50 protein-coding genes (1 of these 50 running past the window's edge) are annotated in these 57,671 nt (G+C 60.1%); 30 read left to right on the forward strand and 20 right to left on the reverse strand.

The genetic code is table 11. The features are described from left to right. Positions 1 to 491, reverse strand: a 491-nt coding sequence (locus AC1DON_RS04120) for a hypothetical protein (RefSeq protein WP_476933486.1), incomplete at its 3' end; no start/stop codon positions are given. Between the two features lie 761 nt (positions 492 to 1,252). Between AC1DON_RS04120 and AC1DON_RS04125 the strand changes: the two genes are divergently transcribed. The 7 genes from AC1DON_RS04125 to AC1DON_RS04155 all read left to right on the forward strand — a co-directional run bounded on the left by AC1DON_RS04125 (position 1,253) and on the right by AC1DON_RS04155 (position 11,054). After that, positions 1,253 to 1,804, forward strand: a complete 552-nt coding sequence (locus AC1DON_RS04125) for a calcium-binding protein (protein ID WP_476933487.1) — start codon at positions 1,253 to 1,255, stop codon at positions 1,802 to 1,804. Between the two features lie 353 nt (positions 1,805 to 2,157). After that, on the forward strand, positions 2,158 to 3,456 hold the full coding sequence (locus AC1DON_RS04130; protein ID WP_476933488.1) for an acyltransferase family protein: 1,299 nt from the start codon (positions 2,158 to 2,160) through the stop codon (positions 3,454 to 3,456). 3 nt (positions 3,457 to 3,459) lie between these two features. After that, on the forward strand, positions 3,460 to 4,971 hold the full coding sequence (locus AC1DON_RS04135) for a lipopolysaccharide biosynthesis protein (RefSeq protein ID WP_476933489.1): 1,512 nt from the start codon (positions 3,460 to 3,462) through the stop codon (positions 4,969 to 4,971). Further along, entirely contained in the window at positions 4,964 to 6,136 is a 1,173-nt protein-coding gene (locus AC1DON_RS04140) for a glycosyltransferase (RefSeq protein ID WP_476933490.1), read from the forward strand. The genes AC1DON_RS04135 and AC1DON_RS04140 overlap by 8 nt, the downstream gene beginning before the upstream one ends. A 349-nt stretch (positions 6,137 to 6,485) precedes the next feature. Further along, entirely contained in the window at positions 6,486 to 8,609 is a 2,124-nt protein-coding gene (locus tag AC1DON_RS04145) for a GumC family protein (protein WP_476933491.1), read from the forward strand. A 20-nt stretch (positions 8,610 to 8,629) separates the two neighbouring features. Further along, positions 8,630 to 9,955 (forward strand): O-antigen ligase family protein, encoded by a 1,326-nt coding sequence (locus AC1DON_RS04150; protein WP_476933492.1) that lies wholly within the window; start codon positions 8,630 to 8,632, stop codon positions 9,953 to 9,955. After that, complete coding sequence (locus AC1DON_RS04155; RefSeq protein WP_476933493.1) at positions 9,945 to 11,054, forward strand: glycosyltransferase family 4 protein; 1,110 nt, start codon at positions 9,945 to 9,947, stop codon at positions 11,052 to 11,054. The genes AC1DON_RS04150 and AC1DON_RS04155 overlap by 11 nt, the downstream gene beginning before the upstream one ends. 196 nt (positions 11,055 to 11,250) lie before the next feature. Here the strand turns inward: AC1DON_RS04155 and AC1DON_RS04160 are convergent, their stop codons facing one another. After that, positions 11,251 to 11,418, reverse strand: a complete 168-nt coding sequence (locus AC1DON_RS04160; RefSeq protein WP_476933494.1) for a hypothetical protein — start codon at positions 11,416 to 11,418, stop codon at positions 11,251 to 11,253. A 783-nt stretch (positions 11,419 to 12,201) separates the two neighbouring features. On the opposite strand from AC1DON_RS04160, the gene AC1DON_RS04165 reads away from it, so the two are divergent. Beyond that, a complete protein-coding gene (locus tag AC1DON_RS04165; protein WP_476933495.1) occupies positions 12,202 to 12,774 on the forward strand; it encodes a calcium-binding protein in 573 nt (190 codons plus the stop codon). Between the two features lie 64 nt (positions 12,775 to 12,838). Here AC1DON_RS04165 and AC1DON_RS04170 read toward each other — a convergent pair whose 3' ends face one another. The 4 genes from AC1DON_RS04170 to AC1DON_RS04185 all read right to left on the reverse strand — a co-directional run bounded on the left by AC1DON_RS04170 (position 12,839) and on the right by AC1DON_RS04185 (position 18,627). After that, positions 12,839 to 13,837 (reverse strand): M23 family metallopeptidase, encoded by a 999-nt coding sequence (locus AC1DON_RS04170; protein ID WP_476933496.1) that lies wholly within the window; start codon positions 13,835 to 13,837, stop codon positions 12,839 to 12,841. 102 nt (positions 13,838 to 13,939) lie between these two features. Further along, complete coding sequence (locus AC1DON_RS04175; protein ID WP_476933497.1) at positions 13,940 to 15,316, reverse strand: HlyD family type I secretion periplasmic adaptor subunit; 1,377 nt, start codon at positions 15,314 to 15,316, stop codon at positions 13,940 to 13,942. Positions 15,317 to 15,376: 60 nt separating this feature from the next. Beyond that, entirely contained in the window at positions 15,377 to 17,146 is a 1,770-nt protein-coding gene (locus AC1DON_RS04180; RefSeq protein WP_476933498.1) for a type I secretion system permease/ATPase, read from the reverse strand. Positions 17,147 to 17,376: 230 nt separating this feature from the next. Continuing rightward, positions 17,377 to 18,627: a pectate lyase family protein gene (locus AC1DON_RS04185; protein ID WP_476933499.1), complete on the reverse strand. Its 1,251-nt coding sequence runs from the start codon at positions 18,625 to 18,627 to the stop codon at positions 17,377 to 17,379. 290 nt (positions 18,628 to 18,917) lie between these two features. Between AC1DON_RS04185 and AC1DON_RS04190 the strand changes: the two genes are divergently transcribed. Then, on the forward strand, positions 18,918 to 19,193 hold the full coding sequence (locus tag AC1DON_RS04190; protein WP_476933500.1) for a hypothetical protein: 276 nt from the start codon (positions 18,918 to 18,920) through the stop codon (positions 19,191 to 19,193). Positions 19,194 to 19,338: 145 nt separating this feature from the next. Here the strand turns inward: AC1DON_RS04190 and AC1DON_RS04195 are convergent, their stop codons facing one another. From AC1DON_RS04195 to AC1DON_RS04215, 5 genes are all read right to left on the reverse strand, one after another. Continuing rightward, entirely contained in the window at positions 19,339 to 21,534 is a 2,196-nt protein-coding gene (locus AC1DON_RS04195) for a GumC family protein (protein ID WP_476933501.1), read from the reverse strand. A 123-nt stretch (positions 21,535 to 21,657) separates the two neighbouring features. Beyond that, positions 21,658 to 22,245, reverse strand: a complete 588-nt coding sequence (locus tag AC1DON_RS04200) for a polysaccharide biosynthesis/export family protein (RefSeq protein WP_476933502.1) — start codon at positions 22,243 to 22,245, stop codon at positions 21,658 to 21,660. A gap of 253 nt (positions 22,246 to 22,498) precedes the next feature. Next, positions 22,499 to 23,779, reverse strand: a complete 1,281-nt coding sequence (locus tag AC1DON_RS04205; RefSeq protein ID WP_476933503.1) for an outer membrane beta-barrel protein — start codon at positions 23,777 to 23,779, stop codon at positions 22,499 to 22,501. Positions 23,780 to 24,183: 404 nt separating this feature from the next. Beyond that, positions 24,184 to 25,278 (reverse strand): DNA polymerase IV, encoded by a 1,095-nt coding sequence (gene dinB / locus AC1DON_RS04210; RefSeq protein WP_476933504.1) that lies wholly within the window; start codon positions 25,276 to 25,278, stop codon positions 24,184 to 24,186. A 71-nt stretch (positions 25,279 to 25,349) separates the two neighbouring features. After that, entirely contained in the window at positions 25,350 to 25,814 is a 465-nt protein-coding gene (locus AC1DON_RS04215; RefSeq protein WP_476933505.1) for a hypothetical protein, read from the reverse strand. Positions 25,815 to 25,974: 160 nt separating this feature from the next. Here AC1DON_RS04215 and AC1DON_RS04220 point away from each other — a divergent pair, with 160 nt between their 5' ends. From AC1DON_RS04220 to AC1DON_RS04245, 6 genes are all read left to right on the forward strand, one after another. Continuing rightward, positions 25,975 to 26,982, forward strand: a complete 1,008-nt coding sequence (locus tag AC1DON_RS04220) for an acyltransferase family protein (protein WP_476933506.1) — start codon at positions 25,975 to 25,977, stop codon at positions 26,980 to 26,982. Positions 26,983 to 27,060: 78 nt separating this feature from the next. Continuing rightward, the gene (locus tag AC1DON_RS04225) at positions 27,061 to 28,668 is read left to right on the forward strand and encodes a carboxyl transferase domain-containing protein (RefSeq protein WP_476933507.1); all 1,608 of its coding nucleotides are present in this window, start codon (positions 27,061 to 27,063) and stop codon (positions 28,666 to 28,668) included. Between the two features lie 3 nt (positions 28,669 to 28,671). Further along, positions 28,672 to 29,448 carry an enoyl-CoA hydratase-related protein gene (locus tag AC1DON_RS04230; protein ID WP_476933508.1) on the forward strand — a complete coding sequence of 259 codons (777 nt, stop codon included), beginning with the start codon at positions 28,672 to 28,674 and terminating at the stop codon, positions 29,446 to 29,448. Between the two features lie 2 nt (positions 29,449 to 29,450). Next, positions 29,451 to 31,172 (forward strand): acetyl/propionyl/methylcrotonyl-CoA carboxylase subunit alpha, encoded by a 1,722-nt coding sequence (locus tag AC1DON_RS04235; protein ID WP_476933918.1) that lies wholly within the window; start codon positions 29,451 to 29,453, stop codon positions 31,170 to 31,172. A gap of 3 nt (positions 31,173 to 31,175) precedes the next feature. Next, entirely contained in the window at positions 31,176 to 32,342 is a 1,167-nt protein-coding gene (locus AC1DON_RS04240; RefSeq protein ID WP_476933509.1) for an isovaleryl-CoA dehydrogenase, read from the forward strand. Further along, complete coding sequence (locus AC1DON_RS04245) at positions 32,339 to 33,247, forward strand: hydroxymethylglutaryl-CoA lyase (protein ID WP_476933510.1); 909 nt, start codon at positions 32,339 to 32,341, stop codon at positions 33,245 to 33,247. Before AC1DON_RS04240 ends, AC1DON_RS04245 begins: the two co-directional genes overlap by 4 nt. Here AC1DON_RS04245 and AC1DON_RS04250 read toward each other — a convergent pair. The 3 genes from AC1DON_RS04250 to AC1DON_RS04260 are packed head-to-tail and all read right to left on the reverse strand — an operon-like array spanning position 33,222 to position 34,886. After that, positions 33,222 to 33,635 carry a DUF2177 family protein gene (locus AC1DON_RS04250; protein ID WP_476933511.1) on the reverse strand — a complete coding sequence of 138 codons (414 nt, stop codon included), beginning with the start codon at positions 33,633 to 33,635 and terminating at the stop codon, positions 33,222 to 33,224. The genes AC1DON_RS04245 and AC1DON_RS04250 overlap by 26 nt on opposite strands. Before the next feature lie 10 nt (positions 33,636 to 33,645). Beyond that, positions 33,646 to 34,296 (reverse strand): ChrR family anti-sigma-E factor, encoded by a 651-nt coding sequence (locus AC1DON_RS04255; RefSeq protein WP_476933512.1) that lies wholly within the window; start codon positions 34,294 to 34,296, stop codon positions 33,646 to 33,648. Beyond that, on the reverse strand, positions 34,293 to 34,886 hold the full coding sequence (locus AC1DON_RS04260) for a sigma-70 family RNA polymerase sigma factor (protein WP_476933513.1): 594 nt from the start codon (positions 34,884 to 34,886) through the stop codon (positions 34,293 to 34,295). Before AC1DON_RS04260 ends, AC1DON_RS04255 begins: the two co-directional genes overlap by 4 nt. Before the next feature lie 184 nt (positions 34,887 to 35,070). Here AC1DON_RS04260 and AC1DON_RS04265 point away from each other — a divergent pair, with 184 nt between their 5' ends. Genes AC1DON_RS04265 through AC1DON_RS04275 form a run of 3 tightly spaced genes read left to right on the forward strand, consistent with a single transcriptional unit; the run spans position 35,071 to position 38,072 of the window. Further along, on the forward strand, positions 35,071 to 36,435 hold the full coding sequence (locus AC1DON_RS04265) for an NAD(P)/FAD-dependent oxidoreductase (RefSeq protein ID WP_476933514.1): 1,365 nt from the start codon (positions 35,071 to 35,073) through the stop codon (positions 36,433 to 36,435). Beyond that, positions 36,435 to 37,202, forward strand: a complete 768-nt coding sequence (locus tag AC1DON_RS04270; RefSeq protein WP_476933919.1) for a DUF1365 domain-containing protein — start codon at positions 36,435 to 36,437, stop codon at positions 37,200 to 37,202. Before AC1DON_RS04265 ends, AC1DON_RS04270 begins: the two co-directional genes overlap by 1 nt. A 9-nt stretch (positions 37,203 to 37,211) precedes the next feature. Further along, positions 37,212 to 38,072, forward strand: coding sequence for an alpha/beta hydrolase (locus AC1DON_RS04275; protein ID WP_476933515.1), 861 nt, complete (start codon positions 37,212 to 37,214; stop codon positions 38,070 to 38,072). On the opposite strand, the gene AC1DON_RS04280 is transcribed toward AC1DON_RS04275, so the two are convergent. The 3 genes from AC1DON_RS04280 to AC1DON_RS04290 form a co-directional block, all read right to left on the reverse strand. Beyond that, entirely contained in the window at positions 38,061 to 39,569 is a 1,509-nt protein-coding gene (locus AC1DON_RS04280; RefSeq protein WP_476933516.1) for a tryptophan halogenase family protein, read from the reverse strand. The genes AC1DON_RS04275 and AC1DON_RS04280 overlap by 12 nt on opposite strands. 103 nt (positions 39,570 to 39,672) lie before the next feature. Next, positions 39,673 to 42,453 carry a TonB-dependent receptor gene (locus AC1DON_RS04285; protein WP_476933517.1) on the reverse strand — a complete coding sequence of 927 codons (2,781 nt, stop codon included), beginning with the start codon at positions 42,451 to 42,453 and terminating at the stop codon, positions 39,673 to 39,675. A gap of 417 nt (positions 42,454 to 42,870) precedes the next feature. Continuing rightward, positions 42,871 to 43,890, reverse strand: coding sequence for a LacI family DNA-binding transcriptional regulator (locus AC1DON_RS04290; RefSeq protein WP_476933518.1), 1,020 nt, complete (start codon positions 43,888 to 43,890; stop codon positions 42,871 to 42,873). Positions 43,891 to 44,097: 207 nt separating this feature from the next. Here AC1DON_RS04290 and AC1DON_RS04295 point away from each other — a divergent pair, with 207 nt between their 5' ends. The 3 genes from AC1DON_RS04295 (at position 44,098) to rph (ending at position 45,526) form a co-directional block, all read left to right on the forward strand. Then, positions 44,098 to 44,388 (forward strand): hypothetical protein, encoded by a 291-nt coding sequence (locus tag AC1DON_RS04295; protein WP_476933519.1) that lies wholly within the window; start codon positions 44,098 to 44,100, stop codon positions 44,386 to 44,388. Further along, positions 44,382 to 44,711 (forward strand): hypothetical protein, encoded by a 330-nt coding sequence (locus tag AC1DON_RS04300; RefSeq protein ID WP_476933520.1) that lies wholly within the window; start codon positions 44,382 to 44,384, stop codon positions 44,709 to 44,711. Before AC1DON_RS04295 ends, AC1DON_RS04300 begins: the two co-directional genes overlap by 7 nt. A 98-nt stretch (positions 44,712 to 44,809) precedes the next feature. Next, positions 44,810 to 45,526: a ribonuclease PH gene (gene rph / locus AC1DON_RS04305; protein WP_476933920.1), complete on the forward strand. Its 717-nt coding sequence runs from the start codon at positions 44,810 to 44,812 to the stop codon at positions 45,524 to 45,526. A 55-nt stretch (positions 45,527 to 45,581) separates the two neighbouring features. Here the strand turns inward: rph and AC1DON_RS04310 are convergent, their stop codons facing one another. Together AC1DON_RS04310 and AC1DON_RS04315 are read right to left on the reverse strand one after the other, a co-directional pair. Then, positions 45,582 to 45,794, reverse strand: a complete 213-nt coding sequence (locus AC1DON_RS04310) for a helix-turn-helix domain-containing protein (RefSeq protein ID WP_476933521.1) — start codon at positions 45,792 to 45,794, stop codon at positions 45,582 to 45,584. Positions 45,795 to 45,879: 85 nt separating this feature from the next. Further along, complete coding sequence (locus tag AC1DON_RS04315; protein ID WP_476933522.1) at positions 45,880 to 46,401, reverse strand: DUF2975 domain-containing protein; 522 nt, start codon at positions 46,399 to 46,401, stop codon at positions 45,880 to 45,882. A 110-nt stretch (positions 46,402 to 46,511) separates the two neighbouring features. Between AC1DON_RS04315 and rdgB the strand changes: the two genes are divergently transcribed. From rdgB to AC1DON_RS04360, 9 genes are all read left to right on the forward strand, one after another. Beyond that, complete coding sequence (rdgB, locus tag AC1DON_RS04320) at positions 46,512 to 47,123, forward strand: RdgB/HAM1 family non-canonical purine NTP pyrophosphatase (protein ID WP_476933523.1); 612 nt, start codon at positions 46,512 to 46,514, stop codon at positions 47,121 to 47,123. Continuing rightward, positions 47,120 to 48,253 (forward strand): radical SAM family heme chaperone HemW, encoded by a 1,134-nt coding sequence (gene hemW, locus AC1DON_RS04325; protein WP_476933524.1) that lies wholly within the window; start codon positions 47,120 to 47,122, stop codon positions 48,251 to 48,253. The genes rdgB and hemW overlap by 4 nt, the downstream gene beginning before the upstream one ends. Positions 48,254 to 48,372: 119 nt before the next feature. Beyond that, positions 48,373 to 48,897 (forward strand): outer membrane beta-barrel protein, encoded by a 525-nt coding sequence (locus tag AC1DON_RS04330; RefSeq protein ID WP_476933525.1) that lies wholly within the window; start codon positions 48,373 to 48,375, stop codon positions 48,895 to 48,897. 87 nt (positions 48,898 to 48,984) lie between these two features. Next, a complete protein-coding gene (rsmI, locus tag AC1DON_RS04335; RefSeq protein WP_476933526.1) occupies positions 48,985 to 49,851 on the forward strand; it encodes a 16S rRNA (cytidine(1402)-2'-O)-methyltransferase in 867 nt (288 codons plus the stop codon). Then, positions 49,844 to 50,221 (forward strand): YraN family protein, encoded by a 378-nt coding sequence (locus tag AC1DON_RS04340; RefSeq protein ID WP_476933527.1) that lies wholly within the window; start codon positions 49,844 to 49,846, stop codon positions 50,219 to 50,221. The genes rsmI and AC1DON_RS04340 overlap by 8 nt, the downstream gene beginning before the upstream one ends. 54 nt (positions 50,222 to 50,275) lie before the next feature. Next, entirely contained in the window at positions 50,276 to 51,223 is a 948-nt protein-coding gene (gene gshB / locus AC1DON_RS04345; RefSeq protein ID WP_476933528.1) for a glutathione synthase, read from the forward strand. 184 nt (positions 51,224 to 51,407) lie between these two features. Continuing rightward, a complete protein-coding gene (locus AC1DON_RS04350) occupies positions 51,408 to 52,979 on the forward strand; it encodes a YifB family Mg chelatase-like AAA ATPase (RefSeq protein WP_476933529.1) in 1,572 nt (523 codons plus the stop codon). Positions 52,980 to 53,116: 137 nt separating this feature from the next. After that, a complete protein-coding gene (locus tag AC1DON_RS04355; RefSeq protein WP_476933530.1) occupies positions 53,117 to 54,628 on the forward strand; it encodes a response regulator in 1,512 nt (503 codons plus the stop codon). Between the two features lie 155 nt (positions 54,629 to 54,783). Then, entirely contained in the window at positions 54,784 to 56,505 is a 1,722-nt protein-coding gene (locus tag AC1DON_RS04360) for an AmpG family muropeptide MFS transporter (protein ID WP_476933531.1), read from the forward strand. Positions 56,506 to 56,538: 33 nt separating this feature from the next. Here AC1DON_RS04360 and AC1DON_RS04365 read toward each other — a convergent pair whose 3' ends face one another. After that, positions 56,539 to 57,671: the final stretch of an NADP-dependent malic enzyme gene (locus tag AC1DON_RS04365; protein WP_476933532.1), read on the reverse strand. The gene runs 1,150 nt beyond the window's last position; only the last 1,133 of its 2,283 coding nucleotides appear in the window; its start codon lies beyond the right edge, outside the window; its stop codon occupies positions 56,539 to 56,541.

The following is a 57,671-nucleotide window of genomic DNA, read 5'->3' on the forward strand; positions in this document are numbered from 1 at the left end:
CCCGACACGGTGGCGTCGGTCGCGCTGCCGCTCACCAGGTTATAGACAAAGCGGTTGATATTGTCGGCCGTCATGTGCTCGATCGAGATGCCCTCGAGCTTGCCGGCCAGACGGAAGGCTGCGTTGACGTCCTGGAAGTTCATGTTCTCGAACGACAGGTGGCTGGCGCCGTCCAGCAGCTTGAACACTTCCTGGCCCGACGCGGCCTGGGGCGTATAGACATCGGCGCGGTTCGATACAAAGGTCGCGTTCATGTCCGCGCCCGAGGACGACACGCCCTTGATCAGGATATTGCCGGCGTCCGTGCCGCCGTGTGTCAGATTGATGGCCTTGGTGATGTTGTAATCGCCCTTGTCGGCGATAAGTAAAATACGGTCGCCCGCCTGGGCATTTGCTAAAATTTTATCGAGCTGACTAAGGGTGGATGCATTTTCAGCGCCTGCGCCATTCTTTGAACCGCTGCCGGTTGGCGACACATAGTAATCAGCCATTCAAGCCACTCCACACATTAAAAAACGCACCGTTTATGGTGCGAACACACATTGATTATTTACATTGAGTCATTAATTCGGCTTTACTCGCATTGGTAAATTTGTAATTTAGCAATGTGGATGTTTATTGGCATCAAGCATCGATTCAAAAAGATTGCAGGTTAACTGCAATTTACCTTGATCGCTTCTTTATCGTTTACCATTTTTGCTTGAATGGCTCTCTTGTATCATTGCGATACACAGGCGCACGGAGGCGGCCGCCGGTTACGGAACACCGCAGCTGCAGTGAGACATTTTGACGCAAGTTCTGTGTCTGGGCGTCGTAGGGCGTCGTGCCGACACATGTCCCACAACTGGACACATTCCTACTGCGGGGCGTATAATAGGCCCGAAAGGCCGGCAAACCGGCTTTTATTCAACCAATAGGATAAAGAATTTCTGCAATTGCACGACCCCGTGTATATACCTAACAAAATACTAACAAAAACGTGAGTGAGAATTGTTGAGGCGAATCATCGCGAGTAACTTCCTCGCCAAAATTTCGCCTTGATCGCCCAATCCCGTTTTGTTAGTGTTTGGTTTACCAATCCTTTGATATCCGCAACCCCGACGGGGAGCGTGCATTTTAATAAGGTTTGCCAGTAAGCCTATCAGCTCAGTGGGGAGGGCTGGTATATTTCTTGCGTTCCTTTCCTACCGCATTCCCGCGTTGGGATTGCCTGCAGAGTTTTCACAACGCCTCATCCTACTGGAGATTAACAATGAGCTCATATTTCTTCCCTCAAGTCGAGGGTACCAAGAACGACGACAACATCACCGGCACGACCGACGCCAGCTCGATCCGTGGCAAGGCCGGCGATGACATCATCAACGGCGGCACGGGCGATGACTTCATCACCGGCGATGCTGGCAACGACAAGATCACCGCCGGCAAGGGCGATGACCGCGTTGACGGCGGCGCTGGCGACGACATCGTCTACGGCCGTGACGGCAACGACATCATCCTGGGCGGTGCAGGCAACGACCGTCTGATGGGCGATGCAGGCAGCGACGTTCTGGTTGGCGGCACCGGCAACGATCTTCTGGCTGGCGGCGCTGACGCCGACCTGTTCGTCTTCGGCTTCGGCGACGGCGCCGACACGATCACCGACTTCGTTTCGGGCAGCGACCATATCGACCTGTCGGCCACTGGCCTGGCATTTGCCGATCTGGGCATTACGACGACTGCCGCTGGCACCACCATCACCTACGGTTCGGACACGGTCCTGCTGAAGGGCGTGGGTTCGGTCAGCGCTTCGGACTTCGTATTCTAGTAAAGTCTGGCAATGCGCTCGTCGTAAGATCAGCGCATAAGCCTAAAGCCTGGAAACGGGGAACCCAAAAGGTTCCCCGTTTTTTTATGGCTGTTTTCTCACCAACGGGCACTACACCCAACAGAAATGCTGCGGCGCAGCATTTCGTATTGATTTTCACCGCACAACCGCATACTCCTTAACCCTACTGCCTTCCCGACCATTCACTCGACAGGTCCCACCGGCAGAATTCAGGTTGCCGTCCCGCCAAGCACACGATCGCCACAACAAAAAAGTCTGTCGCGGATCAACGGCTTAACGGATTTGACACACAGTATAGCGTATTCCCGGTAGACGCGTAATTGGCATGAAAAATGCACCTGGCTGCGCATATTTGTGGATGTGCGGCTCCTTTATGTGAATTGAACACGCATTCTGCTCTTCATACACGTCGAAACGATGCTCGTACGCCTGACTTTGCAACGATTTTTGGGTCTGTAATGGAAAAGATAAAAGACACGTTTATTGAGCAATGGCGTGGTATTGCCGTATTTATCGTTGTTTACTTCCACTACTCAGACCGGTTGCCGCCGGCGGCTTTCGGCTTTAGCCAAGGCCCAAGTGTCAACCAGCATATCGGCAAGCTTGGTGTTCTGCTCTTCTTTATTATCAGCGGCTATCTCATCGCAAAGTCGCTCGAAGCCTCAAAGACGCTTGCCGACTTTTATGCCAAACGCATCTCACGTATCTGGCCGCTTTTCATCCTGGCCAATCTGACCGTCTTCGTCTTCCTTCAGTTTTTCTCCCCACCTACCGTCACGACAGGAGACTATCAGTTCTACGAAAAGGGCCGCGACGTCGTTGACCTGATCGGCACCATGTTCTTTGCGGCTGATCTCGGCTTTGACTGGATAGACGGCGCCTTTTGGTCGCTGCTGGTCGAGCTGAAATTCTACTTCTTTATCGGCATGTGTGCCGTTCTCTTCCCCAAGCGGTTTGCGACGGCCTTCTGCGTGTTCGCGCTTGCGGCATCGGGCCTGGACTTTCTGATCCTGTATTTCGACCGTTCCGGTCCGATTGGCTTTAGCGACTCCGAGCAATTCCGGGTGGTCAGCCAGATTCTGCATGGGCTGTTCGTATCGCAGTATCTGCCGATATTTGCCATTGGCGTAGCGCTATATCGCAAGAAATTCGATGGACTGTTTACGGCTGTCATCTTCATGGCCTGCATCACGGCTCTGATCGGCGTCTACGAAATCCACCTGTTCAAGGCCGAGGACAATGTCCTCTTCATCATGCTCTTTGCATTCCTTGTCGCCGCAGATCACGTGCTCTTCAGGGACGCTATCTTCATGTGGATCGGCAAGTACAGCTATGCCATCTACCTTTTCCACCAGATGATCGGCCTGACCATCATGAAGATGATCGCGCCATACGTCACAATGGATGCCGCCATCGTCATAGCCCTGCTCTCGGTATCGGCTATTGCCTGGGGGGCTTCATGGCTATGCGAATGGCGCTTCCGCAAGTTGTTCATCGCCAATCTGATCAGGCTCTTCTCGCTCGTCGGCCTGAACAAGCTGCTCATCCGTATTGCGCCGATCGACGCGCCTGCCCTTGAGGAAAAGACCAAGGTCTCTCCGGCGCCGCTCGCCGAAGCGGCTGGAAAATAACGCATGTCGCAAACCCGATCCAAGCTCCTGTCCGGCTCCCTGTGGATGATGCTGGGGACCGTGGCGAACAACATCATTGGCTTTGTCGTCTTCGCCGCCCTAGCCCGCGTCCTGGCGCCGGCGGAGATCGGCGCAGTGCTGATCGCCGTCATCTTCATCGATATCGGCCGGGTCCTCGCTTTCGGTGGTATTCCGGAGTCGCTTATCCAGCGCGCAGAGTGGGAAGGCCGCACGGCCTCGACCTGCTTCTGGCTGAACATTGGCCTGGCGGTAATCATAACCGTCCTGGTCCTGATCATTTCCAAGTTCGTCATCACCGCGCACTTCGATGCGTCGGTCTCGACGGCCCTGATGGCCCTGTCGTCGATGTTCATCATCGACGCCGCGCGCGCCGTGCACGTGTCCTACCTGCGCCGTAACTTCAAATATAACCAGCTGGCGCTGCGCGGCCTGTGGGCAAATACAGCGGCCGGCGCACTGGCCGTCTACATGGCATTCAACGGCTTCGGCATCTGGGCCCTGGTCTTCCAGCGCATCGTGCAGGCGGTCATCACCACGGTCGTCACCTGGATCGAAGCGCGCTGGATGCCCAAGTTCCAGTTCGACTGGAAGGTGGTTCGCGACGTTAGCAGTTTCAGCGTTAATGTCACCGGCAGCCGCCTGATCGAACTGTCGATCACCAAGCTGCCCGACATGGTGATATCGGCCGTCCTGGGTTCGGCGCAACTGGCCTTCTTCCGCATCGGATCGCGCTGCCTCGACCTGGCGACCCAGGTCCTGGTTCAGCCGATCCAGGACGTCTCGCTGTCAGCCTTTGCCCGCCGCAAGGAGACCACTGCGGTGCCGGGTAAGGGTTATCTGGCGGTCCTGGCCGTTACGACCACCTTCGTCTTTCCGGTGTTTCTGGGCGCTGCCGCCCTGGCGCCCGACCTGATCACCCTCTTCTTCGGTGACAAGTGGGCCATCAGCGCCACCATCATGGCCATCCTGTCGCTCAGCGTCGTGCCGCTGGTTGTGACCCGCATGTCGTCCTCGGCCCTGATCGCCGCGGGGCTGTCCAAGCCATTGGTGATCATCCAGATCCTGAACCTGATCTTCGGCCTCGCTGCCCTGTGGTACGGCACCCGGTTCGGCATTGCCTGGGCCGCCGCTGCCGCCGTCATCGCCGCCTATCTGACCCTGCCCTATGTGGTGTGGAAGACGACCGCGGTACTCGATATCCGTCTCGGCGACTGGTTCGCCCACCTGCTCCCGCCCCTGCTCGCAGCCACGACCATGCTGGTAGTCCTTTCCGCGCTGCGTATTTGGCTGCTCGGCGACTGGAACATCTACGTCCGCGTCGTCCTCATGGCGCTGACGGGCGCGGCAATCTATGCCGTGTCACTCATCCTTTTCGGCCAGGCCTTCCTGGCGCGCCTGCACAAGGAAATAGGGCCTGTCGTCCCCAAGAAGGTGGCACCGCTCTATACCCGATTAATGACCCTTATTGTTCCGCGGATCAAAACCTATGTCTGACGCCAGTCCTTTAAAGCCGCGCGTTATATTCCTGCTGAACTCGCTCGCAGGCGGCGGAGCGGAACGCGTCATGATGACGCTGCTGCGCCACAGTGAGGATCGTCGTTCGCAGTACGACATCCATCTGGTTCTGCTGGACGATGAAACGCACGAGGCCTACAGTCCCCCCGAATGGGCAACGGTGCATCGCCTGCGCACCCAGGGGAGCCTGCCAAAGGGCTTGTCGGCCTTCCTGAAGCTGGGGAGGCAACTTAAACCTCAATACGTGCTGAGCTTCCTGACGCGTGCGAACGTAATCAATGCGCTGAGCAGCCGCGTGCTAAAGCATCGCGCCGTAATATCGGAGCGCGCCAACACGTCCGGACACTTCAAGGGTCTGGCCGGGGCCGTGTCCAAGATGCTGGTCCGTACCCTCTATCCGCTGGCCGATCAGATCATCTGTGTCTCCGGTGGGATCGCCGAAGACCTGCGTGACAATTTCGCTATTTCGCCTTCAAAGCTGGTGTCGATCCCAAACCCGATTAATCGCGAGTACATAACGACGCTGGCGGCCGAAGAGCCAGCCACACCGCTGCCGGCGGCGCCCTATGTCCTTGCCATGGGCCGGTTTGTTGACGGCAAAAACTTCTCGATGCTGATAGATGCTCTGTCGCGCAGTGCTACCTCTGCGCACCTGGTCATTCTCGGCAAGGGGCCGCTTGAAGCGCGGCTGAAAGACGAGGCCGTGCGCGCGGGCCTGAGCGACCGCGTGCACTTTCCAGGCTTCTCGGCCAATCCCTTCGCCTACATCCGTCGTGCAACGGCTTTTGTCCTGCCGTCCAACGGCGAGGGCTTTCCCAATGCCCTTGCCGAGGCCATGACACTGGGCGTACCGGTCATCGCGACCAACTGCCGTTCGGGCCCGTCGGAAATCCTCGATGAGCAGGCGAGTATGCCGCTCGACCGGATGTTTGAGGCGAAATATGGCATCTTAGTACCGGTGAATGATGCTGTAGCCATGGCTGAAGCGCTGAATCTCTATGCATCGCCTGACGTCAGGTCCGCGTGGGCAAAGAAGGCACTGTCAGGTGCCGAACGCTACGACATGCAGGCAACGATCAACCATTACTGGACTGTTTTAACTCTCAAGCAACAAGACCGGCATGATGCAGCTTTTGCGGCGTAGACAAATGTAGTGGCGATAGGGAAACACTCGCTGACATTGGCACATTTGATATTTTCAAACTGTTCCCGTTTCGGTACAGCAGAAGATATCAAGGCTATTTTGGGGCATGTCAGCCGTTTCTTAATGTGAAGCTGACAATATGCGGCGACTACCGAATGAAATACGTTCAGGCCAAATGCGCTGGGGCTGGCCTGCTGTCTACCTTTTCCAGCTAGCAGATGTGATCACTACGCGCTCAAATATGCGTCTTCTCATGTGCTTTGAATGAATAAGTGACCTTGAAAGCGACAGTGTGACACCCGTGACGACCATGGAAAACAAAGAAAAGCAAAATTCTACCGAGCATTTCATGCCTTCGGTCAATATCCACACGTTACTTCTTCATGCGCGCCGACACATGAAGCTCTTTCTCGCCATTTTCGTTGTTGTCTTTGCCGCCACCCTACTGATCATGGTGATGCAACCTAAGAAGTTCACGGCCACATCCGTGGTCATGGTTGACTCGCACCAGATCAAGGCCGTTCCGACGGAGACCGTCACGCCGCAGCTCATGACCGACGTCCTGGCGGTCGATACCGAAGTCGAGCTGGTCAAGTCGAGCGAACTGGCCAAGCGCGTGGTGAAGACACTCAAGCTATCGGAGATCCAAGAATTTACCGAAGACCGCGGCCTCGGCACTCTGCTCACCATGGTCGGCATCAAGGCGGCAGAGCCCGAAATCGAGCTCGACAAGCGCGCCGAAGCCAGGCTCATCGAAGGCCTCAAGGTCAAGCGTCAGGGCCTGGCCCGTGTCATCTACATCAGCTATGAGAGCACATCTCCCGAGCGCGCCCGCGCCGTCGTCAACGAATGGGCGCAGCAGTACCTGAAGACCCAGCTGGAAGTGAAGCAGCAGGGCCAGATGAGCGCCAGCGGTTCGCTGCTGTCGCGCGTCAACGAACTGCGCGGCCAGGTGGAATCCGCCGAAAGCAAGGTGCAGCAGTTCAAGATCGCCAACAACCTTCTGACCGCCGACGGCGGCATGCTGGCCGAACAGGACATAACCACGCTGAACTCGCAGCTCGGCCTGGCCTCCGTCGACAAGGCCGCTTCTGAAGCCCGCCTGCGCAGCGCCAAGAACCAGCTCAATCGCGGCTATACGGGCGGCGGCGTGGCCGAGGTCCAGGGCTCGTCGGTCATCCAGGGCCTGCGGCAAAAGTCAGCGGAGCTGGGACAGCGCATCGCACAGCTTTCGAGCCGTTATGGCGATCGTCACCCGGAACTGATCGAAGCCAAGCGCCAGAAGCAGTCGATCGACGCGGAAATCCAGGAAGAAACCGACCGCGTTCTCATGAACCTGGAATCGGCCGCTGAGATCGAACGCCAGAAGACCGCGTCCATCGCTGCCAAGGTCGCCGCAGCGCGCGGCAGCCTGGCGCAGGGCAACCGCGCCATGGTCCAGCTCAACGAGCTGGAACGCGACGCCCAGGCCGTGCGCAGCGTCTATGAAGCCTATCTCGGCCGTTATAACCAGCTGGCCTCGCTGGAAGGCCTGGAAGCGCCGGACGCCCGCATCGTTTCGCTGGCAAAAGCGGCCCTGCCGTCATCGCCGGGGTTTGTGATGGCGTTCGCCGTCGCCTTTATCTGCGCCAGCGGTGTGGCTGGCGCTACAGTACTGGGCAAGATGTCACTTGAGAACGGCGTCAGCACCCGCCAGGACATTGAACGTCTGGGCGTGCCCTATCTGGCCAGCATCGCCGATTTGAATACCATTGTCAGCTCGAACACGCAGCGCAAGCTGGCTGTGGACTATATCGCGGAAAAGCCGCTGTCCCTGTTTGCCGAAGGTTTCCACGACCTGCGAACCGGCCTGTTGCGAACCGCCGAAGGCAATATCCAGGTCATTCTCACCACTTCGGCCATTCCGAACGAAGGGAAGACGACTATATCCATGTGCTTCGCCCAGACCGTGGCTCTTGCCGGGCAGTCGGTCGTCGTGATCGATTGCGACCTGCGCCGCCGTTCTCTGAGCAAGCTGATGATTTCGGATGCGAAATCGGGCCTGGTCGAACTGCTGAACAAGAAGGCGGAGCTGTCGGACATACTGGTGCGCGATGACCACAGCGGCATCGCTTTCATTCCGCTCGTCGACCAGAAGACGCCGCTGCCGGATATCTTCGATCGCCAGGAAATGAAGAACCTGATCGAGACGCTGCGCGGCATGTTCGACGTCATCGTGCTTGATACTGCCCCTGTCCTGGCCGTCACCGATGCGCGCATCCTGGCCAAGCATGCCGACGCCGTCGTCTTCTCGACCCTGTGGCGGCAGACCGCCGTTCCGATCATCCGCGCGGCGCTGAACGTACTGCGTGACAGCAATGTCATGGTGACCGGCGTTATCCTGAACAAGGTCGATATCAAGGCTCAGTCGGCTTACGGCGAAGGCCAGGGCCTCTACTACAAGGCCGTCAAGAACTACTATCTGGATTCGTAAGTCCAAGGATCCCGACTGTCATGGAAGATATCGTCGCCAGAGCCCCCATGTTGGGGTTTCCAGAATTAGCGGTCGGCCTTTTCGCCCTGCTCTTTCTGGTATGGCTTGGCGTAACGCGGCCGCTCAGCGGGCCGCTGCGCTTCCTGTTTCTTCTGTTGCTTCTGCGTTATGTCCTGAACTTTTTTCACATCTTCACGATCGTACCGCTCGTCGCCGGCCAAAGTATCAATGCCTTGTCGACCATCCTGTTCATGGTCGCGGGCCTGGCGGTCCTGGGCCGCAAGATCTTCCAGCTGAAATACCTTGCGGTCTTCTATCTCTTCTCCGTCCTGGTGATCATCAGCGGCGTGCTGAACATGCAGGTCATGGGCCTGGCCAATACACTGATCCGTCAGGCGCTCTTCTTCTCAATCGCCGTTGCCGTCTTTCTGCTGCCTGACGACGATCGCTTCAACTTCACCGTCCTGAGCAAGTGTTTTGCCGTTCCGCTACTGTACCAGCTGATTTCGCTGGTGACACACCAGTACAAGGCCACCGAAGGCGACGGTTCGGTCAGCTATATTGGCGGTTATGTCCACGAAGCTGCGTTTTCGATGATCCCCCTGGCCCTGATGGTGATAACTGTTGCCAATCGTGAAATCAGTTTCCAGACCAAGCTTTTTTGGTGCACGATCAGTCTGATTTCGATTATCCTATGCAACTACCGGACAGCGCTCCTGGGCGCCTTGCCCATGTTCGCCGCCTTCCTGGTTTCCTCCATCCAGGTCAAGCGTCAATCGACGACCTGGCTAATACGGGGTGGATTGATTACGGCAGGCATAGCCGGCATGGCCGTCCTGTTTACGATGAATCAGGACCGGTTCGGCGAACTGTTAATGATCTCCGACAAGATCGCGCTTCTGGACAAGATGCCCAGCGACTTTACGACGCCGGAACGCCAGTTTCTTTCAGGACGTCTCCAGCTGTGGGCCGGCTATCTGCATGCGGCGGCCGAAGGAACAGGGATCCATCCGTTCATCGGTTTTGGTCCGGACTCATGGCGCGGCGTATTTGAAAAATACGCCCACAACATGTTTGTATCCTTTATCTACGAATATGGAACCATCGGAGTTGCACTGACAGTAATTAGCATGTTAACCATGCTTTATTATTCTGTTAATGCGCTCCCAAAATACAGAATTGTACTAGTATCCCTGCACATCAGCTACTTCTTGTTAACCTTGTCAACTATGCCCAATGTTAACATAGAAGGTGTTATTCTGTATGGCCTGATGTGCGGCCTGACGGTACGTTATTATGCGCAAGCCAAAGAACTAAGAAGTAGGGGCATGAGTTATGCAGTCTAAAAAAGTACTGGTTATCGGAGCACGCGGCATTCCGGATGTCGAAGGCGGCGCGGAAAAGAACGCAGAGGCGCTTTTCCCTCTGATGGCGGCCGCCGGCTATGACGTAACGGTCATGGGATTACGGCAGTTCATTAAGGGTGAGCAGTACAGGGGCGTCCAACTCCTGGCGTCACCGGCCGTCAAATTCCTGAATACCGACAAGATTGCCTACTACCTGTATGCCATTTATCAGGTGCTGAAGATTCGCCCTGACGTGGTTCACCTTCAGGGTCTCGGATCCGCCGTATTCCTGTTGATCTACAAGATGCTCGGCTGCAAGACAGTCGTGCGCTATGGATCGGCCGACTATATCCTCAACAAATGGGGCTTTCTCGGCCGGATGGGCTTCCTGTTTGCCGAATGGCAGCTGCGTTTCGCCGATGCCGTCATTTCCGTGACGCCGGCGCTTAGCGAACGGCTCGCCAAGCGCGGCATCAGCAAGAATGTCCACATGATCCCCAATGCGCTGGATCCGGCCATCGTCTCGGACGCGAATGTACCGCTGACGTCGGACCGCCCGTTCATTCTCTCCGTCGGCCGCGTGACCTACCAGAAGAACGTGATCAACCTGGTCAAGTCGTTCAACAAGCTGAGCGAAAGCCATCCGGACTATGACCTGGTCATTGCCGGCGGGCTCGACGACGAACCCTATGCCGAAGAGCTGCGCCCCCTGCTCAACGACCGGATCAAGCTTTTGGGCCGCGTCCCGCGCTCAAGCGTGCCGGGTCTGCTGAAGCGCAGCGCTCTGTATGTGAACGTATCGCTCCACGAGGGATCATCAAATGCCACGCTCGAAGCCATCAGCCAGGGCTGCTCCGTGCTGATCAGCGACATTCCGGAAAATAAGGACATGCCGCTGCCGGCGCATCACTTCGTCGATCCGAACGACATCGACGCTATTTCCGCCAAGCTCACCCACGGCATCGAAAACCGCCAGGAGTATGTGGCCGACAAGGGTAACTTCCTGACCTGGTCCAATGTTGCCGAGAAGACGATCGGCGTCTACCTGTCGCTCGGCACCACCCGGCGGGAACCCGTGGATCAGCCTGTTTCAGCCTGATCCTCGCCATAAAAGCATCAAGGACCGTTGCGGCGAGAGACATGTCTCAAGTCGCAACGGCCTTTTTTTATGGAGTTTCCGCAAGACTCACCCGCCACAGACAGGCGCGAATAACCAGATCGGCATGATTTTAGCTGGATGCTTCGTCGCGATATCTTTGACGAAAACCGCTGACACCCTTAGCCGTGCGGCTCTGCTACTCAGCCGGAAAGATCTTCGGCTGGGTATTGGCGTCGATAGCGTTCAGAACGCTCACACAGCCGATAATGCCCGCTACGATCGGGATAAATATCGAAAAGATAAGGGTGTCGAGAATGACCCTGCCCAGCGGAGCAGTTTCAATCGTATGCACTTCGTTGTCCATAATGGTCCCTAGCCATGTGTTATAACCCGCCCTTGGACAGACCAGCAATTCCTATGCCACCGCGCAAGTGGCAAACGGTACGACGGATGCAACCTCATAATTTTGTCACTTCCGGCGCGGCGAACAAAGACCCCACCCCAACCAGTTGATCGCGTGAAATCGTTTTACGCGAAGCCAGAAAGGGCGCGCCGAGACGCCCTCTGTTCGCCGTAAGGTTTGGCCTGCAATGCTTTCGTATATCGTACAAACGTTTCTGAACTCAGAAACCGTCTGCGGCCGCACGCGCAATTGGACAATCGTGTGATGAAAATACGACAGCCGTATCGCGCGGCCAATTCGCTGCACCATCCCCGGCCCTATGACATCAGGCGTAACTGGAAACCATCACCATTGTTTCATTTATGGAAATTGTCGATAGCGTTAACACCGGGGGCAATGGCACACCCATCCTGGCCGAAAGCCACCCCAATGGCATTGGGATACCACTGACGCACCAGATTTTACCGCTTCTGACGCCACAGTGTCTCCTTTCAGGGGACGGCTTCACCTTCACGGGCCACAAGAATCAACCCACAGGCGCGAAAAATTTCTAAACAGTCAAAAAGATGGCTTTGTGTGGACAGGGCGGGCTATCTGGCGCGAGACAGTACTGTTTCGTTCCAGGACGTTTGAGGGCCTTGATAATAGCATGCCTTTTGCATCCGGACTGGATCAGACCCTAACGGCGTGGACGAATGCTTTCGTCGGACCTATGGGGGCGGGCACCATAAATGAGGGAATACCATGTCTTTACTGCTTAACCTGCTCGGCAAGCTGAGCACAATGAACCTTCTCGTCGGCACCAAGCTGAACGACAACCTGACAGCCACCACTGGCAATGATATCGTTGTTGCCGGCAAGGGCGACGACGTGGTCAACGCCGGCACCGGCGACGACCTCGTCTTCGGCGGCAAGGGCAATGACAACCTGACGGCCGGCAAGGGCGACGACTGGATCTTTGGCGGCAAGGGCGCCGACATCATTTGGGGCCGTGAAGGCGATGACCTGCTGTTCGGCGGCAAGGGCAACGACCGCATCATGGGCGACGCCGGCAATGACCGTATCTTTGGCGGCGACGGAGATGACCTGATGGCCGGCGGCGCCGGTAATGACATCTTTGCCTTCGACCGCAACGATGGTCACGATCAAATCGTCGACTTCACCGCCGGTGACAAGATCGACCTGACCCTCGCCTTCACCAAGTTCAGCAAGCTCGATATCTCGAGCGTCAACGGCGGCACAATGATCGAGTTCAACAACACCAGCATCTTCCTGAAGGGTGTTGCCTCGGTTTCGGCCAGCGACTTCATCTTCTAAGATTCTGCCGAATCACAGACTGACTGAAGGAACCGGCGGAGCAATCCCGCCGGTTTTTTATTGACTACAGTGTGAAGGCAAAGACCTTTTCCGCAATCACCCGGCCCTGCCGCTTCAGCGTATAACGGGCGGAATACTGGCCTTTCAGCCAACCGGCTGCCGGGCGTTTGCGGCCACTATACAGAAGATATTGCGCCTTGTTCCGCTCCAGGGCCGGTTCGGCGTTGTCGGCCATCACAGCACCCGCAGGATCGGTGACCGTGATGGACTGAGTATCGCCGGCGCGCAAACCTATGGTGCGGACATAGGCGATAATCGCCGGTGCGTCGGACGTGGGTGCCGGCAGTCCAGCCTTTTCGACGTCACCCATTTCCATTGCGGCTGTCGTGAAGCCGGTATTGAGAATAAAGGCTTCACGGTAGGCCAGGGCCTTTTGATCGTGCGGCCGCCATTTCGACCCGGCCAGGGACGCGCTATTGCTGCACGCGGCCTGGGTAAAGAAGGGATCTATTTTCTCGCCCTTGTGCCGGAGTGAAAAGTGCAGGTGCGGAAATGCGGCCATGCCTGATTGCCCGACAAAGCCCAGCACGGCCCCGGCCTTGACGATGGCGTTCGCCTTGACGCGGATGGAGCCATTGCGCATGTGGCAATACTGGGTTTCCCAGCCATCGGCGTGTCGGATGACGACGCCGTTGCCGCATTCCTTGTCCTTTACCGCGACCCGGTCATAGTTCGAACCGGTGGCGTCCGGCTCGCCGTCCCGAACCCCGACAGTAAAGCCATCTGCCGCGGCGATGACCGGCACGCCTTGAGCCAGAAAAGCATGGTCTGGGATACGAAAGTCGGTGCCATCGTGTCCGTCATAGGTCTGGGATCCGCAGCGGTAGTCCGCCACGCCGATACCGGGATCGTGGTCGAAATACTGCTGGATAACGCATGTTTCCCCCAGCTTGCAAGCTATGGGTTGTTCGAACGTCATGTCCCCAGGTTCGGCCAACGCGGACATGGGCAGCAGCAGCGACAGACCCAGAGCGCAGGCAGCGCTCAAAAGCACCTTCGTCATGGTGTATCTCCCTCACCGCACGGCGGTACATTCTATTACGGCGCGAGCGGTTCCTGAACTACGACGCATCCCTACGAAGACTCCGTAATGCTCGGACTCCGCCTAATGCTCGCGGAAACTGCGCCAGAAGGTCTGGTTCAACGGCTCGAACAGATAACCCAGTATGGTACGCTTGCGCAGCGGCACGATGATTTCCACCGGCAGGCCGGGCTTGAGCACGTCCTTGATACCGCGCACCTTGGAAATCTCGGCGACCGCCTGCGGACTGACCTCGACCTGCGCCTTGTAGAAGTGGACACCGGTCTTCTGGTCCTGAAAGGTGTCGGCCGAAATCTTGAGTACCTTGCCCTTCATAATCGGCAGGTCGCGTTCCTGAATGGCGCTGAAGCGTATCTGGGCTTCCTGCTGCGGCTGGATGTCGTCGCCGTCCTTGGCGTCGACCATGGCTTCGATGACCAGGGGTGCGTCTTCAGGGACGATTTCCAGCATGACCTGACCAGGCGTCACGACAGCGCCGGCATTATGCACGGTCAGGCCGACCACGCGGCCAGTGGATGTCGCCCTGACAGTCGTACGGTTCATTTGGTCCGTAGCGGACGTCATGCCCGGCGCAACCTCACTAAGACGGCTGCTGATCTGCTCCAGCTGCTGGACGATCTGGGCCCCGGCCTGGCTGCGGATCGCGTTTTCCTGGGCCGCCAGTTCGGTGAGGCTGGCTGAGTTGCGGCGCATGTCGGCCGTCAGCCCGGCATTATCGGATTCCATACCCGCGATCGACTGCTGCAACTGACGCACCCGCGTCTTGGGCGCGTAGCCCCTGGCTTCCAGCGACTCGACGCTGGCCAGCTCATCGCCGGCCAACGACCTGCGCCGTTCATTCGCCTGCAGCTGCTTCTGAGCGCCGGCGATCAGCTCCTGTGTCTGGTTGCGGCGCTTGCTGAGGACGATCACCTGATCAGAGACTTCCCGATAACGCAGGGCCATGGCCTGGCGCTGGGTCATCATTTCGTTGTCGACCAGCACACGGTCCGGCCCTGTGAACATTTTCAGCTCCGCCGGCTCGGCAAAGCTGGATGCGCGCTTCATTTCCGCCAGGAGGCGGGCCTGGGTGATCATCAGCTTGATATATTCGGACTTCAATGCCAGGGCATTGGCTTCGGTATTGTCGCCGGCGAGTTCGATAAGGACCTGCCCTTGCTTGACGAAGTCGCCTTCACGGACCTTTACCGCGGTGATGACACCGCCTTCGCGGTGCTGAACCTGCTGTTTGGACCCGCTCACGACGATCGAGCCATGCGAATAGATGGCGGCATCGACGCGGATGATCGCCGCCAGACCGATGAAGATGAAGAAGAAGGCGGCAACGAAGATCATGCCGTTTCTTATGTCGTGGCGCGGATCGTCCTGTTGGGCAGAACTGCCGTCGAGATCTACGTCAATCTCGGTTTTATCGGCACTAACGAGTGCGTTGTCGCTCATGACATTGCCTGCTGGCTATAGGGGGTCAAGGGTGGGCGCATGGTTTCGTCACACATCGCGTCAGCTGCTTTTCGCCAGGACGGGCCTGGCCTTAGGGTCGTCGCCGTCGATCTGCGCCTGAGGCTGCTGGGCCTTGACCCACTCATCGCGCGTGCCGAAGAAGCCGGCCCGGCCGTTCTTGAGGAACAGGATCTTGTTGACCACCGACAGGATGGCCGCGCGATGCACGATGACCATGACCGCACCGCCGCGTTCGCAGAAGGCATTGATGACCTTCATCAGGGCTTCTTCGCCTTCCTGGTCGAGGTGGGCGTTCGGCTCATCGAGGACCAGCAGGAAAGGATCGCCATATAGCGCCCGCGCCAGGCCGATGCGTTGAGCCTGGCCAGCCGAAAGACCCGAACCACCCGCGCCGAGCACGGTATTGTAGCCCTGCGGAAACTTCGAAATCATGTCGTGCGCACCGGCCGCCTTGGCCGCTTCGACGATCTTCTGATCGATCAGCAAGGAATCCGAATTCAGCGTGCCTTCGAAGCGGCTGATATTGGCGGCGATCGTACCGGGGAACAGGCAGGTATCCTGCGGCAGGAAGCCGATATACTTGCCGAGGCGCTGCTGATCCCACTCCGAACGTTCGGAACCATCGAAACGGACCGTGCCGTAGTCATAGGCGTCAATACCGACGATAGCGCGCGCCAGTGTCGTCTTGCCGGCGCCGCTGGGCCCGATGACCGCAACCGTCTCACCGGCGTTCAGGGCGAAAGAGACGCCTTGCAGATAGTAGCGGCGCTGTTCACGATTGGCGACCGTCAGGTTGTCGACGATCAGCGAGGCCTTGGGCACCGGCAACTGAACCAGCGAAGGCTCCGGATCGACCTGATAGAACAGGTTATTGAGCTTCTTGTAGGCATTGTAGCCCTTGGTCAGGCTGCGCCACTGGCCGATGATCTGCTCCATGGGCGCGATCGACCGGGTCATCAGCAGCGAGGCGGCGAAAATCGCGCCAGCCGAGATCTGTTGTGAGATGGCCAGGTACGCCCCGACGCCCAGCGCCAAGGACTGCAACAACATCTTGAGGAACTTGGTCAGGGCGGCAAAATTGTCGCCGGCGGCATTGGCGCGCATGCTTTCGCTCACACCCATGCTGCGGCTCTTGAGCTGGACCTGGACCATTTCGCCCTGCATGCCCAATGCCCGGATGACGTCGGCGCGCGAGGTCAGGGCTTCCTGCTCGAGATAGGCCGTGGCGATAGCCTGGTTGGCCGAGGTAATCTTTTCGTAGGTGGCACGTTCGTTCAGATAGGTGATCAGCGCCAGGCAGCCGCCCGCGGTCAGGGCCAGGCCCCCCAAGAAGGGATGCAGCAGAAAGCACAAGCCGAGATAGAAGATGATCCACGGAGCGTCGAACAGCGCGATCACGCCCGGGCCGCTCAGGACACCCTTCATGGTGTCGAATTCGCGCATCATACCGGCGAAGGCCGCGCTCTTGCCGCCCGTCGTCGGGATCGAATACAGCCGGTGCAGGATCTGGCCCGACAGCAGCTTGTCCAGCCGCGCGGAGGAGCGTGTGAGAAGCCGGGTGCGCAGCTGGTCGAGACGGCTGAGGACGACCAGGGCGAAGATCAGGATAAGGGTCAGGTACAGCAGGGTGACGACGCCACCCGTCGGCACGACGCGGTCATAGACCTGCATCATGTAAACCGTGGGCGCCAGATAAAGCAGATTCAAAAAGAAGCTGAAGACAGCAACCCCCGTCAGATGCTGCTTACACGCCGTAAGCGCAGCACGCAGGGCGGGATTAATGACCCTCTTTTCCGATTTACTGCTCATATGCCAAAAGCTCCCCTTAAATGACCAGCTTCTGATGGTTTACACAGGCCGTCATCAAGTCAGTCATCATTTATCGCGTGCACATGATGTTTTACAAACGGTTTGTGCATTTTCACCGAAATGCCGCCGACTGCAAAACGCGCACCATTGTTGCCGAACGCACCTGTTACCGCGAATTCGCTTATTTCCCATAAGCCGCAGCACTTAAAAATTTACCCACTTCGCAAAGCTTATTTCGCTCGCGGCCTCGGTTGCATGCCCTGCAAGACCCAATCGTCAGCCTTGAAGGCCTCTTTCGTCCGTTTATAGGCCGGATATCCACCGGCCTGATCCTCGCTGTCGACGATCCGGGTCGTGCCGTTTTGAGCGCGGGCCAGGATCTGACGGTCGGTCGCATCCCTGTCCCAGGGCCGGGCCCCAGCCGTTTCGAATGTCTTTGCCCATACCTGGGCCGATGGCAGGATTTTGATGCCGGTCGGCAGGTAGGGCGACGGAAGCCCCTTCATCAGCGGTGAGGGCGCGGCCATCGCGTCAGCCAGGCCTTCGAGCCTGCCGCCCGGCGTCACACGGGCATTGTCTTCGGCGTAGACTTCGACCGGCCCTTCGCCCAGGATGCGCAGGAAGGGCAGGTTCTTGCGCGTGTCCGCCCCCGGAGCATAGACATTCCCGATCACGCTGAGCCGGCCTGTTCGCACCGGCTGCCCCTGCCATTCACGCTGGGACAGATTGTAAGTCAGGGCCGTCGCGCCTGGATTGACCACGACATTATTGATAAAGGCGCCCTGCGATCCCCCCTTGAACAGCGCGTTGCGATCGTCATTGCTGGCGAAGACATTTCCCATGACCAGAACGTTTTCGGCATTGTCGTGGATCAGGAGGCCCTTCGAATGCGCGCCCTTGCGGTGCGTGGCATTCATCAGCGCCTCGGCGATGATATTGTTGCTGACGATGACATTGTAAGGCGCGCCCGGCACCTTGCCCGATCCGGCCGGGCCGTCGAAACGGGTTCCCGACACCGACAGGTTTTCATCCGTCGCCCAGCTGAAGCTGCAATGGTCGATAATGACATCATGGGCGCCATACAGCGTCAGGCCGTCGGCTTCCCAGCCGGAGCCGGGGGCATTACCCGCCCTCCCGGGCCGGAACGACAGGTGCTGCACGATGACGTCGTGCGTGCCAATGCTGATCTTGCCACGGATAATCGTCACGCCCGGCGAAGGCGCGGTCTGCCCGGCAATGGTCACAAAAGGAAAGCGGATCTTGATGCTGGCGCCGGCCAGGTCGATAACGCCGCCGACTTCGAAGACGATGATGCGCGCAAAAGGCTGATCCAGCGCCGCCCGCAATGAGCCGGGGCCGGCCGCATCTAGATTTGTCACCTTGACGACCTTGCCGCGGCTGCCCCCCGGGGTCTGGCACCAGCTGGTGCGTGGCGACAGATAGGTGTCCGCCAGGGCCGTATCCAGCGCCGGGGCCGCCATGGCCTTTCCCGCTGCCCACGCCAGAAAAGACGCGCCTGAGCTTACCATAAACCGGCGATTGATCATCTGGAGGCTCTCAAGGTGTGCATGAGTTTGTCCGCATAGCGGTAGCGTGAAACCCGTGACCTTTACAGTCATTATGCGCCACGCGTCGCGCTTTTCGAGGCATCCGGCATTTTTACAACGCGTCAAACCGGTCAGCGCACGGTTCAGATCCGATTAACTCTGTGTGCACACGGCGTTTTAACTCTGATGTGGCAGATTGGCTGGGAACTGACAGGACGGATGCCATGCAAAACCGCAAACTGAAACCTTCCGCTGACGCCCCTCTTCACACCGTGACGGAGACGGCGGATATGCCGGTCGCTATCGCCGACGCCAGCACGGCGACATCGGTGCCATCGCCCGCGCGCGGCCTTCAGGCCAGCCTGAAGCAGCAGCTCGAAGGCGGCCCTGCCGCATCCGCATCGGCAACCGCGCGCGCCATTCCGTTCGGCTGGACCGCGCTCGGCATGATCGCCTTCTGCACTGCTTTCTGGACAGCCGTCGTCTACGTCCTCACCTGATCCGATTTCTCCCTGTTCTCTGTACCCTCAGGCATGTCTACGGCATGCCTTTCTTTTTGACCTGCTTTTGGTCCGCAGACTTCGGAACAAATGAAAACGCGCCCCCGGCTGCCGGAGGCGCGTTTGTTATTTCCCGCTCAACAGCCTACTTGCTGTTGGTGGTGTAGTAGCTCTTGTACGAATTATAATAATATTCGCTGCCGATCCCTGAGGCGATTGACTGCTTCTTGAGGTCGACCAAGGTCAGAGCGACGCCCGCCAGGTTGTCGAGGCCTTCATTGTACAGGATGTCGAGCGCGGTCTGCGTGGCACCGACCGGTGTATCGTTCCACTTGGCAAGCAACACGACGACGTCGGCCTGATGCGCGAGCAGGCGGGTGTCGACGATCGGCAGGACCGGCGCAGTGTCCAGAATGATAACCTCGAAGCGCGTCTTAAGCTCTTCCAGCAAGGCAGCCATACGCGGCGTACCGAACTGGTGCTCGGACGGCACGGGACCGTCAGTGACCGGCAGGTACATGACGCCGCGGCCGCCGTCATAGAGCGCGCTGTCGAGGCTGACCTTGTTCTGCAGGACCTCGATCAGGCCGGCCTTATAGTCACCACCGATGGAACTCGACACCGAGTGACGGCGCAGGTCGCAATCGACGACGACCACCGACTTGCCCAGCATGGCAATCGTCTTGCCCAGGCAGATGCTCGTCGTCGTCTTGCCTTCGCCCGGAATGGCGGAGGTAATGGCGATGACGCGCTTGTCGTCGCTGACCTTGCTGAAATTGATGGCGGTCAGCAGGATCTTGTATTGCTCGGCGAAGACAGACAGCGGGTTGGCTTCGAGATATTCCCAAAGCTTGCCCGTTGTGCTGATGCGCGTCTTGACCGTCGAGGCCAGGTTGGCGATGCCACCCAGGTAGGGCACGTTCAGATGCTTGACGACGTCGGTGCCCGAGGAAATGCCACGACGCATGGCGTACTTGATGGCGACCGCCGCCGAGCCGGCGACAATGCCCGCCAGGAACGACAGCATGACCGAGAAGCCGAGCTTCGGCGAGCTGCGCAAGGTCGGAACCTTCGCTTCCGACAGGACGCGGGCGCTGGCGTTTTCCAGGCCTTCCTGCGTCGTCGTGTCCTTGTGACGCTGCAGATAACTTTCATAGACCGTGTGCGCTGCTTCCGCCTGCATCTGCAGGTCGTGCAGGCGCGTATTGGCGGCCAGGTTCCTGTTCAACGAACCGCGCGCCGACGATACACCGCCCTGAAGCGCCGCAAGACGTTGCCTGTCGACATCGACCTGGGTCTGCAGATTCGCGACAGCGCGTCCCATTTCTGCCTGGACCTGGCGTTCAAGAGCCGCCTCTTCATTCGTTGCCTTGACGACTTCGGGGTGCATGGCGCCGTAGCGACCGCGCAAATTGGCCAGGCGCGTACGGATTTCGGTTTCACGCGTGCGCAGGTCGCGCAGGACGTCTGAGTTCAGCGTATCGCCCGAGCTCAGGTCTCCGTTGCCGGCGGCCCGCTTGGCGGCGTCGAGACGCGCCTGGTTGGCGGCCAGCGATGCCCTGACCTCACCTTCCGACTGTTGCAGATAGGCCATCTGCTGTTCTGGCAGCGAAACGCCCCCCATCGGGTTGTCGACGCCCAGGCCATTGGCGATCTTGAACTGCTGGACGGCAGCGTCGGCGGCGATCGCGTCCTTGCGCAGTTGCTCAAGGCGCTCTCCCAGCTGCTCATTGGCGTTGGTCAGAAGATTGTTGCTCTGGCTGACCTGGCGCTTGGTGTACTGGTCGAGCCACGCACTGGCGATCTGCGCGGACTTGACCGGCGATCCGGTCTCAACGCTGACGGTGATGACGCGGGTCAGGCCCTGGCGCTTGACGGCCACGGACTGGAGCAGGTTGGCGATGATCTGCTGACGCAAGGTCTGGGCGTTGACCGCACCGCCCGATTTACGGGGCAGCAAGGCGGCGAGGCCTTCAGGTTTTTTAAGCGTCGAATTGAATTCCGGGTCCTTTTCCAGGCCAAGCTGCGTGACGACACTGTCGGCGAGCGCCAGCGAACGCAGCACTTCGACTTCGGTATCGATCGCGGTCGAGTCCTGGGGCAGGTCGGTGGCGACCTCTTGGGCATTCGGCACCATTTTCAACTTCTGACCGCCGATCATGACGCTGGCGGAACTGGTATATTTGGCGGGTTGGGTCAGGGACAGCCCCAGGCCGATCAAAAATACGACGGCAAAAACACCAGCGAACAGCCACTTGTGTATCCGCAGCATGGAAATAACTGTACGGATATCAAAGACTTCCGAGTTGGAATCCGAGTCTGTGGGCGCAACGTTTTGCATATAATTCTGACCCGTTTGAGTTGGTTAAAGGTCAAGGCTAATCGCCTCAACGGATAATACGCTGAGTTTAGGCTTTAAAATTCAGGCCCGTGCCGCCCCTGCCCGCAGGCAATTCCTGGCGATTTAGAAGTGTCGTTCCGCGATACGAATAGTATCGCCGGGTTGCACTACGAGATCAGCCGTCAGGGGAACTTCGGTCTCCACCGTCTTGCCGTATGGCTTGATGAAGATGCGCTTTTGTTGCGCGCGATAGGTAAAGCCTTCGGCGCGAGCAATAGCGTTCATGACGGTCAGACCATCGCTATACCCGTATTCGCCGGCCTTACCGACTTCGCCCATGATGTAGTATGGCCGGAAGTTGGTGATTTCGACGCTGACCTTGGGGTCGAGCAGATAGCCCGCCTTGAACTTGTTTTCGACCGCAGTGGCGAATTCGGAGACGGTAAGACCGCGCGCACCGACATCACCGATCAGGGGAAGAGACACGACACCGGCACCATTGACGGCGAATTCGCCGCTCAGGTCTGGCTCACCGTATATGGTCATGCGCAGCTTGTCGCCACCACCCATTTGATAGCCGGCGGCCGGCGATCCGGCAGGCGCCGAAGCGACCGCAGTCTGATTGGAAGCAGGCACCTGGGCGCACGCAGCCACCGGCACCAACGTCAGCAAAGCAACTGTAAAGAGACCTCGCAAGTCCGATTCCTTCATTTGATGCCCCTCCGCACCTTTGCCAAGATACATAGAGTTATGCCGCGAAGCAACATAAATCATTAACCCGTTCCCGGACATGCAATTCCCGGTCCGGGGCGGACGCATTTTGGACAATTAGCTGTATTACAGTACGTTAGCTGCAGTGCCGAAGGCTTGTTTGGCGCCGGACGGAGCGGGCAGCCTTAGTAACGGCGATATGCGACCCAAAAATGACACATGACCATATTGCGTCGCACAATAATTCGCATCGTCAGAAGCTGGTCTTGAGCCAGGCACCCATCCGGTTTTCGGTATATTTCGGATCGCTGAAGGCATCGGCGCCGTGCGATTCGAATTTGCGGTTGCGGTAATTCACCTCAACCATCATGCGGCGGTTCAGCTCGTACTGCGCACCTACATAGATGCCATGATATTTATCGTCGCGCGCAATGCCATTATAATCGTACTGCGTCTGCTCATAGCTGGCGCCCAGGTTCAGACGGCGCGTCAGTTCGTGGCGCACCGTAATGCGTCCCAGGGTATAGAAGTAACCGGAAGCTTCCGTCGACGGAGAATCCTCGATCGACCGGCGCGCCGTAAAGGTCAGCGTGGTCAGGCGCGTCGGCAGATAGCGCAGATTGGCCATATAGGAGGCGCCCGAGACCGGCTTATAGCTGGCGTCCTTGTATTCCTGGCGCATATGGCCGACCTGAATGTCGCCGGTCAGCAGATCCGTCAGGTCAAAGGCCGCGCCGATACGCAGCGAGTAGCCGTCGGAATCGCGCGTCTTGCCGTTCAGCGGCAGGACGTCGAAACGCATGCTGTTGGCCTGGTAGTTCACGAAGAGCGCCGTCCCGGAGCCAAACTTGTAATCCAGACGCGCATCCGCCGTGGACAGGTTCGACTTGCGATAGTTCTGGTCGACGAAGGACCCGTCAACCAGTTCAAGGTTCGAATAGTCCACGGTCCGATAGGCCAGGGCGCCAACAAACCGCAGACGGTTTCCGCTGGTCGCAAACGAGATCCGGGACAGGGTCTGACCGAATTGCGAAGGTTCCTTCGCCGCCGGCAAGGTCTTGAGATCCAGAGAGCGGATGCCGCGCGATTCATGATCGCGCGAAATCTGAAAATCACCCGACAGACTGGTATACTGCGAAAAATCGTAGCGGCTGCTGACGTTCAGCGCCGCATCAACCGTGTTTTCGTCGTCATTGCTGAAATAGCGCTCGGCATCGACGCTGGCCGTCGCCTTGAGTTCGTGACGGCTCCACGACGAGGCCAGAGACACTGCGCCTCCGAGCTGGGCGATCTGATCGGTATCCTTATTTGCGCTGGTAAAGCGCACATTGTCCGTCGTGACCAGGCCGGCATAGGCCGTAGGGGTCAGGCCAAACGATCCGACGCGGCGCGTCAGGTCCGATTTGAAGGCGACGTCCGAGAAGCTGGGGTTCGGATCCGTAACGAATACGGGCCCTTGCTGGCCGCCGGCTGCGAGGACGGAAAGGGGAATAAAGAGGGAGAAAAGGGCCATGACCGTATAAGTGATGCGCATAGTTAATCCGATAGCGGCTGACCTTTAAACGGTCGATCATATTTTTCAAGTGCGTGTGCATAGAGCAGAATCGGTGGTCAGCTTTAACCAAATCACCGCGCCTTGCAATAGAGGCTGCGAAAATTGGTTAATACCGACATAAATGTCACCCACCCGTTAGTCTAGAAGACTTAGACGGAGGCGGTATGACCAAAATCTTTAATAATATCCACGGCACTACCATTGCCCGCCACCCAGGTAATACCGTGAACCGCTTCCTGTAAACTTGTGCTTCGGGCATTCGGCCGGTTGATCCGGACCTTGGGACGTCGGCGTTGCTGACGAACCCATCTTCGTCCACCTCCCATAGAGCCTGTAAAAAATTACGACAAAATCGATTGCAATCCCTGCCACCGGTTTAAGGCCTATAAGGCGAGTTGCAGCTGCTGTTGCCCGTCCGCCCTTTCCTCGTCGAAGGAGGATAGCGAAACGCCCAGCAGGCGGATACTCCGGGCGATCGGAAAGACGCCATCCAGCAGTAGGAATATTGACTGGCGCAGGGTTTCTGCGTCGCTGACCGGGCTTGAGGTCCGGCTGCGCGTGATCTGGCGAAAGTCATTGAACTTGACCTTCAGCGTGACCGTCCGGCCATGCAGAGCCTCGCGTTCGCAGTAGCGCCAGACCTTGTCGACCAGCGGCAGCAGGCCTTCGCGCGCCTCGGCCGGATCGTCGATGTCGCGAAAGAAGGTGGTCTCGGCGCCCACCGACTTGCGCTCGCGGTCCGGCCGTACACGGCGATGGTCTATCCCGCGTGAAATCGAGTAGTACCAGTCGCCCGACACGCCGAAATGTTCCTGGAGGAAAGCGCGGGACTTGTTGCGCAGGTCCGCCCCGGTCTCGATCCCCAACCGCCGCATCTTTTCGTTGGTCGCCGGCCCTATGCCATGGAAGCGGCCGACGGGCAGGTCGCGGACGAAATCGGCCCCCTGTTCGGGCCGGATGACGAACAGACCGTCGGGCTTGTCGTAGTCCGAAGCCAGCTTGGCCAGGAATTTGTTGTAGGATACGCCGGCGGACGCGGTCAGGCCGGTGACCTCGCGGATTCGGGCACGGATGGCCTTCGCCACCTCGGTCGCGGAGGTGACGCCGGACATGTTCTCCGTTACATCGAGATAGGCTTCGTCCAGCGACAGCGGCTCGATCAGCGGCGTGTATTCGGCGAAGATGTCGCGGATCTGCTGCGATACCGCCTTATAGACCTCGAAGCGCGGCTTGACGAAGATCAGCTCCGGGCATTTGCGCCGCGCCGTCACCGACGCCATGGCCGACCTGACGCCAAACTTGCGCGCTTCGTAGGACGCCGCGGCCACCACGCCGCGTTCGCGCGCGCCGCCGACCGCGACAGGCTTGCCGCGCAGATCGGGGTTATCGCGCTGTTCTACCGACGCGTAGAAGGCATCCATATCGATATGGAGTATTTTGCGCGGCGCAGGCGTCTCTTCAAACGCGTCTTCGGTCATGGCGAATCCAACAGTCCGCCATCAGTCTACATCCGGAACAAAAAGTAAACAAGTCTCGCCGTGGCCGCAGGCTACAGCCCCGGATAGTCAGCAGCGAGCGCCGCCAGGCGACTGCGCGCCGCCGCCTCGGCACGCGGCGCCAAATCGGCGATGGGGCCATCCACGGCCAGCCACTCCGCCTTCCACACTGAACGTCGGTCCGGTACGAACTCCAGAACCACGCTGGCCGACGGCATGACCGTCAGGACGGTGCCGACCGCTCCGATCAGCGGCACCATGACATTGAGGAAGGGCGCGCCTTCCAGACGGCCGTCCATATCGAGGGTCGACAGGATTTCGGCCGCTGACCGTACACGCACCCGGTCGCCCGGTTGAAAGTGCGGCGCGTCATCCGCCCTGCCCGGGCGCAAAATGCGATCGCAGGCGCTGACGTGCCTGTAAAATGGCGCCGCCAGCTCCATCAGTCGTAAAGGATTCCAGAACGATACCCAGTCCTGAACCGGGACACTTCGGCTCTTGCCATGAAAATGATACATCGACATTTCCTGCACGCGTTTCCATCCGGGACTCTGACGGTCCTCTGGTTGAAGAGCCTGCAAGTTTTATACCCGCGCCGTGTTAATTTCAGGTGCGGGCTAATCGTTTTACGACCGTGAGAAACATGTTACCTACTTCGCACTGCACAAAGGAACACATATGAATCGTGCGGCGGAACGCGTTGCCTGGCTGGATGCCGCGAAAGGCTTAGGAATTGTGCTGGTGGTCTTCGGCCACGTCCTGCGCGGTGTCGCCAGCGCGGGCATTGTCCCGGTCACATCGCCAGCCTTCCAATGGAGCGATTTCAGCGTCTACACCTTCCATATGCCGCTATTTTTCGTCCTAGCCGGATGGACGGTGCAGTATAGCCTGGACAAAGGCAAGCTCGGTTTCCTGCGCAGCAAGATCCCGACCATCGTCTATCCATACCTCTTGTGGTCGCTGATCCAGGGCGGCATCCAATTGATGCTGCCCAACGCCGGCAACAATGCCTTCACCGTCGACAATATGCTGGGCATCCTTGTCGTGCCCATCGGCCAGTTCTGGTTTCTTTACACCCTGATGGCGTGCCACATCCTCCTCGCGCTGTGGCCGGCCAGCCGGTGGTGGCTGATCGCCGTAGGGCTATTGACCATGGTGGTTCTGGAGGTGGTACGGCCGATCGAAATCACGTTGTGGCCCACCCTGATGATCCGGGTCATCGTCTTTTATTTCCTCGGCGTCGAAGTCTCGCGTCGCATCCAAAGCCCATCGGCCAGCCTGCGCGTCACCGCGCTCATCACCGTGGCGTTTGTCGCTTCAGTCATCGCCGCCTTCTATCTGGGCGGACGGCGGATCGAGTCGATCTGGGCCATGCCGGCGGGTATCCTGGGCCTGACCCTGGTGATCCTGATTGCGACACGGCTGAAAGGGCGTGTGCTAGAGCTGTTTACCCGGCTCGGCGAATATTCGCTTAGTATCTATGTCATGCACATCATCTGCGCGGCCGGAGCACGCGTCATTCTGTCGAAAATCCTGCATATTAATGACGCTGCGGTTCACATCCTCGTGGGCATGTCCGTGGGCATACTCGCGCCCATAGCCGCCCATCTGGCTCTGAAACGCTTGTCTCTTCTGCCCCTGGCGGGTTTGGCTGCACCCAAAAAGCGTCCAAAAACCGCCGCCTGAGAAAAGATTTCAATTGAAACTTTCATAGACCGGACGATATATTCGACTAACATAACAAAAAACGACACAGGGACGAATATGCCTGCGCTCCGCAGCGAAATCGATGTCGCCGATGGCGACTACCGGGCCAATGCCGCCCGGATGCAGGGGCTGGTAGACGACCTGCGCACACTTTCCGGCCAGATTGCCCTGGGTGGCTCACCAGCTGCCCGTGACAAGCACACCGCACGCGGCAAGCTCCTGCCGCGCGATCGCGTCGCCGGCCTGATCGATCCGGGCTCGCCGTTTCTTGAATTCTCAGCCCTGGCCGCGCACAAGGTCTATGACGATGAGGTACCCGCCGCCGGCATCATCACCGGCATCGGCCGCATCTCCGGCACCGAATGCGTCGTCGTCTGCAATGACGCCACGGTCAAGGGCGGCACCTACTATCCACTGACGGTCAAGAAGCACCTGCGCGCGCAGGAGATCGCGCAACAGAACAACCTGCCGTGCGTCTATCTGGTCGATTCGGGCGGTGCCAACCTGCCCAACCAGGACGAGGTCTTTCCGGACAAGGACGATTTCGGCCGCATCTTCTTCAACCAGGCGCGCATGTCGTCGCTGGGTATCCCGCAAATCGCCGTCGTCATGGGCAGCTGCACCGCCGGCGGCGCCTATGTGCCCGCCATGTCCGACGAAAGCATCATCGTCCGAAATCAAGGCACCATCTTCTTAGGGGGACCACCGCTGGTGAAGGCGGCGACCGGTGAAGTCGTCTCGGCCGAAGATCTCGGCGGCGGCGATGTCCACGCCCGTGTTTCGGGTGTGGTGGACCATCTGGCGGCCAATGACGCCGACGCGTTAGGTATTGCCCGCCGCATCGTCGGCAATCTCAATCGCAAGAAGACGATCTCTTTGGCGACGCGCGAGGTTACCGAACCGCTTTACGAAGCTGCCGAACTCTACGGCGTCATCCCTGCCGATACGCGCAAGCCCTACGACGTCCGCGAAGTCATCGCCCGCCTGGTTGACGGCTCAGAATTCGATGAGTTCAAAGCGCTCTATGGCGACACGATTGTCTGCGGTTTCGCCCACCTCTACGGCTATCCAGTCGGCATCGTCGCCAATAACGGCGTGCTGTTTTCCGAAAGCGCCCTGAAGGCCGCCCACTTCATCGAGCTGTGCAGCCAGCGCGGCATCCCTTTGATCTTCCTGCAGAACATTACTGGCTTCATGGTCGGGCGCGCCTACGAAAACGAAGGCATTGCCCGCCACGGCGCCAAGATGGTCACGGCCGTCGCTTGTGCCAATGTGCCCAAGTTCACCGTCATCATCGGCGGCTCCTACGGCGCCGGCAATTACGGCATGTGCGGCCGCGCCTACGATCCGCGCTTCCTGTGGATGTGGCCCAATGCGCGCATCTCGGTCATGGGCGGCGAACAGGCGGCCAATGTGCTGGCGACCGTCAAGCGCGACGGCATCGAGGCCAAGGGCGGCCAATGGCCAGCCGACGAAGAAGAAGCTTTCAAGGCGCCGATCCGCGACACCTACGAAGCGCAGGGCCACCCGTATTATGCCTCGGCACGCCTGTGGGACGATGGCGTCATAGATCCTGCAGATACCCGCCGGGTTCTGGGGCTTGGCCTGTCCGCCGCGCTCAATGCCCCCATAGAGCCGACGAAGTTCGGCGTGTTCAGGATGTAACCCATGTCGCTCGTGAGCATCGAAATGAACAAGCACGGCGTTGCCCGTGCGACCCTGAACCGCCCTGAGGTGCACAATGCGATCAACGATGTCCTGATCCGTGAGCTGACCGACTGCATCCACATGCTGGGCCGGCACGCCAATGTCCGCGCCATTCTTTTGACGGGCGCCGGCAAGTCGTTCAGCGCCGGCGCGGACCTGGCCTACATGCAGCGCGCGGCCGACCAGGGCGAGGCCGAGAACCGCGCCGATGCGCTGAATATCGCCAAACTTTTCAACGAATTGAGCACCTGCCCCAAGCCGATTGTCGGGCTGGTTAATGGCGCAGCTCTGGGCGGCGGGACGGGCCTTGTCGCTTGCTGCGATATCGCTATTGCGCACCCAAAGGCGGTGTTCGGCCTGACTGAGGTCCGCCTGGGCATCATCCCGGCGACGATTTCGCCCTATGTCGTGGCCAAGATCGGCCAGGCGCAGGCGCGGCGCTATATGCTGACCGGCGAGCGCTTTGGTGCCGATGAAGCCCGGCGCATCGGCCTGATCCACGAGGTGAGCGACGACCTTGAAGGTATCGCCAAAACCATTGTCGAGGCTATATGTCTGGGCGGCCCTGAGGCGATCGCCGATACCAAGCGCCTGATCGCCGATGTGGCCGGTCAGCCAGTAACGCCGAACCTGACGGCCATGACTGCCGATCGCATCGCCGCGCGCCGGGCGTCCGACGAAGCGCGCGAAGGCATGTCGGCCTTTCTCGACAAGCGCAAGCCGGGCTGGACCGAATGAGCCTGTTCCATAAGATCCTGATCGCCAATCGCGGCGAAATCGCCCGGCGCATCATCCGCACCTGCCGGAAACTGGGCGTGCGCACCGTCGCCGTCTATAGCGAAGCCGATCGCAACGCAGCTTTTGTGCGCGAGGCCGACGAAGCCGTGCTGATTGGGCCCGCAGCGGCGTCTGAATCGTACTTACGCGGCGACCTGATCATCGCTGCCGCCTTAAACCGCAACGTCCAGGCCATCCATCCGGGCTATGGCTTCCTGTCGGAAAACGCCGAGTTCGCCGAGGCCTGTGAGGCTGCGGGCATTGTCTTTATCGGCCCGACGCCGGCCGCCATCCGCGCCATGGCCTTGAAGGGTGCGGCGAAGGCCTTGATGACCAAGGCCGGCGTGCCGGTAACACCCGGCTATCACGGCAACGACCAGACTTTAGCGACCTTGCAGGCTCAAGCTGACGCCATTGGCTATCCGGTGCTGATCAAGGCCGTGGCTGGAGGCGGTGGCAAGGGCATGCGCCGCGTCGATCAAGCGTCCGACTTTGCCGACGCCCTCGTTTCCGCCCAGCGCGAAGGCCGGAATGCATTCAGAGATCCCAAGGTGCTGATCGAGAAGTATATCGAGGTGCCGAGGCATATCGAAATTCAGCTTTTTGCCGATTCTCACCACCATGTCGTACACTTGTTCGAACGCGATTGCTCGCTGCAACGCCGTCATCAGAAGGTTATTGAGGAAGCCCCAGCCCCCGATCTGCCCGAAGTTCTGCGCGCGGCCATGGGTGGCGCTGCCGTGCGTGCGGCGGAGGCGATTGGCTATCGCGGCGCCGGTACGGTCGAGTTCATTGTCGATGTCTCCAACGGCATCGCCGATGCGCCCTTCTACTTCATGGAGATGAACACCCGGCTTCAGGTCGAGCACCCGGTGACCGAAGAGATCACTGGCGTTGACCTGGTCGAATGGCAGCTGCGCGTGGCGGCGGGCGAACACCTGCCGCTGACCCAGGACCAGTTGACGATTTCCGGCCACGCCATCGAGGCGCGGCTTTATGCCGAAGATCCGCAGAATGACTTTCTGCCCGCGACGGGCCGGTTGGAAAGACTGGAGTTTCCGGTGTCAGCGCGGATCGAATCCGCGGTGGAACAGGGCGATGAGGTCAGTGTCTTCTACGATCCGATGATCGCCAAGATCGTCGTAAATGGCCGCGACCGGGCCGAAGCCTTGAAACGCATGCGCGAGGCGCTGATTCATACGCGGCTGAGCGGGTTGGCGACCAATCTGGGTTTCCTGCGCCGTGTCGTTTCCGATCCGGACTTCGCCGCAGCAAAGATCGATACCGGCTTCATCGGCCGCCATGGTGAGCGCCTGCTCCAGCCGTGGCCCGACATAGAGGCAAATGGCAACGCAAAAGTTGCTGATCCGACTTCACCCTGGAACGACCTGTTGGGCTTCTGGGTAAACCTGCCGCCGCGCAGCCATTTGCACATGGAGGCTGGCGACGGCCATGAAGCCTTGGTTGCCTCGGGCGATATTATCGCGCCCATGCCGGGCAAGGTGATCGAGCTGTTCGTTAGCCCCGGCGATGTCGTCGAGAAGGGTCAGAAGCTGCTGATCCTCAGCGCCATGAAGATCGAACACACCATCAAGGCGCCCCGCGCCGGCAGCATTGCCGCTGTCCACGCCGCAGCCGATGCGCAGGTGGCCGACAAGGCGCTGTTGGTGGAAATCAAGGACTAGATCATGATCGACTTCCCTCACCTCTCCTTCGGTCACGGCGAAGATATCGACGCTCTGCGCGAAGCCGTTGCGCAATATGCCGCCGGTGAGATCGCACCGTTGGCAGAGGAGACCGACCGCAGTGACCAGTTTCCCATGCACCTGTGGAAAGGTCTGGGCGATCTCGGCGTGCTGGGTCTGACCGCAGCTGAAGAATACGGCGGGGCCGGTATGGGCTATCTGGCCCACACCATCGCCATGGAGGAAATCTCCCGCGCTTCGGCGTCTATTGGCCTGAGCTACGGCGCGCATTCCAATCTCTGCGTCAACCAGATCACGCGCAACGGCACGGCCGAACAGCGCGCAAAATACCTGCCGAAGCTGATCTCCGGCGACCACGTTGGCGCTTTGGCCATGTCGGAGACCGGCGCCGGGTCGGACGTCGTGTCGATGAAGCTTCGCGCCGACAAGCGCGGCGACCGTTATGTGCTCAATGGCTCCAAGATGTGGATCACCAATGGTCCCGACGCCGACGTGCTGGTTGTTTACGCCAAGACTGACGCAAACGCCGGATCGAAGGGCATCACTGCCTTTCTGGTCGAAAAGGGCTTCAAAGGCTTTTCGGTGGCGCAGAAGCTCGACAAGCTGGGCATGCGGGGCTCCCACACCGGTGAGTTGGTGTTTACCGACTGCGAAGTGCCGGCTGAAAATATGCTGGGTGCCGAAGGTCGTGGCGCGGGTGTTTTGATGTCCGGCCTCGACTATGAGCGCGTGGTTTTGTCGGGTGGGCCGCTCGGCATCATGCGCGCCTGTCTCGATGTCGTGATCCCCTATGTTCACACACGCGAGCAGTTCGGGTCACCCATCGGCACGTTTCAACTGATGCAGGGCAAGGTCGCCGACATGTATTCGACCTGGGCCGCCTGCCGCGCCTATGTCTATGCTGTGGCGCAAGCCTGTGACCGGGGCGAAACCACCCGCAAGGACGCCGCCGGCTGTATTCTCTACGCCGCCGAAAAAGCGACCTGGATGGCGGGTGAGACGATTCAGGCCTTGGGTGGCAACGGCTATACCAACGAATATCCCGCTGGCCGGCTCTGGCGCGACGCCAAGCTTTATGAGATCGGTGCGGGGACATCGGAAATCCGCCGCATGCTGATCGGCCGCGAACTGTTTGAAGAGACCAAATGAGGCCATCACACGTCACCCTCTACGAAGTCGGCCCACGCGATGGCCTGCAGGCCGAAACGCAGATCGTCGAAACCGCCGACAAGATCGCGCTGATCAACGCCCTGTCGCAGACCGGCCTTCGCCATATCGAAGCCGCCAGCTTCGTATCGAAGAAATGGGTGCCGCAGATGGCCGACGCCGCTGAGGTCATAGCCGGCATCCAACACGTCCAAGGCATCGACTACCCTGTCCTGACGCCCAACCTGCAAGGCTATGAAGCCGCCCGCGACGCCGGAGCCACCACCGTCGCCATCTTTGGCGCGGCGTCCGAGACCTTCAGCCAGCGCAATATCAACTGCTCGATCGACGAGAGCCTGGAACGGTTTAGGTTTGTCATGGACCGGGCGCTGAGCGATGGCGTCAAGGTGCGCGGCTATGTGTCGTGCGTCGTGGGCTGCCCCTACGAGGGCAAGATCTCACCGAAAGCCGTGACAAACGTCGCGCAAAAGATGCTGCAGATGGGCTGCTATGAAATAAGCCTTGGCGACACGATCGGTGTCGGCACACCCGCCGATATCGCCCGTCTGCTCGATCAGGTGATGACGTTGGTGCCGTCCGAGCGACTGGCCCTGCATTGCCACGACACCTATGGTCAGGCGCTGGCCAATATTCTTTCGGCGCTCGATTTTGGCGTCAGCATATTCGATGCGTCTGTGGGTGGGCTTGGCGGCTGCCCCTATGCGCCGGGCGCTTCGGGCAATGTCGCAACCGAAGACGTGCTCTATATGCTCAATGGATTGGGCATCGAAACGGGTATCGATATCAGCAAGGTCGTCGATGCGGCATGGCAGATTTCAGACGTGCTGGGACGCCCGCCGCGCTCGAAGGTCGCCAATGCGCTTAGGCCACCTGCCCCAGCAGTTTGAGGCCGAATACCGTCGCATTGGCTGTGACCACCGCGGCAAACGTGCCCCACGCCATGTCGATAAAGCTGACATTAACCGGCCAGTCACGGATGATCGACAGGCCCGTCAGGCTATAGGTCGCATAGCAGGCCAGCCCCAGCACACCCGCACGCAGCGACAGGTCGACATAGTTCAGCGAACCACCTGAGACAGCTGGCAAGACGATAAGATATGCGACTGCGAAGGCGAACAGAGCATAAAACCCAACTGCTGGCAGCAGGTTGATCTTTTCGCGGATCAGGCCCTGCATATTGGGCCGGTAGATGGTGTTGCCCGTGGCACTCAGCCAGACGAAATCGAGCGCCAACATGACAACAAGTGAGATGGCGTAGATGATGACGAGCTTCATGAGGGTATCCTCAGATACGGGCAAAAGGCTGTAGCAGCTTCCCCAGCCAGGTTTTGGGAACGATCGGCGCCGCCTGCCAGATCAGGCACAGGCAGTCTTCGTCGATAATAGCGGGCGAATGGCAATGCTCATCGTCGCACACCGCGATATCGCCCTGGTTATAGTCACCGTAGACGTCACTGAACCGCCCCTTGAGCACCAGGGTTACTTCCGATCCACGATGCGTGTGTTCGGGCATGGTCATCCCGGCCTTGACGTGCATCAGATAGGTCTTCGACCCCTTGGGCGCATCATCGGTGTGGACAGGCGCAATCCACACACCGGGCGCCGCCCAGTAGCGACCGGCAATGCGCGCCGCCAGGGATTCGGGAAGATCGAAACCGTCCAGGAATGCCGGGTGCGGTTTCGCAACCGTTTTGACTGGCTCTTCCGGACGTTCGATCCGCGCCAGCGCCAGGTCGAGTGCGCTTTCCGACAACGGGACGCCTTCGACATCGTCCAGCAGCGCACCACCGATGACATCGAACAGGGCCGTCTCGGCGCGGCAATGCGGGCACAGCTCAAGGTGGACCTCGACTGTCAGACGCAGGCCGACGGGCAAGGCGCCACGATGATAATCCCACAGCAGGTCTTCGGCGATGTGGTGGCGGACGGAATTCATGAACGCTCTCCGGATACTGAATTGGCCATGGCCGCCTTGAGGCGAGTCATGGCCAGGCGCATGCGCGACTTGACTGTCCCCAGCGGGATAGCGAGTGCCTTGGCGATATCGCCATGCGACAGGTCTTCGTAAAAGGACAGACGCAGAATGGTCTTCTGCTCCTTGGGCAGGGTGTCGAGAAGACCCGCAACGGAGGCTGCATCCTCGGCCGATATCAGTTCGCCATCGGCGCCCTTGTCGCCATCGCCCTGCCACAGATCCTGCGGCAATTCCTTGACGCGCTTGGCCTTGCGCGCCATGTCGATGCGCAGGTTGCGGGCAATGGAGTAGATCCAGGTGACCGCGCTGGCGCGTGACGCATCGAACATGTGCGCCTTGCGCCACACGCTCAGCAAGGCCTCCTGCGCCAGGTCTTCGGCTTCCTGGGCGGTCAGGCCCTGGCCCATGACAAAGGCCTTGAGCTTGGGGGCAAAACGCAGGAACAGGGCCGCATAGGCGTCACGGTCGCTCTGGGCGATGCGCGCCAGCAGCATTTCCGGCGTCACCTCCGGTGAAGAGCGGTCGACGCGCGCGCTGTCCGTTTCAGTCATGCGGGCAACAAACCCTAATGTCAGTGCGCGGTCAAAGGACATTTTCGTATGCCGGGCCAACTGCCCGCCTTTTGTGAACTCGACCCTGATACGCCGGCACTTTGCAAATGGATCACGGCGCCGGCTGTGATCCATCGCTGACACCCGCGCGTACATATCTGCGAACACCAGTGGAGCGTGGCGCATGTACGATATGTCGAACCTGACGAGACCTAGGGTTGCCGTAGTCGGTTCGGGTATAGCCGGACTGTCCGCTGCCTGGATGCTCAACAGCCACTGCGACGTCACCGTGTTCGAAAGCGAAGCCCAGGCCGGCGGTCACAGCCACACGGTCAATGCCGGCACGGCGGAAAACCCGGTCTGGGTCGATATGGGCTTCATCGTCTTCAACGCGCCCTGCTATCCGAACCTGGTTGCTCTCTTCGACCATCTCGGCGTCGCGCACCAGCTCAGCGACATGTCGTTCGGTGTCAGCGTCGATGAAGGCCGGCTGGAATACAGCAGTCTCGGCATGAAGGGCATCTTCGCCCAGCGCAGCAACCTCTTCCGTCCGCGCTTCCTGTCCCTGTTGCTCGACATAATGCGTTTCTATCGCGAGGCCCCTAAGGACGAGGCCGCGCGCACCCGGCCCGGCTACAGCCTCGGCGACTACCTCAAAGACCGCAATTACGGCCGCGCCTTTATAGATGACCACCTGTTGCCGCAGGCCGCCGCGATCTGGTCGACCTCGGCACAGCAGATCATGGACTATCCGTTCCGCGCCTTTATCGCCTTCTTTGAGAACCACGGGCTGCTCAAGATTACCGACCGCATCCTGTGGCGCAGCGTCATCGGTGGCGCGCAGGCCTATTTGAAAGAACTGATACGGCCATTCGCGCATCGTATTCGCACGAATGCGGCAATCACAAAAGTCGAGCGCAGCCCAAATCGCGTCACCCTGACTGACCAGAACGGCGAACGGTATGAATTCGACCAGGTCGTCTTTGCGACACATGCTGACGTAACGCTGAAGATTTTGGGTGATTCTGCGACCGCCGATGAACGCCAGACCCTGGGCGCTTTCAGCTACACGTACAATGAGGTCGTGCTGCACACGGACACGGCGCTTATGCCGAAACGCCGGGCGGCGTGGTCGAGCTGGAACTATCTCGGCACGCGCAACGCCGCGTCGGAGCAGCAGCTGTGTGTCACCTACTGGATGAACCTGTTGCAGGTCCTGAACACGCAACAGAACTATTTCGTCACGCTCAATCCGACGCGCGAAGTCGATCCGGCCAAGCTCATCAAGCGCACCACCTTTGAACATCCTCTGTTCGATACCGCTGCAATTGATGCGCAAGGACGGCTTTGTGATCTTCAGGGCCAGAACCGTTCGTGGTTCTGCGGCGCCTATTTTGGCTCTGGCTTCCATGAAGACGGCCTGCAATCGGGCCTGGCGGTTGCCGAGGCGATCACCGGCCAGCGCCGGCCGTGGGATTTCGACTGGTCGAAGAGCCGTATTCAATATAATCCGTGGACGGATAATTTTGCTCTGGAGGCCGCCGAGTGATGGAATCTGGCCTCTATATCGGTGAGGTTATCCATCAGCGGTTTGCACCCCGGCCGCATAGGCTAAGCTATGACATTTTCCAGGTCCTGATCGATCTCGACAACGTGCCGCAGACCCGCTTTCTGGGCCATAATCGCTTCAATCTGTTCAGCTTTTATGACCGCGACCATGGGCCAGACCAGGGCAACAAGGCTGGCACCTTGCGCGATCGCATGGCCTCTATGTTGCGGGAGAAGCGCCTCTATGCCGATGGCGACCGGTTATGGCTTCTGACCATGCCGCGCGTGCTCGGTTTCGTCTTCAATCCGATCAGCCTGTATTTTCTGCAAGACGCCGGCGGCCCGCTCAAGGCCGTGGTCTATGAGGTCAATAATACCTTCGGCGACCGCCACTCCTACGTCCTGCCGGTCGAAACCGACACCCGTCATATCCGCCAGCACAGCGACAAGCGGCTGCACGTCTCGCCATTCATGGACACGCGCGACATGGCCTACGATTTCGACCTGACGGCGCCGGGCGAGATCTTTGCGCTGAAAATCCGGCTGCGCCATCATGCGGCCGAAGGCGTGCGCGACATGCTGTTCGCGGGTTTCACAGCAAAGCGCACGCCGATCACCGATGGGGCTTTGTGGAAGCTGTTCTGGGCCATGCCGCTGATGACACTGAAAGTTGTCGCCGGCATCCACTGGGAAGCCTTGAAAATTTTCCTCAAGGGCATCAGGTTGCGTCCCAAGCCGCCGACCGAAAAGTCGAGCGTCAGTTTTTAAGGGGTGCAAGTGCCTTCCGTGACCAAACGCCGGATATTGGGACTGTTGGGGTTGAGCGGGCTGGCGACAGCCCTGGCGGCGTGCAACACACTCAGCCTGTTCAACACCTTTACACCCAAGGAAGGCAGCGTCCGTCACCTTGCCAAGGACGTCGCCTTTGGAGACGATCCGCGCCAGCGTTATGATGTCTACGCCCCTAAAAGGGACACCGGCCCCTTGCCGGTGCTCGTCTTCTTCTACGGCGGTAACTGGGCGTCCGGATCAAAGGACGACTATGTCTGGATGGGCCACGCCCTGGCGTCCATGGGCTATGTCGTCGTCGTGCCGGACTACCGGCTGGTGCCTCAGGCTCGCTATCCCGACTTCGTCTTTGATGGCGCAGCGGCCGTGAAACACGCCGTCGCCCATGCCAAGGACTACGGCGGCGATGGATCACGGCTGGCCCTGATGGGGCACTCGGCCGGTGGTTACATCGCCGCCATGCTGCCGCTCGATCCGCAATATCTGGGCGACCTCCCCGTCAAGGCCGTGGTCGGCCTGGCGGGCCCCTACGACTTCTATCCGTTCGACGTCGCCGCATCGCGCGATGCCTTTGGCTATTGGCCAAAGCCTGAAGAAACACAGCCGATTACGCATGCCCGCAAGATCGACACGCATTTCCTGCTGATGCACAGCCGTGCTGACAAGGTCGTGATGACCAAGAATGCCGTCAATCTCGACAAGGCTTTGCGCGACAAGGGCACGCCCTCGACGCTCAAGCTCTATGATGGCTTAAGCCACCAGGACATGGCCGCGGCATTTTCCATTCCCTTCCGCGGCAAGGGGACGGTGTTCGCCGATTCCAGGGCGTTTCTGGCCTCAGTTCTGTAAGGCAGGGCTGGTCCGCGCGACATAGACGTCGTGCGGCGGCAGGGTGTTGAGCGCCCGGCCATAGATGGTGCGCAAATTGGCGCAGTATTCCTCCAGCTGCGCATCACCGATGGTGTAGGCCATAGGCGTCGCCGTCCGCGGCACAATGCCCTGGCCGATCAGCACCTGCATCCAGTTCGACTCGCGGAACAAATCGCCCTCTTCAATTATCAGCCGGCCGTGTTCGCGGAAATATTCCATCTTGTGCGTCAGGCTGTCGGGCACCGCCATGGTCCGGCAGTGGTTCCAGAACGGGCTGTCGTCGCGTTCCGTCGCCTTGTAGTGCAGCACAAGGAAGTCACGGATCAGCTCGTATTCATGGCGCGTCTGGCGATTGTATTCGGCGATCTGCAAGGGGCTGAAGCCCTTGTCCGGGAACATCTTCACAAACCGCGTCAGTCCGGATTGCACGAGGTGGATGCTGGTCGATTCCAGCGGCTCCATGAAGCCCGACGCCAGGCCGAAGGCGACGCAGTTCTTGACCCAGCTTTGCCTGCGCCGGCCGGTGACGAACTGTAGCGGTCGCGGATCGGCCAAAGCCTTGCCATCCAGATTGTCCATCAGGATGCGCGTGGCGTCGTCTTCACTCATGAAGGCGCTGCAGAAGACGTGGCCATTGCCGATGCGATGCTGCAACGGGATGCGCCACTGCCAGCCGGCCATGTGCGCCGTTGCGCGCGTATAGGGCAGCAATGGTCCCGCCGACTCACACGGCACGGCAACGGCGCGGTCGCACGGCAGGAAATCCTGCCAGTTGTCGTACCCGGCCTTCAGCGCGTCTTCGATCAGCAGGCCACGGAAGCCCGAGCAGTCGATGAACAGGTCGCCGGCAACAACATCGCCGTCGGCCAGGGTGACCGAAGAGATAAAGCCGTCGTCGGGGCGCAGGTTGACGCCGGTGATCCTGCCTTCGCGGCGGACCACGCCCTGCTTTTCACAGATACCACGCAGGAACTTTGCCAGCAGGGTCGCATCGAAGTGCCAGGCGTGGGTAATACCTTCGACCGGGGTGTCGGGGACGGTCTTCATCGGCGCGAAGCGATTGGCGTCAGAGGCCAGGCTGTTGAGGCTGTAATCCCACAGCGACCCACCCTTGCCTTGCAGATGCTGCCGCAGCCAATACTGATAAAAGGGCACAATGCCAAGATCGCGGCCGGGGTTGCCGAAGGCGTGGATATAGCGGCTGCCGGGCTTCAGCCAGTTCACGAAGTCGATGCCTAGCTTGTATGTGCCCTGCACATTAGCCAGCATTTCGTGCTCGGGAATGCCCAGGAAAGTAAACAGGTTGACCAGCGGCGGAATGGTCGCTTCACCGACGCCGACCGTGCCGATTTCTTCGGATTCGACAACGATAACTTCAGCCGACTTGCCAAGGACGCGTGCCAGCATGGTCGCGCTCAGCCAGCCGGCCGTGCCACCGCCGACGACAATGACGCGCTTGATCAGGGATTCAGACATAATCGCTCCGCAAGTCCCCTCTCCCACCTGAGGGGAGAAGCGTTCATAAAAACGCCTGCCGGAGAACCGGCAGGCGTCGCAGTCTACTCAATCGCCAGTTCAGTTACCAACGGTAGCTGAGACCCAACAGGTAGGTCGAGCCGTACTTCTCTTCCTTGACCACGTTGTTGCCCTTGTAGAGATAGAAGGGCTCGTTCGTCAGGTTCGAACCCGACAGCGAGATGCCGAGGTTCTTGAGAGGACCGCTTTCGAAGGTGTAGCCGATCTGGGCATCGACGACATTTTCTTCCTGGACCTGGCGGGTCTGCAATGCGTTGGTGTAGTCCGGCACTTCGCCCGTGAACTCGCCGCGGAAGCGGCTCGAGACACGCGCCGAGAAGCCATGCTTTTCATAGTAGACGGTGGTGTTGATCACCTGCTTGGACAGGCCCGGGATATTGACCGGGGTACCCGTGTTGTTCGGATCGATTTCGCTGTCGTTATAGCTGGCGGTCAGGATGGCGCCGAAGCCATCCAGAACCGGCGTGATCAGTTCGCCAGGCACGGAGACCGTGAACTCGGCACCCTTGATCCAGCCGCCCTGGCCATTCGCCTGCGCAGACGTCGAGCCCATGCGATTGGCATTGGCCTTGGTGCAGATATTGACCGGCGTCGTACAGGAAGCCGGCAGGTTGACACCGGTATAGTCCTTGGCAACCGTCTGGTTGAAGATGTACGAGGTCAGATCCTTGTAGAAGAAGGCTGCTGACACGTAACCCTTGCGGCCGAAATACTTCTCGATCGACAGGTCGTAGGCATTGGCCTTCCACGGACGGATCTGGGCGTTGCCGCCGCTGCCGGTCCAGTACACTGGCTGACCCTGGAAGGTCGACGGCGGGCTGGTGTCATTGATGACGCTGGTGCTGGTGCCGGCGGCCATGTCGTCCATGCGCGGACGGGCCAGGGTCGTACCAGCGCCGACACGGACCGTGACGTCTTCGGCAACCGCGAAGTTCAGGTTCAGGCTGGGCAGGATGTCGGTGTACTTGTCACCATCTGTCTTGAGGATCGGCGTGCCGGCGCCAACGAAGACCGAATGCGCACTTTGTTCAGCCGTCTGCGACATGACGCCGACATTGCCGGTCACCGGAATGCCGAACAGCTGGGTGTTGATATCGGCACGGATAAAGGCGGCGTCCACCGTTTCCTCGACCGACCAGCTGCGGCGCAGTTGGTCATTGTCAGTGGCTTCGGTCAGGATGAAGACCCCATCCTGCCACATGGCCAGCGAGTCGTAGGAGATCATACCCGAGGTGTTGCCGAGGAAGCTGGCATCGGTCACACCGGTGCGGTACTTTTCGGCCACCACAACGGTCGGAGTTGCCAGGCTCATATAGGCGGCGTAGTCGTCCTTGTCCTTGCTGCGCTCGGTGCGGCTGTAGCCAAAGGCGACCTTGCTGAAGATGCCGGATTCGATCTTGCGCTCGGCGACCAGCTTGATCATGTTCAGCTCGTCTTCGACGTGCGGCGCACGGAAGAAGCCGCCACGATTGGTCACCGGACCACCCCAGCCACCCGGATCGGTCAGGAAGACCTTGCTGAAGTCGGAATAGTCGATTACGCCGGACAGGTTGTAGGCGTGATCCTTGTCGGTCATGTCGAAGGTGATCGTGTCCGGAACGACCGAACCGGCTGCACCCGTACCGCCCGTCGATTCGATGATGACGTCGTCACGCGTCAGCTTCTGCGTGCTGAAGTCGGCGTTCAGGGTCCACTGGTCGTTCAGGGCATAGTTGACGTTAACGCCGATCTGGTCGGTCGTGGCCTGGCGGCGGTTGGTGTAGTTTTCAACGACCGTGTTGACGCCGGTGAAGACGCCGTGGTCGATATAGTCGCCGTCAACCGTGAAACCGGGCTGGAGCTGCGATGAGGACCACCACAGCGGATATTCCAGGCGGGCAACCTTTTGCAGCTCCTCGAATTCCGAGTGGAAGGCATCGACGACGACGTGCAGGCGGTCGTTCGGCTTCCATTCCAGGACGCCCATCAGGCCGTCACGCTGAAGGTTCGACGACTGCACACCGTTCTTCTGGCCGCCCAGGACGAACTTGTTGAAACCGGCGCCGGTACATACCGTCGCATTGTCACAGCGTGGGAAGTCGCCGTCGCCCCAGGGCTCGAGACGCGTGACCTGGTAGGGCGAGTCCGTATGCGCATAGCCCAGGGCAACGCCGACGGTCTTGTCGAAGAACTGGTCGATATAGTTGACCGACCAGCGGCTGCCGGTATTCTCGATGCCACCGATCGGCGCGTCTTCCGAGTTCATTTCGCGGCGAATGTTAACGGCGGCAGCCTTCTTGCCATAGGCCAGCGGGCGCACGGTCTGCAGGTCGGCCGTGCCGGCGATGCCCTGGGTCGTCATGCCGGCGTTCGGCGTCTTGTAGATCAGCACCTGGCTGATCAGTTCGGACGGGTACTGGTCGAATTCCACCGAGCGGTTGTCGTTGGTCGATACCTGCTCACGGCCATTCATCGTCGTGACTGTATAGTCCGGGCCGAGGCCACGGATCGACAGGGTCTGGGCGCGGCCATTAGTGCGCTGGGCGGCGAGGCCCGGCAGGCGCGCCAGGGATTCAGCAATCGAGGCGTCCGGCAACTTGCCGATGTCTTCGGCCGAAACGGCTTCGACGATCTGGGTCGAGCGTTTCTTGGCGGTGATGGCGTCCTGGATACCACGACGGATGCCGGTCACGACAACGGTCTGGCTGTCTTCGCCGGCCGGCGCAGGGGCGTCCTGGGCAATGGCGGGCATGGCAGTAAAGGCCGCGGCGACCAGCGCCAGCGTGCCACCGCAGGTGAGCAGTTTTTTCTTGAATAAGCCCGGGTGGGCCTTGGGATGCAGCATAAGTTCCTCCTGTCCCCGTGTGATTTGTCGGCGCACAGGACCCTTTGTCCGCGCAACCTTATACATCTCAACCCGATATGACGCTCTTTGAGCTCGGCGTCTGGAGGTACTATTCCTGCGACCTGAAATTTTTGCAAGACGTTGCAAATTTTTGCAGCGGAAAATTTAAACTATTCGTAATCTTGTGACATTCCGGCTACGCATTCCCGCGGAATGTGTGGTTTTGAGCCATAATTGTATGACATATTGCGCTGTATTCGCCTCTGAGGTGCGCAATCAGGTTGAAAACGATTTTTGACGGAATATGTAAAAAATTGCAAAAAATTGCAATTTTCAATGACAACGCTGTCCGGTAAGCGGTGGTTTATCAGACGCGATGCATTTTACCAAAAACCGCTGCACACTTTTGGCGCAGCGCTATCCGCCGCAGGACTCGCGCACGACCAGCTCGGTCGAAACGATTTCCGAGTGGGTTTCGTCGTTGGAAATCGAGCCGATCAGCTTGGAGACCATCAGCTTGCCCGCCCGAGACAGGTCCTGTGAAATGGTCGTCAGGCTGGGGTGCGTCAGGCTGGCCAGCTGGATATTGTCATAGCCGACCACCGAGACATCTCTGGGCACTTTTAGGCCTGCCCGCATCAGGCCGCGAATGGCGCCGAAGGCAATAATGTCCGAACAGGCGAACAGGCCGTCGAAACTGACACCCTTGTTGAGCAGGCCGATCACCGAGGCTTCGGCGGAGGCCAGTTCGAAATGGGTCGGCACGACCAGGCGCGGATCGTATTCAAGGCCGGCTTCGGCCAGGACATTGAGATAGCCCTGGAAGCGCTGCTTCATCTCGGTGCCTTCAGTCTCACCGAAATAGGCGATGCGCTTGCGGCCCAGCCGCGCCAGGTGCGCCGTCGCACGCGTCCCGCCCTGGAGGTTGTTGGACCCGACCGTGCAGTATTTCTGTCCGGCCAGCTCCTGGCCCCAGACGATAAACTTGTTGGTCGTGCCAGCCAGCATGTTGAAGCGGTCGTGCAGATAGCTCTGACCCAGAAAGATGACGCCGTCCGCCTTGATGTTCTGCATCAGGGTAACGAGGTCGTTCTGGTTACGCGGTGTCAGGTGCGACAGCAGCAGGTCGCAACCCATGTCGCGCGCCGCCTCACCAACCGCCGAAATCATTTCCTGGTAAAACGGGTCGGAGAAACGGCCTTCGCGGCCGTGCGGCGGCGGAATGACGATGGCGATCGTCGCCTGGCTGCCCGACATCGACAAGGGCATGTCGTGGTTGAGGACATAGGAGTGATCGCGAGCAATCTTCCAGACACGGCGCTTGGTGACACGGTTGACCGCTGGCGAGTCGTTAAGCGCGCGTGATACAGTCGCAACGGATACGCCTGCGATCCGCGCCAGATCTTCAAGCCTGATCTTGCCCCTGCCGCCGTCCATGCCACTGCTCCACACACTGTTGTCGATTTGCACAATGATGGCAATTTGTCCTGCGAAAGCAAGCGCTTTCAGTTAAGCTGCAAATCTTGCAGGAAAATGTATGGAAATTGTAGGCACTAACCTCTGTCCGCGCTCCAACTCCGCCTCGGGCTGCCTTCCATTTGCCGTAAATCGGCGTATCCTGAAACAAAAAAACGGAGGGCTGAAATGATATACCTGGTGGCAACCGCCGCGTTGGCGTTCGCGCTCAATGCGGAACCGGCGCCCAAACCCTATGGGCCGGCCGTGGAAGGGCAAGCCGTTGCCTCAGCACGGATCTTATCCGGACAAGAAGACACACCGGCCGCAACGCGTCAGGCCGAACTTGCCTCACCGCGCGACGACGACCGCAACCGCGCCTATGCCTGCGTCGACGATGACTGCAAGGTCGCCACGCCCGTCTACAACACCCGCACGCCGATGGAAGCGGACAGGCGTCCGTTCCGGTCGTCATGGTAGTCCGGATAGTCAGGATAGCGGGAGGCCTGATCGCCTGCGGCCTGCTGCTGGCGCTCGGCGCCTGCGCGGAACTCGAAGCCATGAACGGGCCGCAGACCGCCGACATGACCTCGCCGCCACCCCCGCCGCAGAAGGTCTATTCCTATGCCGATCAGCCCGATACGCCGCCGCAGATCAAGGCGAAAGGCGTCATCGACAAGGGGGATGTGACCGGCACCTATAACGGCGCGCAATATGTCTGCGCCGACAGCGCCTGCAAGAGCGCCATCCGCAGCGACATTCCCGTTCCTCCGGAAGGTCGCACAGGCCAAAAGAAAGAATAATGGGGTCTTTACGCAGCGCATGACGAACTGATAGGCAGACGCATCATCGCAAAGGCCTGTTCATGTCGCAATTCGAAGCCCTGTCCGCCCTCAAGACCATCCGCCCGTCCAACCGCAAGCCGGATCAGCTGCGCGACGTCGTCATCGAAACGGGCGTGACGCGCTATGCGGAAGGCTCGTGCCTGGTCAGCTTCGGCCACACCAAGGTGCTGGTCACCGCTTCGGTCGAACAGGGCGTTCCCCCTTTCCTGAAGGGCAAGGGCCAGGGCTGGGTGACGGCGGAATACGGCATGCTGCCGCGCTCCACCCACACGCGCTCCCGTCGTGAAGCCGCTGCCGGCAAGCAGTCGGGCCGCACCCAGGAAATCCAGCGCCTGATCGGCCGTTCGATGCGCGCCGTCATCGACCTGAAGGCCCTGGGCGAACGCCAGATCACCATCGACTGCGACGTTATCCAAGCCGACGGCGGCACGCGCACCGCGTCGATCACCGGCGCCTGGGTGGCGCTGTCGCAGGCGTGCGACAAGCTGGTGGCCGACAAGATCATCGAGAAGTCACCGATCCTCGACCAGATCGCCGCGATTTCGTGCGGCATCTATGCTGACGCGCCGGTGCTCGATCTCGACTACGACGAGGATTCGACCGCCGAAACCGACGCCAACTTCGTCATCACCGGCAGCGGCCTTTCGGTCGAAATCCAGGCGACGGGCGAGAAGCGCGGTTTTTCGCGCGACGAGTTCAATGAGCTGTTCGACCTGGCTCATGCCGGCTGCAAGACGCTGTTCGGGCTGCAGAACGCCGCGCTCGGCAAGTAGATTTTTTGGCGCAATGTTTTAGCCAAAAACCGCTGCACACTTTCTGGCACACTGCTTAGAGCGACTCTTCCTCGCCGTACTCAAGCAGGTCACCCGGAGCGCAATTCAGCGCCCGGCACAGGACGTCGAGCGTCTTCAGGCGCACCGCCATGGCTGCCTGATCGCGCAGGACTTCGAGATCGCGCACGCTGATACCCGTGCGGTCAGACAGTTCGACGATCGACAGGCGCTTTTTAGCGAGGACTTCTGCAAGCCGGATTCTGATCATACAAGCAGCTTTAGGAAAAGTGGGACGCACTTTTCCGTAAAAGTGCGCCGAAAACAAAGCAATTTAGAGCCTTGCTGACAAGGCTTTAAATTGTGAGGTCCGCTTCCTTGCGCAGGCGCGCGCCTTCCTTGAAGACCTCGGCCAGCACAAAGACGACCAGCACCGAGAACCAGGCCGTGACGGCGCGCAGGCCGTAGAAGGGCTCGAACTTGAGCTGGAACATGCTTTCGGCGACGAAGCGCGCGATGTAGCCGAACAGTTCGAGGCCGGCCAGACCAAAGCCGATCCAGCGCAGCCGCAGCGTATTGTCAGGATGGAAGACGTCGCCTTCGGCCAGGGTCGCCAGGACCTGCCGTGTCCAGTGCATGATCAGCACGTAGCCGCCTAATGAGATGCTGAACGCCAGCAGGATGACCGCCTGCGACGCTGCCGGCAGGTGGGTAGCGACATTCAGCGGCCGCGCCACTTCGATGGCCAGATTGGGCACGATCAGAAGGCCCAGTGCCGCCAGGACCGTGACGGCTACCACGGCATAAAGACCGTAATAGACGACATCGAGCGCCGTCTTCAGCAGGCTTGAAATCGAGCGCGGGCCTAAAAAGCGCATGGCGGCATCCTTGATGAACTTACGCAGTTGTTTCTCACACGTCAGCCACAGCGCACAACACCCTTTTCATTTGGCGCATTCCGGTTAAAAGCGCGGCAAAAGGAAAGCCCATGCCCCTATCCCTCATTTCCGGCCAAAAGCTGATCGCCGCTACGCACAATCCCGGCAAGGCGGTCGAAATCGCCAGCCTTCTGGGCGGTCGTTTCGAGATCGTCACCGCCGGCAGCCTGAACCTGCCCGAGCCGGACGAGACCGAGATGACCTTCACCGGCAACGCCATTCTGAAGGCACGCCACGCCGCCATGACAGCCGGCATTGTCGCCCTGGCCGACGATTCCGGCCTGAGCATAGCGGCGCTTGGCGGCGAGCCCGGCGTTTTCAGCGCGCGCTGGGCCGGGTCCGACAAGGATTTTGTCCGCGCCGCCGAAGTCATCGAACACAAGCTGCGCATCGCCCGCGAGGCGCAAGGCGACGCATTCAACCGCAAAGCCTGGTTCACCTGCGCTTTGGCGGTCGCCTGGCCCGAAGGTCATGCCGTTGTCTTCGAGGGCCGTATCGATGGTGAGATCGTCGCGCCGCGCGGTGCGATGGGTTTCGGCTACGATCCGATCTTCCAGCCTGACGGCTATGACACCACGTTCGCGGAAATGACCGCCGAAGCCAAGGATGTCATCAGCCACCGCCACCTGGCGTTCGAGCAGCTGAAGGCAGCGCTTCTTTGACGTCTGATCGCGTCAGCCTCTACGTTCACTGGCCGTACTGTTCGCGCATCTGCCCCTATTGCGATTTCAACGTCACGCGTGATCGGGGACAATCCAGCCAGCGCACCCTGTTCGACGCCATCCTCACCGACCTGAAAAGCCAGGCAGCCATGGTCGGCCCGCGCAAACTGGCCAGTGTATTCTTCGGTGGCGGCACGCCGTCGCTGCTGCCGCCCGAGTGGGTAGCCGAATTGATCACCACCGCCCGCAGCCTGTTCGACGGCAGTGGCGATATTGAGATCACCCTCGAAGCCAATCCGACCGGCGCCGAAATCGGCCGCTATGAAGGCTTCCGTCAGGCGGGGATCAACCGCCTATCGCTCGGCGTCCAGTCGCTCGATGACGCAGCCCTGAAGTTCCTTGGCCGCAACCATTCCGCCGCCGAAGCCATCCGTGGCATCGAGACCGCGCAAAAGGTTTTCGGGCGCGTGTCGCTCGACCTGATTTACGCCCTGCCGGAGCAAACGGTCGCAGCGTGGGAAAGTGAACTCACAGCCGCTATTGCCCTCGGCGTCGAGCATATTTCGCCCTATCAGCTGACCATCGAACCCGCCACAGCCTTTGGCCGGGCCGTCCGCCGCAAGCAATGGGCCCCGCCAAAGGACGACCTTGCCGAAACCTTCTACTTCCAGACGCAGGAGACGCTGGAGGCGCAAGGCTTTCAAGCCTACGAAGTGTCAAACCACGCCAACGCACACGCCGCCCGCTCAGCGCACAATGTGTTGATCTGGGAGGGCGTCGACTATATCGGGATCGGCCCCGGCGCCCATGGCCGCGTCACCCACGCAGGCGAGCGCCAAGCCACCACCGCGCTAAGTGATCTGAAAGCCTACATGGCCCGCGTCGAAGCCACCGGCACCGGGCACGACGCCGAAGCCCTGGCGCCCTTGGAAGCCGAAGAAGAGGCAACAATGCTGGGCCTGCGTCTGTCGGACGGGCTTGACCTACGGCGCACGCCGTCGCTCGATCTCGCTGCCCGCGCCGCCACGCTCATCAACGACGGTTTCATGGCGCTTGAGAATAATCGCCTGCGCGCTACGCCGAAGGGCCGCGTCCTGTTGGACAGGCTATTGATGGAGCTACTGGCGTAACACCGTCTGTGCCCATTATATCGCACCGCAGCATAACCTGAAATTGTTACAGCAACGGAAGTTGACCTGGACGACGAAGCCTGCTGAAAGCGCCGTCCTTCTAAATCTGAGGTATTTCTATGCTTAAAATTGCTGCCATTTCCGCCGTTGCCCTGGTTGCTGCCATCGCTGGCGCCGCTCAAGCCCAGGACGCTGGCAAGTATTATGTCGAAGGCGGTTACGCCAATGTCGATTTCAATGGCGAAAACTTCGGTACGGCCAATTTCGGCGCCGGCATCAAGTTCAACAAGTACTTTGGCGCTGAAGCCAACGCGTCTTTCGGTATCGCCGAGCAATCCTATACCGAACAAGGCGTTACGGTTGATGTCAAGGTCGATAATACCGTTGCCGCCTATGTCGTCGGATCTTATCCCGTGTCGGCAAACGTCGAGCTGCTCGCACGCGTAGGTTTTCTGCACGGTGCGCTGAGCGGCAAGTCCGGCAACACCAAGGTCTCCATTGAGGATGATACCGTTGCCGCTGGTGTCGGCGTTCGCTACTTCCCGAACGGTGGCGTCCATGGCATTCGTGCCGACTTTACCAGCGCCGAATTTGACAATGTCGATGTCGAGCAGCTGTCGATCTCCTACGTCCGTCGTTTCTAATCGACGTAACTGATCGTAAAGCGCCGCGCTTCACATCGAAGCGCGGCGCTTTTGCGTTTGGACCGTAAAGTCTGCTAATCACACGAAATGGAATCTTTCTTCGCCCCGCCGCCTCGTCCCGTCACGCCTGGCCTCTATATCGTCGCCACGCCGATCGGGAATTTGCGCGACATCACCCTGCGTGCGCTCGACGTGCTGCGCGCCGCCGATGTCGTCCTGGCCGAGGACACCCGCGTCGCCGGCAAGCTTTTGTCGGCCTACGACATCAAAAAGCCCCTGCTGCGTTACGACGACCACGCCGGCCCGCAAGTCCTGCCGCAGATCATCGAACGCCTGCGCGCCGGGCACGTCGTCGCGCAGATTTCCGACGCCGGCACGCCGCTGATCTCCGATCCTGGCTTTCGTCTCGTCGAAGTCGCCCGTGAAACCGGCGCCAATGTCCACCCAATCCCCGGCGCCTCTTCGGTCCTGGCGGCCTTGTGCCTGGCCGGCTTACCGACTGATCGCTTCATGTTCGCGGGTTTCCTGCCCAACAAGTCTGGCGCGCGCCGCACGGCTTTAGGCGAAGTCGCCTCGATCGCTTCGACACTCGTCTTCTTCGAGACCGGCCCGCGCCTGCACGACTCGCTGATCGACATGGCGGAGGTCCTGGGCGACCGCCAGGCCTGTGTCTGCCGCGAGCTGACCAAGCTCTATGAAAGCGCTTATCACGGCACTTTGAGCGCGCTCGCCGCCGACCCGCACCTGGCTGAACCCAAGGGCGAGATCGTCATCATCGTCGCCCCTCCGTCCGAGGAAAAGCCATCGGCCGATAATCTGGAAGAGGCGCTGAAGCTGGCCCTGGAACAATTTTCTCCGTCCGACGCCGCCCAGCAGTTGGCGCAGATGTTCGGCCTGCCGCGCAAGGTCATCTACCAGAAGGCGCTGGAGATGAAGGGCCGCGATCGTGGATAGGGCAGCCACGGGCTTTGCGGCGCGCAAACGCGGCCACCTGCTCGAATATGTCGCCCTGATCCACCTGATGCTGAAAGGCTATCGCATCCTCGGTTTCCGGCTGAAGACGCCGCGCGGCGAGATCGACATCCTGGCGCAGAAGGGCCAGCGCCTGGCCGTCGTCGAGGTCAAGAGCCGGATGACACTGGAGGCTGCCGTCGAATCCGTCTCGGCCATCCAGCAGGAACGGCTGTGGCAGGCCGGCCTGGCGCTTCAAGCGCGCAAGCCGCAACTGGCGCGGCTCGACCTCAATATCGACCTCTATACGCTGGTGCCGTGCCAGTGGCCGCGCCATGCGATCAACGCGTTCGAAAAGACAGAGCGATTCTAACTTGTGATTTTCCGCCTGCACTCACATATGGGCGGAAACCAAGAGGGCTAACACATGGCTTTACGCGTCGCCGTCCAGATGGACCCCATCCAGCGCATCAATATCGCTGCGGACACCACCTTCCTGCTGATGATGGCGGCGCAGCGGCGCGGACATGAGCTGTGGGTCTATGAGCCCCGGCACCTCAGCCAGGATACCGGTCGCGTCTTTGCCCGCGCCCGGAAGGTGACCTTGCGCGAGGTCAAGGGCGACCACGTCACGCTCGGCGACTTCGAGCATCTCGACCTGCACGACGATGTTGACGTCATCCTGATGCGCCAGGATCCGCCCTTCGACGTCGCCTATATCACCGCTACCTACCTGCTCGAAGCCGTCCACCCCAAGACCCTGGTCGTCAACGATCCGCGTGCGGTCCGCGATGCCCCGGAAAAGCTGCTGGCGACGCGGTTCGAAGGCTTGCAGCCGCCAACCCTGATCTCGGCCGATCCTGTGGCGCTCAATGACTTCTTCGCCAAACACGGCGACTGTATCCTCAAGCCCCTGCACGGCGCGGCCGGCAATGGCATCGTCAAGCTGAAGGCCGGCGACCGCAATCTTGATGCCCTGATCGAGATCATGGCCAGCATCAGCCGCGAACCCGTCGTGCTGCAGAAGTTCATCCCGGCCGTCAGTGCCGGCGACAAGCGCATTATCCTGGTCGACGGCGAAATCGCCGGCGGCATCAACCGCGTGCCGGAAGAAGGCGCCGTCCGCTCCAATCTCCGCGTTGGCGGCCGCGCTGAACCTCTGGTCCTGACCCACCGTGACCGTGAAATTTGCGAGCGCCTGAAACCCGTCCTGAAAGAACGCGGGCTTATGTTTGTCGGCATCGATGTCATCGGCGATTACCTCACGGAAATCAATGTTACGTCGCCTACCGGGGCCGTCCAATTAAAGACATTTGAAGAAATCGATGTCGGCGACATTTTGTGGGATTGCATCGAAGCTAAACGGGGTTCATAAGGCTCCTCCCCGGCCCCTGATAAAGAGGCGACCTGCCCTTTCAGTATTCCCCCTTTGCCCCCTCCGCGTGGATGTTTTCCCACGGGGATGTGTTTCATTGCGCATTTGTTCGAACTTTGTTCTTGCTTTGTCTATTTCCCTGATCTAGGGTGTGGATAATTCCGGGTGAGAGCGGGGACTATTCATGCCAGGTCGGGTAACAACCATAGCGTTTGATGGCGCCGAAGCTCGCCGCGTCGATGCTGAGGTCGTTTTGACCGGTGGACCGGTTGCCTTCAGCATTGTCGGGCTGGGCGACAAGGCTGTCGCCGAAAGCAAGGAACGCGTGCGCGGGGCTTTTGCCGGCATGGGGCTTCGTACCCCCAGCAAACGGATCGTCGCCAACCTGTCCCCGGCTGACCTGCCCAAGGAAGGCACGCATTTCGACCTGCCGATCGCGCTGGCGCTGATGGTCGTCATGGGCATCATTCCGCAGGATGCGCTCGACGGCTATGTCTGCGTCGGGGAACTGAAGCTCGATGGCCAGATTGCCGCGATCAGCGGCGCCTTGCCTGCGGCCATAGCTGCCAATCATTTTGGCATGGGCCTGATCTGCCCGCACGACAATGGTCCCGAAGCCGCATGGGCCGGGGATGAGGTCAATATCCTGGCGCCGAAATCTCTGATCGCCCTGATCAATCACTTCAAGGGCCTGGCCATTCTGGAACGTCCGGTTCAGGGCGCGTTCCGCAACCCCAGCCACGCCTATGACCTGCGTGAAGTCAAAGGCCAGGAAGTGCCCAAGCGCGCTCTGGAAGTCGCCGCCGCCGGCGGTCACAATCTCCTGTTCGTCGGCCCTCCGGGTTCGGGCAAGTCGATGCTGGCCCAGCGTCTGCCGGGTATCCTGCCAGCGATGAACTCGAAGGAACTGCTGGAAACCTCGCAGGTATGGTCGATGGCCGGCCTTATCGCCAAGGGCGAGCTGACACGCGACCGGCCCTTCCGCAGTCCACACCATTCCGCCTCGATGGCCGCCCTGACCGGCGGCGGCATGCGCGCCAAGCCGGGCGAGGTGTCTTTGGCGCACAATGGCGTGCTGTTCCTGGATGAGCTGCCAGAGTTCTCGCCACAAGCCTTGGATTCGCTGCGCCAGCCGCTGGAAACGTCAGAGGTCGTAGTAGCGCGCGCCAATCACCACATCCGCTATCCCGCCCGCGTCCAGTTGGTAGCGGCGATGAACCCGTGTCGCTGCGGCCATGGCGTGCCAGTCGGCGGCGGCGGCAAGGGCGCGTGCGGCAAGGCCCCGCGCTGTCTTCGGGACTATCAGGGCCGGGTGTCCGGACCATTGATGGACCGTATCGACCTGCAGATCGACGTCCCGCCGGTCACCGCCGTCGACCTGGCCCTGCCCGCGCCCGTCGAAGGCAGCGCCGAGGTCGCGGCCCGCGTGGCCGCCGCCCGCGACATGCAGACGGAACGCGCTTTAAGGATGGACCTGCCGCTGGATAACGCGCTGAACGCTACAGCCTATGGAACAGGTCTGGAAAAGATTTGCGCGCTCGACCCGCAAGCGACGGCGCTTCTGACCAAGGCCGCGCAACAGAGTGGACTGACGGCACGCGGCTGGACGCGGACGCTCAGGCTGGCACGCACCATCGCCGATCTCGAACAATCGGGCGCAGTCCTGCGCCGCCATATCGCCGAAGCGCTGGTCTATCGCCGCACCGGCGTCATCGAGCCAGAGGGCACGCGCCCGCCGGCTTTCAACAGTTTCTGAGTTTTTTGTTTTGTCGCGATGTTAAGCGGAAAAACCGCATTACATTTTCCGCACATCGCTCCGCCGCTCTTTGACCAACCTTAACTTTTGCCGTGTACGGTAGCATCATCACATGAGCAGGATGGCAGAAACGCCTGATGACGATAGACGGCACCCACAAGTCAGACGGCCAATCGCTGGAAGCACGGCTGAAGGCACAGGAAGACTTCTTCCGTCTGATGAGCCACGAGATCCGCACGCCGCTGAATGGCGTGATGGGCATGCTTCAGCTTATGGCGCGAACCTCGCTGACGCCTGACCAGCAATCCTACCTGGCGACTGCGCGTGAGTCCGGCGAACACCTGCTGACCCTGGTCAACGACCTGCTCGACTATGCCCGTCTCGACGCCGGCCGCATCGAACTCGAAGCCAGCGAAGTTCGTCTCGAGCCGCTCCTGCAAGGCGTGGCTGAATTGCTGTCGCCGCGTGCCCACGCCGCCGGCACCGAAATCGTCTGGGCGCTCGATCCGCGCCTTGACACGATCGTATCCGACGAAGGCCGTCTGCGTCAGATTCTGTTCAACCTCGCCGGCAATGCGCTGAAATTCACCGAAACCGGCGGCGTCCTGATCCGCATTTCGCTGACCGACGACGAACAGATCCGCCTGAGTGTTCGCGACACCGGATCGGGTATCGCGCCGGAAGCGCGTTCCCGCATCTTCGAAGAATACGGCCAGGCCGACCCGACCCACGCGACGCGCTATGGCGGCGCGGGCCTGGGCCTTGTCGTCGTCAAGAAACTGGTCGAAGCCATGAACGGCACGCTGACGCTCGACAGCGAAGTCGGCGCAGGCTCGGAATTTGCCGTCCAGTTCGCTGCACCCTTCACCCTGCGCGCCGCCCAGACCAATCCTGTTGCCCATGACGTCACCCTGGTTACGCACAACGCCGTCCTGACAGAGGGCGCGCAGTGCCATTTGAGCGCCGTCGCGACCGAACTGCGCACCCTGGCGACACTCGACGGCGACCTGTCGGCGACCATCACCCTCTACGACCGTGCCGCCGCATCAGGCCCGTCATCCGCGCCGTCTCCGCACAGCCTGATCCTGCTGGCGCCCGAAGAACGCAGCGAAATCCAGGCGTGGCGCGACCACGGCTGGGCCGGTTACCTGATCAAGCCGCTGCGCCGCAACTCGCTGATCCAGCGCCTCGATGCGCTGAAGTCGCCGCACACAGAAGCGCCCGCCCCTGCCCCGCAGGAAGACGAACGCATCGCCGCGGAATCCGGCCAGGACACCATGGTCCTGCTGGTCGAGGACAATCCGGTCAATGCGCTGCTGGCGTCTATCCTGCTGCAACGCGAGGGTTGCCGCGTCGAACGCGCCGCTTCCGGTGAAGACGCCATCGACATGATCAAGACGCGCGCCTTTGATCTGATCTTCATGGACCTGGGCCTGCCGGGTCTCGACGGTCTTGGTACGACGCGGGCCCTGCGGGCATTCGGCTGCAATACGCCGGTTATCGCGCTTACCGCCAATGCCTACGAAGAAGACCGCCGCGCCTGCATGGCGGCGGGCATGAACGACTTCCTGACCAAGCCGATCGAGATCGCCGCCCTGCGCGCCCGTCTCGCGACCTGGACACAAGGCCCCCTGCGCCACAGCGCCTAGACAGGCTCGCCAAACCCTTTTACGCTCTCTGTCGTGAGAGCATGATGCGTTCAGATTGAACCGCCATCATGCTCTAGATTTTTGTTTTGTCGCGATATTTAGCCAAAAACCGCTGCACACTTTTTGGCATATCGCTCTGACAGGGACCGTAACGCATGACCGAAACGCCGCTGCCGGACGCGCCACGCAAATCCGTTATCGACAGCATCCGGCCCTTTGTGAGCCGGCCTGCCCTGGTCATGATCCTGCTCGGCTTTTCGTCCGGCCTGCCCCTGTCGCTGATCTTCGATACGCTCCAGGTCTGGCTGCGCGACGTCGACCTGTCGCTGACGACCATCGCCTATTTCTCGCTCGTCACCTTCGTCTACAGTCTGAAGTTCGTCTGGGCGCCGGTGCTCGATCGTGTCGGCCTGCCCGGCCTGACCTTCATGCTGGGCCATCGCCGCGGCTGGATCCTGTTCAGCCAGGCCGTCATTATGGCAGGCCTTTGGGTCATCTCGGGCCTGAACCCCCAGCAGCATCTCGGCTGGATGGCCGTCGCCGCCGTTATCATCGGCCTGGCCGGCGCCACTCAGGATATCGTTATCGACGCCTGGCGGATCGAAACCGCCGGCGCGCAGTCCAGCAATCAAGCCGTCATGGCAACCGCCGCCGCCTGGGGGGCGCGAATCGCGCCCTTCGTGTCGGGCATTGTGCCGCTGGCCATCGCGGACACGCTCGGCTGGGGCTTTGCCTACGCCCTGATGGCAGCCCTGATGGGACTTGGCATTATCGGCGTCCTGCTGGCACCACGCGGCCCGGAACACACCGTCCGGCCGATCGAATACGGCGATGCGCCGGCACGGCCAGTGGCCGAACTGATCGAGTGGATCGGCCGCCTTGTCCTGATGGTGGTCGCCATCTGCCTGCTCGGCGCTGGACTGACGGCCAACATCGAGCTGTTCAAGGGCCTATTCCCCGGTGAGGCCGCATTCGAGGCCGCCAACGCCGTCTGGACCGCCAAGGGTTTTGGCATCTTCGTCCAGTTCGCTGCGGTTATTGCCGGCCTTAGTCTGCTGGCTGTCACCTGCCTGCCGATTCCGGGCGCATTGACGCGGCCAGGCGCTTACTTACGCCAGACCTTCGTCGAGCCGATCGCCTCGTTCTTCAGCCGCCATGAAAGGCTGGCCGGGCTGATCCTGGCGACCATCTGCCTCTACCGGATTTCGGACTTTCTGCTCAACGTCAACGGCGCCTTCTATCTCGATCTCGGCTTCGACAAGCTGGCCATCGCGGAAGTGCGTAAGATTTTTGGCGTCGTCATGACCATGATCGGCGTCGGCCTCGGTGGCTTCAGCATGACGCGCTTTGGCATCCGCCCCAGCCTGGTCCTCGGCGCCATCGTCTGCGGTGCATCCAACATTGCCTATGCCTGGCTGGCGACGCAGGGCAACAGCATATTCGCCTTCTCGGTTGCCCTGGCCGTCGACAATATTTCAGCCGGGATCGCCGGTACGGTTCTGATCGCCTACATGTCGTCGCTGATTTCAACCGGCGGCTATGTCGCCCAGCAGTACGCCCTGTTTACCTCGCTCTATGCCCTGCCCGGAAAGCTTCTGGCGTCGCAGTCGGGCAGGATGATCGAAACGATGGCCCAGGGGGCGGACCATGGCGGCTTCGCCGCGGGCCTGAAAGGCCTGTTTGCCGGCCTGCCCGCCGTATCCTACGAAAAGCCGGCTGCAACGCTGGGCGTCAGCCGCGAAGCGCTCGGCAGTGGCTATGTCGTCTTCTTCACCTATACGGCGGTCATCGGCTTTATCGCCATCGTGCTCAGCGTCTGGCTGACGCGCCTCCAAAAGACGCAGGACATGGCTCAAACGAAAGAAGCCGGGGCATAACCCCGGCTTCCTTTTTGTCTTGAATGACAGATCCTAGCGATTAACGACGGACCTTACATCATATGCAGCAAACGTCGCCATGGCGAGGATCTTGGACACCGGATCGGAGAGCTGACAGATCTGCACGGGGCGCGACAGGCCCAGCAGCAGCGGGCCGATGACGGTTGCCCCGCCAAGCGCTTCGATAAAGCGCGTTGAGATAGACGCGGAGTGAATAGCCGGCATGATCAGCACGTTGGCCGGTGCGGTCAGGCGCTGGAACGGATAATTGGCCCACAGCGCCGGGTCGATGGCGACGTCGGGCGGCATCTCGCCTTCGAACTCGAAGTCAACACCACGCTCTTCCATCAGCTCGACAGCGCGCATAACGCGGTCGGAGCGTTCGCCCGACGGATTGCCGAAGGTCGAATACGACATGAAGGCGACGCGCGGCGTGTGCCCCATGGCGCGTACGGCCATGGCGGCTTCGACGGCGATGTCGCCCAGTTCCTCGGGCGTCGGCAGTTCGGACACGGTCGTGTCGGCGACGAAGATCGTCTTGCCCTTGGCGAGCACGATCGACATGCCCATGATGCGGCCACCCGGCGCCGGATCGACGACGCGCAGGGTCTCTTCCAGCGCCTGGTCGAACTGACGCGTTACCCCCGTGACCATGCCGTCGGCGTGGCCGGAAATCAGCATGGCGGCGGCGAACGAGTTGCGGTCCTGGTAGATCAGGCGGTCGACGTCGCGCTTGAGGTAGCCCTTGCGCTGCAGACGGGAATACAGAAGCTGCGAATAGGCAGCATTGCGGTGGCTGAGGCGGGCATTGATGATCTCGATACCCTCTTCCTTGGGGTCGATACCGGCCAGGCGCATATTGGCTTCGACCAGGTTTTCCCGGCCGCACAGGATGGGCGTACCCAGGCCCTGTGCCTTGAAGGCGTGGGCGGCACGGATGACGCTGATATCCTCGCCCTCGGCAAAGACGATGCGCTTTGAGGGACGCGAACGCACGGCCGAGGTGATGGTCTGCAGGAAGCCCGCCGACGGATCGAGGCGCTGTTCCAGGCGCTTGCGGTAGGCATCCATGTCGTCGATCGGCTTGCGGGCCACGCCGGTATCCATGGCGGCCTGAGCCACGAAGGGCGGGATGTACCAGATCAGGCGCGGATCAAAGGGCGACG

This window comes from Asticcacaulis sp. P4_H10 (genome assembly GCF_056400965.1).

Coding starts and splice junctions, on each gene's coding strand:
- AC1DON_RS04220 (WP_476933506.1), top strand. CDS start 25,975: ATGAATCGTGCGGCGGAACGCGTTGCCTGGCTGGATGCCGCGAAAGGC.
- AC1DON_RS04300 (WP_476933520.1), top strand. CDS start 44,382: ATGGTAGTCCGGATAGTCAGGATAGCGGGAGGCCTGATCGCCTGCGGC.
- AC1DON_RS04125 (WP_476933487.1), top strand. CDS start 1,253: ATGAGCTCATATTTCTTCCCTCAAGTCGAGGGTACCAAGAACGACGAC.
- AC1DON_RS04280 (WP_476933516.1), bottom strand. CDS start 39,569: ATGTCTGAATCCCTGATCAAGCGCGTCATTGTCGTCGGCGGTGGCACG.
- AC1DON_RS04330 (WP_476933525.1), top strand. CDS start 48,373: ATGCTTAAAATTGCTGCCATTTCCGCCGTTGCCCTGGTTGCTGCCATC.
- AC1DON_RS04150 (WP_476933492.1), top strand. CDS start 8,630: ATGGAAGATATCGTCGCCAGAGCCCCCATGTTGGGGTTTCCAGAATTA.
- AC1DON_RS04225 (WP_476933507.1), top strand. CDS start 27,061: ATGCCTGCGCTCCGCAGCGAAATCGATGTCGCCGATGGCGACTACCGG.
- AC1DON_RS04165 (WP_476933495.1), top strand. CDS start 12,202: ATGTCTTTACTGCTTAACCTGCTCGGCAAGCTGAGCACAATGAACCTT.
- AC1DON_RS04355 (WP_476933530.1), top strand. CDS start 53,117: ATGACGATAGACGGCACCCACAAGTCAGACGGCCAATCGCTGGAAGCA.
- AC1DON_RS04260 (WP_476933513.1), bottom strand. CDS start 34,886: ATGACTGAAACGGACAGCGCGCGCGTCGACCGCTCTTCACCGGAGGTG.
- AC1DON_RS04155 (WP_476933493.1), top strand. CDS start 9,945: ATGCAGTCTAAAAAAGTACTGGTTATCGGAGCACGCGGCATTCCGGAT.
- AC1DON_RS04200 (WP_476933502.1), bottom strand. CDS start 22,245: ATGAAGGAATCGGACTTGCGAGGTCTCTTTACAGTTGCTTTGCTGACG.
- AC1DON_RS04180 (WP_476933498.1), bottom strand. CDS start 17,146: ATGAGCAGTAAATCGGAAAAGAGGGTCATTAATCCCGCCCTGCGTGCT.
- AC1DON_RS04290 (WP_476933518.1), bottom strand. CDS start 43,890: ATGGACGGCGGCAGGGGCAAGATCAGGCTTGAAGATCTGGCGCGGATC.
- AC1DON_RS04135 (WP_476933489.1), top strand. CDS start 3,460: ATGTCGCAAACCCGATCCAAGCTCCTGTCCGGCTCCCTGTGGATGATG.
- AC1DON_RS04270 (WP_476933919.1), top strand. CDS start 36,435: ATGGAATCTGGCCTCTATATCGGTGAGGTTATCCATCAGCGGTTTGCA.
- AC1DON_RS04350 (WP_476933529.1), top strand. CDS start 51,408: ATGCCAGGTCGGGTAACAACCATAGCGTTTGATGGCGCCGAAGCTCGC.
- AC1DON_RS04130 (WP_476933488.1), top strand. CDS start 2,158: ATGCACCTGGCTGCGCATATTTGTGGATGTGCGGCTCCTTTATGTGAA.
- AC1DON_RS04140 (WP_476933490.1), top strand. CDS start 4,964: ATGTCTGACGCCAGTCCTTTAAAGCCGCGCGTTATATTCCTGCTGAAC.
- AC1DON_RS04315 (WP_476933522.1), bottom strand. CDS start 46,401: ATGCGCTTTTTAGGCCCGCGCTCGATTTCAAGCCTGCTGAAGACGGCG.
- AC1DON_RS04170 (WP_476933496.1), bottom strand. CDS start 13,837: ATGACGAAGGTGCTTTTGAGCGCTGCCTGCGCTCTGGGTCTGTCGCTG.
- AC1DON_RS04190 (WP_476933500.1), top strand. CDS start 18,918: ATGCAAAACCGCAAACTGAAACCTTCCGCTGACGCCCCTCTTCACACC.
- AC1DON_RS04295 (WP_476933519.1), top strand. CDS start 44,098: ATGATATACCTGGTGGCAACCGCCGCGTTGGCGTTCGCGCTCAATGCG.
- AC1DON_RS04255 (WP_476933512.1), bottom strand. CDS start 34,296: ATGAATTCCGTCCGCCACCACATCGCCGAAGACCTGCTGTGGGATTAT.
- AC1DON_RS04310 (WP_476933521.1), bottom strand. CDS start 45,794: ATGATCAGAATCCGGCTTGCAGAAGTCCTCGCTAAAAAGCGCCTGTCG.
- gshB (WP_476933528.1), top strand. CDS start 50,276: ATGGCTTTACGCGTCGCCGTCCAGATGGACCCCATCCAGCGCATCAAT.
- AC1DON_RS04250 (WP_476933511.1), bottom strand. CDS start 33,635: ATGAAGCTCGTCATCATCTACGCCATCTCACTTGTTGTCATGTTGGCG.
- AC1DON_RS04230 (WP_476933508.1), top strand. CDS start 28,672: ATGTCGCTCGTGAGCATCGAAATGAACAAGCACGGCGTTGCCCGTGCG.
- AC1DON_RS04245 (WP_476933510.1), top strand. CDS start 32,339: ATGAGGCCATCACACGTCACCCTCTACGAAGTCGGCCCACGCGATGGC.
- AC1DON_RS04205 (WP_476933503.1), bottom strand. CDS start 23,779: ATGCGCATCACTTATACGGTCATGGCCCTTTTCTCCCTCTTTATTCCC.
- rdgB (WP_476933523.1), top strand. CDS start 46,512: ATGCCCCTATCCCTCATTTCCGGCCAAAAGCTGATCGCCGCTACGCAC.
- dinB (WP_476933504.1), bottom strand. CDS start 25,278: ATGACCGAAGACGCGTTTGAAGAGACGCCTGCGCCGCGCAAAATACTC.
- rsmI (WP_476933526.1), top strand. CDS start 48,985: ATGGAATCTTTCTTCGCCCCGCCGCCTCGTCCCGTCACGCCTGGCCTC.
- AC1DON_RS04160 (WP_476933494.1), bottom strand. CDS start 11,418: ATGGACAACGAAGTGCATACGATTGAAACTGCTCCGCTGGGCAGGGTC.
- AC1DON_RS04360 (WP_476933531.1), top strand. CDS start 54,784: ATGACCGAAACGCCGCTGCCGGACGCGCCACGCAAATCCGTTATCGAC.
- AC1DON_RS04145 (WP_476933491.1), top strand. CDS start 6,486: ATGCCTTCGGTCAATATCCACACGTTACTTCTTCATGCGCGCCGACAC.
- AC1DON_RS04285 (WP_476933517.1), bottom strand. CDS start 42,453: ATGCTGCATCCCAAGGCCCACCCGGGCTTATTCAAGAAAAAACTGCTC.
- AC1DON_RS04175 (WP_476933497.1), bottom strand. CDS start 15,316: ATGAGCGACAACGCACTCGTTAGTGCCGATAAAACCGAGATTGACGTA.
- AC1DON_RS04215 (WP_476933505.1), bottom strand. CDS start 25,814: ATGTATCATTTTCATGGCAAGAGCCGAAGTGTCCCGGTTCAGGACTGG.
- AC1DON_RS04265 (WP_476933514.1), top strand. CDS start 35,071: ATGTACGATATGTCGAACCTGACGAGACCTAGGGTTGCCGTAGTCGGT.
- AC1DON_RS04185 (WP_476933499.1), bottom strand. CDS start 18,627: ATGGCGGCCCCGGCGCTGGATACGGCCCTGGCGGACACCTATCTGTCG.
- AC1DON_RS04195 (WP_476933501.1), bottom strand. CDS start 21,534: ATGCAAAACGTTGCGCCCACAGACTCGGATTCCAACTCGGAAGTCTTT.
- AC1DON_RS04240 (WP_476933509.1), top strand. CDS start 31,176: ATGATCGACTTCCCTCACCTCTCCTTCGGTCACGGCGAAGATATCGAC.